The organism is bacterium, assembly GCA_040754625.1.
GTDB lineage: Bacteria > JACRDZ01 > JAQUKH01 > JAQUKH01 > JAQUKH01 > JAQUKH01.
In genome coordinates this window covers 1-57,671 of record JBFMCF010000096.1, presented here as the reverse complement: position 1 = coordinate 57,671, position 57,671 = coordinate 1, and the positions used below count along the sequence as shown (strand labels likewise).

Here is a 57,671-nt window from a genome sequence, read left to right as displayed (position 1 = left end):
GTTAACAGAAACCGGGATAAACACATTTCTCCCTGTTGTGGAGAAACTAAACAGATGGAAGGATAGAAAAAAACTGGTAAAGTTTCCGCTCTTCCCGGGATATCTTTTTGTTAATATGCTTAAAAATCCCCAAAATGTGTTAAATGTTTTGAAGACAACGGGTGTAGTGAAATTTCTTGGGATAAAACATGGTGAACCGGAGCCTGTACCGGAGGAACAAATTATTTTTCTAAGAAGAATTGTTGAAAGCCGGGAACCCCTCGATCCGTATCCTTATTTGAAAGAAGGACAGAGAGTGAGGATAAAAAAAGGCCCTCTTTCAGGAGTCGAAGGTGTTCTTTCAAAAAGGTCCGGACAGCATATACTAATAATTTCAGTGGACGTGCTTATGCATGGTGCGTCTTTAAAAATAGATGCATCAGATGTTGAAAAAATTTAAGAATTTAAATTGCCCATCGTTGGTTACTGTTTACAGAAATGTAACTGAGAGGGCGAAGCACTATAAAAAAACAAAAGCACCAGGGGATTTCGTAAGTATCAATAATAAAATAATATAACAATGCCGTCTCATTTATTATTACTATATGTATATTAGAAGCCGAAAAAAAACTACCACATGGAACCTTTTTATCCGATACGGATCGATTCTATTGGCAATTGTTTCGGGCGTTATCATGGTTCCTCTTTATCTCAAATTTATTCCAACTGATGTTTATGGAGCATGGCTTGCCAGCGGGAATGTTCTTATATGGTTTTCGTTTTTTGATCCTGGGCTGACTGTTGTATTACAGCAACGAATAGGTTCCGCTTATGGAAAACGGGATTATCAAACCATACGCGAACTTTTAGGAGGCGGGTTGTTTATTGCTGGCGTTATTTCGATTTCCATAATTGCTATTGGTTTTATCATTGCTCCCTATTTACCGTTGTTTCTTAGCCTGCCTCCCGGTATAGATAAATCGTTAATAGTACAGGCATTTTCTATCGCGGTGATTGGAACTTCTCTAACAGTTTTCTCTTTTTCAATTTCTGCCATTAACCAGGGTTTTCAAAGCAGTCTGGGATTTGGACTTACAAATTTTATTGTCACTGCACTTATGACTGTTCTGACTGCCGTTTTGCTTTATAAAGGTTTTGGCTTGCTTGCCATAGCTATTGCTTCGATCTTTGGTGGAGTATTCTATACATTGGGACAAGGCACATACCTTATTTGGAGATTGACGGATGAAAAAATAGGATTTAAATTTTCGTTTAATAACATTTCTGCTTTAACAAAACTTTTATCGTATACATTTCTGGGACGCGTATCTGGTATACTTGCTAATAACGTGGATTTGTTTGTTGTTTCCCGGTTTCTGGGTCCGGAGACGGTTACAATTTTATCCCTGACCCGTAAAGCTCCTGATTATAGCAAGGAATTTGTCAACCAGCCGAGTGTAGCTTTTATGCCTGCTATTTCTCACTTGACTGGTTCGGGTGAAATTGACAAAGCGCGAAAAGTCCTGATTCGTTTAATACACATGCTGCTTTGGATACTTTGTTTAACTGTTGGAGGCCTTATTGCCTTAAACGATGATTTTGTAAGGCTTTGGGTTGGCCCGTATCTGTTTGCCGGTAAAACCATCAATCTGATAATTTGTGTGTCACTTATTTTTACTTTTACTGCAAACTGTTTTGGGAACATTTGTATGGCTCTTGGCAATATTAAAGGAAACAGTTTAGCAGGTCTGGTGCAGTCACTGGTATTTATCCCTTTAGTGATTTTTGGAACTAAATATTTTGGTTTGCTTGGCACAGTACTTGCCCCATCAGTCGCAATACTTGCAGTTTCAGCTTGGTATTATTCCCGAACTTTTTCCAGGTTGCTTAAATTGTCTGTTCAAGATCGTAAGAATATCATGTATGAAGGTTTTTTGGCTTTGGCCGTTATGGTTTCTTTAACTTTGGGATTCTCATGGTGTTACCCGGAAAACTGGTTTCGATTTTTCGCTCTGGTGGCGGTATTTTGTTTTTTATATAGTTGTCTTATTTACTTGGTTTCAATGAATTTCAGGTGTGAAATTAAGGGAGTTATCCAGAAACTGCGTATACTGCCAACTTGACTTAAAAGCTAATCATTATTCAACGATAAAATATTCACAAGGTTCCTGATTTATTAAAAAAATTATATTATCCATTCTAATCATTATTTTAAAAATGAGGATACTTTCATTTAAAATTCCTGTTGACAAGGAATGAAAGAATTGTTATATTGCACTGGCTATAACGAATCAGTTGAAAGTTAATTATGAAGATGTATTATGGGAGGAGGGGAGAATATTAAAATATTTGCATAGTTGGTTATTGTAAAATAAATTTATAATTAATAAACTGAAAAGGAGATTTTTTAGATGGGCAAGACAGCGATAACTATTACTACTATAAATGTTCCAGAATTTATAAAAGGAATTTGTCAAAATTTAATAAATTATAATAGATTAGATGTCTCAATTCTTGTTATTGGCGATGTTAAAACACCAGCTGAAACTGAAGAATATTGCAAAAAAATAGCTGATAAATTCAAATTTGATATTGAATATTTAAGCATTGAAGGTCAGAAAAAAGCTTTATTCAAACATAAAGACCTGCTGGAACTTTTTCCATACAATACACCCGATCGAATTATGTTAGGCGGTATGCTTAGTTATATGAGAGGATGTGACAGGCTGATTGCAGTTGATGACGATAATTATACAACTGAACATGATTTCGTGGGATTTCATTCTGTGACCGGCACAGAAGCCAATCTGAAGTTGATTAAGAATAGTTCGGGATGGTTTAATGTCCATAGTGCGTTGGAAGAGGAACATAATATTCCTTTTTATCCTAGAGGTTTTCCATGGAAACAAAGAAATCCTGAGGCAAGTAAAAAAACATACAGTTCAAAAAAAGTCAAAGTGGTTGCAAATCAGGGATTAGTGCTCGAAGATCCCGATATAGATGCTATTTCACGATTATTTTGGCCTATACGTGCCACTGGTATGAAATCTGATTTTGATCAACAGTTTGGTCTTTACCCGGGAACATGGTCTCCGTTTAATTATCAAAACACATCCTTATGTCGTGAATTAATACCTTTATATTATAGGCCACTATCAACTTTGAGGAACGGAGATATATGGACAGCATATTTAATTAACAAACTTGCCGGACATTTTGGTCATGTTATAACTTTTGGCCAACCCTTAGTAAGGCAAATAAGAAATATGCATGATTTATGGGATGATTTGGACATAGAATTAATAAATAATCGTGCGGCTGATGACTTTGTTTTATTGCTTCGGAACGCTGAGTTGACAAAAAATACTTATTTTGAAGCACTTGGCGAATTAATTAAAAATTGCCAACAAGATTTGGGAAAAATGAAAATACGTGGTGCTGTTGAAAAAGAAATGATAAAGCAATTTTTTGTTGAATATCAAAAGTGGTATAAAATTGTTTCTAAAATTATTGATAAATAAGCTTTCTATCATTAGAATTGCTTAAAGGCCATGCTATGAACAATGAAATAGCTCTTGTGACAGGTGCGAGTAAAGGTATTGGTGCTGCGACTGCACAATTGTTAGGGGAAAAGGGATATTTTGTATGCGTGAACTATTTCAAAGATATAGAATTAGCCCAGAATGTTGTAGATGAAATTTTGAAAACTGGTGGCAGAGCAGTTCAAATACAAGCTGACATTAGGAAGGAAAAAGATATTCTTAATCTATTTAAGTATATAGATAGGAATTATGGGGTTGTTACAGCACTTGTAAATAATGCAGGAGATATCGGAGGTTTTTCAGTTTGTGAAGAAATAACCTTGGATACACTTACGTCAGTTTTTTCATTAAACGTATTTGGTGTTTTTATCTGTATTAGAGAGGCAGTAAAACGCATGAAAAAAATTGGCAGAGGCGGTATTGTAAATGTTTCTTCTGAAGCAGCTATATTCGGTGGAAACAAACTTACACATTACGCCGCTTCAAAGGCAGCGATAAATATTGTCACGAAAGGATTCGCGAAAGAATTAGCTCCTTTTAACATCAGAGTAAACGCTGTGAGCCCGGGTGTAATTGACACGGATGTACATAAAGGTATTGCTAAAGAAAGGCGAGAAATGCTAAAACATTCATTGCCGACGGGCCGTATGGGTAAGCCGGTAGAAGTTGCGAGGACAATAGCCTGGTTGTTATCCGATGAGGCTTCTTATGTATCAGGTTCGATTATTCCTGTATCTGGCGCGCGTTGAACACCAAAAATGTGGCCGTGAGTTATGAGGAAAGTTAGAAAATGGATTCGAAAATAAAATTGTTACGATACTATGATAGAGTTAAAGGTATTTTGGACGGAGAATTTTTGCCACCCATAATGGCGGATGTGGATCCTGTAAATGGTGCATGTAACTTGAATTGCGAATGGTGCGCTCAGCGAGCAAGCCAGGAAACGAAAGAATCAACATTTATGTCTATAGAAACTATAAAAAAAATGGGACCGTTCTGTAAAAAATGGGGCATAAAATCCTGGAGGATAGCAGGAGATAGCGAGCCAACGTTGAATCCGGACATACATTATCTTTTTCAGAGCGGATATGAAAACGGTATCCATATGGGATTGATTACTAATGGGGTTTTGCTTGATAAAGTTAAAAATCTGCATTTACTTAGCTGGTTGGGTATAAGTTTAGATGCAGCCACTGCAAGGACCTGGAGCCAATTGAAAGGATCTTCGGAGAAAAACTTCCATCGAATTATCAATAACGTCAAACGTATCCGTGATAGTGTTCCGGACCTGGAAATTTCCCTCAAATTCATCAGATGGTGTGAGGAAATTCATCTGGGGAGAAAAGAGCTTTCGCCAACTATGGGAATCAGAGACAAGAAAAAGACAACTCAATGCAGACAAAAAGATAATTACGCTGATGCCGAAATGCTTCCTCAATTGGCAAAGACATTGGGATGCAAATATATTTTGAAAGATGCCTTGCCTAAGAACTCTGCAATTCAATATGAATTTGAAGTGTGCCGGGGGACTCCACTTTATGCAACTTTCGGGGCGAATCACAAATTTTATTTATGTTGCGATGTAAGAACCGGCTATATTCTTACGGACGATTATACTAGAAACAATTGGCGGGAATTATATGATTTGTGGGGTTCTCAAAAACATAAAGATTTAGTAGCTTCCATAAATCCAAAAAAATGCAAATTTTGCTCTAAAGAATGGCTTAATACCATTATAGGAAATATCATTCTTGACGGCACACACAGTAAGAAATATCAAGTAAATTTCATATAAAAAAACCTGTTTTAGGCTATGTTGCCTGCTTAGAACAGAGAAAGCCAGGGGAAAACAATGGATAAATTGAAATTGCATTTGGGTTGTGGCAATGTTCGCATCGATGGTTTTATCAATATTGATTCAAATTATTTGCCCAATGTTGATGCTGTGGATAATGTCAGGCATTTAAGAAAATTTGAAGAAAACTCAGTTGATTTAATTTATGGCAGTAATGTGCTTGAACATTTGGGCAGGTGGGAATATATGCCGGCGTTGAAAAGATGGTATGATTTATTAAAAAAGGGCGGAATATTGAGGCTTAGTGTGCCTGATTTTGAGTCTCTATGTGAATACTATATGAAAACAAAGGATTTGGAAACAATGTACTGCGCATTATATGGAGGGCAGGATAATCCCGGTAATTATCATTATTGGTGCTGGGATTTTAAAACACTTAAGAAAGATTTATTGTCTGTTGGGTTTGTAAATGTGCGGCGGTATGACCGTAATAAGACAGAACACGCGCAAGTGCGTGACTGGAGTTTAAATTACATGCCCTACAGAGATAAAAAAAATAAAATTTTGCCTGACAGTGAATGGTTTAAAGGTAAATTTGTTGCCCTTAACGTTGAAGCGATAAAAGGATAAATGAGTTAATGGAAAGCATAAATACGAATCCAGGATTTACAAATTATCTGGTCTTGAATAATTTGATGAGGCAGGTAGCGCCGTACCTGACAATGTTAAAACTGTTTTGAAGGGGATTCGGCAAATTGTTAGAGCGTAAAAATTCTGCTGGCACTCGAGGGAGGGGCAGGAATGGCGATATAAAGGAGTATGTGTAATAGATATGAATGATGTTCACGAGTCTCCATATTTAAGCATTGTTACCAGCTCAAGAAATGATGATCACGGTGGCAATATGTTTAAACGGACACAGACAACACTTAGTTCCGTCATAGGCCAGCTTGAAAAATATAAACTTAAATCGGAAGTAATATTAACGGATTATAATCCTCCTTCTCATAAACCTCTTTTAAAAGATGTATTATGCTGGCCTGAAGAGACAAAATATTGCACAATCAGGTATTTGGTTGTTCCATCGTCAATTCACACACGCTTCAAGGATTCGGATAAAACACCTTACAATTTCAGTGTGGCACAAAACGCGGGACTTAAAAGGGCACGGGGAAAGTTTGTTCTGATGACATCCATTGATATTTTATTTTCCGATGAATTAATAGAGTTTGTTGCCAAAGAAATTCTTGAGGCTGATAAGATATACAGGACGGACAGGCAGGATGTAAACAGAAATATATTGGAAGTATCGTCGGCTGATTTATTGGAATTCTGCAGGAAAAATGTTATCTGGATTCACACTCGCAACATTAGCATTCCAGTAGTGAGGAAAAAAAAACAACACTTAAGAAGTAGGAATCTTGATATCAATGCCGGTAATCGGGATTTCCCCAATTTGCATCTTAATGGAGCAGATTTATTATTAATGTCGAGGGAATCATGGCATTCTTTGAGGGGTTTTCCTGAAAGGGATAATTTGGGTCTGGGGGTGGAAATTTTGCTTTGCAATATGGCTTATTTAAAGGGGATTAAAGAAGAAATGCTTCCTGATGAATGCTGTATTTATCATATTGACCACGATTCCCGGTGGAGAAGTACGATTCCCGGATTGTGCGATAAAATACTTTTCTATTGTTTTTCGGATAAGCTTGCCAGCTGTTTAATGTTTTTCATCGGGGCTTTAAAGCTTGGGGAGTTAAAGAGTAAGCTTACTCCAAAAACATTAAAAGAAAAGAATAAGGATAAAAAACCTGAAATCAGCTCAGGATGTTATAAAGAATATTGGGAAGCAATAGATGAAATGAAAGACGGGAAACGCCAGATAGTTTATAATGGCAATGATTGGGGGCTGGGGGCTGAAGAATTGGAACAATATGTGATACGGAGGGCAGAGTGGGATGCGTATGCGAAAGAAATACGTGATTGTTCGGATACTGCATGGCTTGATGTTTAAGATATCACGGCTATTTAATTTCTGTCTATAATCTTGAAAAATATTTTTTCTGAAATTAGCACATTAATTCTCTGTGGAGGCTTCGGTAAAAGGCTGCGGCCAATAGTATCTGACCGTCAAAAGGCTCTTGCCGATATCATGGGAAACCCGTTTATCACATTTATTCTGGATCAGATTTCAAATGCCGGCGGTGAAGATGTGATTTTATGTACGGGATTTATGAGTGGGCAAGTCAAAAACCTTTTAGGTGATAGATACAAGACACTTTACCTGCGTTATTCAGAAGAAAATGAGCCTTTAGGTACGGCAGGCGCAGTGAGAAACGCGGCGGGTATGGTAAAATCTGACGCTATTATGATTTTTAACGGGGATTCGTACTGCAACATTAATCCGCAAACTTTATTAGAATGGCATACTGCAATAAAAGCATCATGTACGCTTTTGTTAGTTCAGGTGCCGGATGTGAGCAGGTACGGCTGTGTTAATTTTGATTCAAGTTACATGATTACTTCATTTGATGAGAAAAAAGCAAATAAAGGAAGTGGGTGGATCAATAGCGGAATATATTGTATAAACCGTGAATTAATAGCATCAATGCAGGAAAAGAAAAATATTTCATTTGAAAAAGATTTCTTCCCAAAAATGATTGGTAACGGATTGTTTGCATTTCCGCAGGATGCAGAATTCATCGATATAGGCACACCGGATTCGTATAAGGAAGCAGAAAATTTTTTTAAAAAGGTAAAAAGGTTTACTAAGGCTGAAAAATTTGGGAGTAATGAACAATGAAAAAAGCGTTGATTACAGGTATTACCGGTATGGTTGGTTCCCATTTGGCGGATTTTTTACTTGAAAATACAGATTGGGATATTTATGGGATGTGCCGATGGCGCAGTTCTATGGATAATGTGGAACACCTTCTCAATAGAGCTAATAAAAAAGACCGTTTATGTTTTATGTATGGCGATTTATGTGATTATATATCACTGCAAAATGTTGTTGAAGAAAGCAGGCCGGATTTTGTTTTTCATTTAGCCGCCCAGAGTTACCCGAGTACAAGTTTTACATCTCCCATACAAACACTTGATACAAACATTCTAGGCGCTGAAAGATTGCTGGAAGCATTAAGAAAATGCAAAGGAATCGACCCCGTTATCCATGTATGCTCATCTTCTGAAGTTTTTGGACGCGTAAAAAAAGATAAATTGCCGATTAATGAAGAATGTTCATTTCATCCGGCATCTCCCTATGCGATATCCAAAACAGGAACTGATCTTATAGCCAGATTTCATGCAGAAGCTTATGGCCAGAGAATTGTTGTAACCAGGATGTTTACGCACACCGGGCCACGCAGAGGAGATATATTTGCCGAATCCACTTTTGCAAAACAAATTGCGATGATTGAGAAAGGGTTGATTGCACCCGTAGTAAAGACCGGTAATTTAGATTCTTTACGTACATGGTCGGATGTCAGAGATGCTGTTCGGGCATATTATATGCTGGTCACTGTTAATCCGTTACCCGGTGAGTACTATAATATTGGCGGGACTTTTTCATGTACAGTTGGAGAAATGCTTAAGTATTTAATTTCGATTTCGACTCATAAAAATATAATTAGAGTTGAGACTGAGGCTTCAAGGTTTCGTCCTTTAGATGCCGATCTTCAGGTGCCGGATACAAGCAAGTTTGAAAGGCACACAGGCTGGAAACCAAGAATACCTTTCGAAAAAACTATGCAGGATTTGCTTGATTATTGGAGGGAAAGGCTTAAATTAGGCAGAGTTTTTCTGACAAGATAGAAAAAGATGGACGGAAGAAAATATTTATTAAATGATCCAAGACTGGTGGAAGCTCAGTGTTTTTCACTGATACCGGTGGAAACAGTACATGAAAATCCATGGTTTGCGGTGCGCAATAGAAAAGGTTACTTTACTGTAGAATACAACATGCCGCAGGTACTTATTTTGCCAATCGTGGACAATAATTCGATAGTTATGGTGAGGGTTGACAGGCCTGTTGTTGCCGATAGAACTCTTGAGGTCCCTGCGGGAGGTTTGAAAGATAACGAATTGCCTGTTGAAACAGCGGGCAGAGAACTGGCTGAAGAAACTGGAATTCTTATCTCTGATCTTAATAGATTCCAGATGCTGCCCCCGCTTATACACATGTTGCGTAGTCCTGTTCTTCCATATATTTTCCAAATCCACCTTACACGGCAGGAGTTTGACTCAAGGGGAGTTCATGACAATGAAATTGTAAGCGTTGAATGCTTTACATTTAATGATATTCTTGAAAAGATTGCAGAAGGTGAAATTTATATCGGCTTTCAGATTGCGATTATTGCTAAATATCTGATAAACAGAAAAATCATAAAAATATAAGTTTTGTTGGTTCCATAATTCCAGTTGATCATGCAGAAAGTAAATGTTTTAATGGGAGATTTAAATGATAAGGGACAATATATTGAAAAGTTTTATAAGGAAAAGTGTTTTGATAACAGGGGGAACAGGCCTTATTGGAAGACAGGTTGTTAATCTTTTGTGCGATACTGGGGTGTACGTAAAGATAGTTTCCTTGGATAAGGTTAATGTAAATGATAAAGCAGAACATATTTTCGGAGACCTTACGAATTTTGAATTCTGCAAAGAAGTGACAAAAGATATGGATTTTGTTTTCCATATGGCTGGAATAAAAGGTTCTGTCGAAGTTACAAAATCAAAACCCGCAAGTTTTTTTGTTCCTCTTTTGATGTTTAATACTAATGTTTTGGAGGCAAGCAGAATCAATAAAGTTCAAAAGGTTGTTTATACAAGTTCTATAGGCGCTTACTCCAGCGCGGAAATATTTAAAGAAAACGAAAATCTTGAAGGCCCGCCGATGGATATGTTTCCAGGATGGGCGAAAAGAATGGCCGAACTTCAGGTCCAGGCTTATAAAATTCAATACGGCCTGGAAAATTTTGCCATTGTCAGGCCTTGTAACGTATACGGCCCGGGCGATAATTTTGATCCGGATAATGCAATGGTAATACCGAGTTTGATGTATAGAATTTATAATAAAGAAAATCCGGTAACAATTTGGGGTGATGGAACCGCGGTAAGAGATTTTGCGTATAGCAGAGATGTGGCTGAAGGTGTTATTCTCGCGCTCTATCACGGGACAAAATCCGGTTTTGTTAATTTAGGCAGTGGCAAAGGCGTTACTATTAAAGAACTGGTAGAAACATTAAATAGCTTTATTGACTTTAATTATAAGTTTGATACAACAAAATCTTCGGGATTCCCCAAACGGGTTATGGATATTTCTCTGGCAGCAGAGCTAATTGATTATAACCCAACAACCTCTTTACTGGATGGATTAAAAGAAACATGGAACTGGTTTTTAAAAAATCAGAATGAATATTTGAATAAAAAAAATTATTTTAAGGAGTAATTATGGAAGTCAGCAAAACAAAACTTGAAGGGGTTTTACTTATAAAGCCGCCTACTATTTTTGAAGATTTCAGGGGAAGTTATATAGAAATTTATAACGATGGTCTTTATCGGAAAGCAGGTATTAATGTCAATTTTATGCAAGATGATATTTCAGTATCCTCAAAACATGTTCTTAGAGGTATTCATGGAGATAATGATACATATAAATTAGTTTCTTGTCTATATGGAAAATTTTATCTTGTAGTTATTAATTGGGACAAGAGTTCTCCTCAGTTTGGTAAATGGGAATCTTTTGTTCTATCGGAAACTAACAGATTACAGGTTTTGGTCCCTCCGAAATTCGGGAATGGGCATCTTGTTTTAAGTGAACAGGCCATGTTTCATTATAAACAGTCTACAAATTACAACAGGGCGGGGCAGTTTACTATATTATGGAATGATCCAAAAATAAATATATGGTGGCCAGTAAAAAATCCTATGGTTTCAAGGCGAGATGAAGGGAGTGAAAATGTTTAGAAATGCTGAAGTACTGGTTGCAGGCGGAACTGGTTTTGTTGGTGCAAATTTAATTAATAGATTATTAACCTTAGGTGCTAATGTCAGGGCTACGTTGTACAGAAAAGATGCTGTTATTATTGATAAAAGAATTGAGTATGTTAAATGTAATTTACTGAATATGGATGATTGCAAAAAAGTTGTTGATGGTATGGATTATGTTTTTTTATGTGCGGCGAATACTTCCGGCGCAGCAGTAATAGCATCAACCCCGCTTGTGCATGTGACTCCGAATATAATAATGAATTCTCAAATGCTTGAGGCTGCGTATTTTGCGAAAGTAAAAAAGTTTATATGGCTGAGCAGCAATGCCGCTTATCCACCGTCTGATGATAGATATGTGAAAGAAGAAGAAATGTTTAACGGGGATCCGTATGATATCTATTTTGGTGTCGCGTGGATGAAAAGATATACTGAGATTTTATGCAGAATGTATTCAACAAAATTAAAAAATCCTATGCCGACGGTAGTGGTGCGGCCGTCAAACATTTATGGGCCGTATGATGATTTTGATTTTGCCACTTCCCATATGATGGCCGCGACAATAAGAAAAATTATTGAAAGACAGAATCCGATTAACGTATGGGGGAATGGTGATGATGTCAGGGATTTAATATATATTGATGATTTTATAGAGGCGCTTATTTTATCGGCAGAAAAGATTGAAACTTATGAGCCTGTAAATATCGCCTATGGAAAAGGCTACAGCGTAAAAGAGATTATCAATATGTGCCTTGAGGTCGAAGGGTTTAAAAATGCCGTTGTAACCTATGATTCCAGCAAACCGTCAATGATTCCAATACGTCTTATTAATGCAGAAAAAGCAGCGAAGCTGTTAGGTTTTAAAATAAAAACTGATGTTAAGACCGGAATTAAAAAGACTATGGAATGGTATAAGAAATATTATAAATAATAAATTAATATAAAAATATGGTAAATTTTGATTTTTTAAGAGAAAAGTCGGATTGGGTTTGGAAAGAAACTTTAAAGATTCACAAAATAGCGCCCGGAATTAGATTGGCGTCGGCCTTGTCTTGTGTGGAAATTCTTACAGTATTGTATTACGGAGAAATATTAGAATTTGATCCGAAAGACATTCACTCTGAAAACAGGGATAGATTTATTATCAGTAAAGCGCATGGGTCAGTTTCGTTTTATCCGATTCTTGCAGATCTCGGATATTTTGATTCAAAATATCTGAGAATGGTAGGTAAACCAGGATCAATTTTAGGGGATATTCCGGACTGTTCAATACCCGGTTATGAAACGGCTAATGGCAGTTTAGGATATGGTTTAGGGGTGGCATGCGGTATGTCTTTGGCGCTAAAAAAGAAAGGTAAGAAAGAAAAAGTTGTTGTTTTATCCGGAGATGGCGAATTATATGAAGGTTCTGTTTGGGAGGCCGTTATGTTTGCAGCCCATCATAATCTAGATAATCTGATATTAATTATTGATAACAACAAAATATGTATGCTTGATTATTGTGCGAAAATTTTGAATTTAGAACCATTGGACAAAAAATTCGAGATTTTTAATTGGAAAACAAAGATTGTGGACGGACATAATATTAAAGAATTATATGATAGTTTACTATCTTTTAAAAAAGATGAAATCAATAAACCTAAAGTGTTGATCGCAAATACAATAAAAGGCAAGAGTGTTCCGAGATTGGAAACAGATTCCTTATGCCATATAAAGGCGTTAAAAGCGGAGGAAATCGATAAATTGCTTCGGGAGAAATAATGAATAATAACCCAAAAACAATGCGTGATGCTTTGATAGAAAAAATATATGAAAGAATGTTCAACAATGATAAAATATTTTTTGTGTCGGCTGATTTTGGTTCTCCTGTTTTGGACAAATTAAGGAAAGATTTTAAAGAGAGATTCATTAATGTGGGAATCGCGGAACAAAATCTTATAAATGTTTCAACCGGTTTGGCATTAGAGGGTTATATAGTTTATGCCTATGCGATTGCGCCATTTTTGTCCATGAGATGTTATGAGCAAATAAGAATAAATTTATCCCTGATGTCTCAGATAAGAAATTTAAATGTAAATATGATTAGTGTCGGCGCCGGATTAAGTTATGATGTGACAGGCCCTACTCATCATTGTTTTGAAGATATACCGATAATCAGGGTTCTGCCTAATATTGTTGTGTTTTCACCGAGTGACCACATTATGGCGGAAAAATTTGTTGAATTTTCGCTTAATACCAATAAACCTAAATATATACGGCTGGACGGCAAGGCTCAACCTTCCATATATAATAATGAAAAAGAGATAGTTATAGAAAAAGGTTTTTACGAATTAAAGAATGGGAAAGATGTTTGTATTATATCAACAGGGTATATGACTCATAAAGCGCTCAAAGTTGTCAATATATTAAAGGAAAAAAATATTAATGCCGGCCATATTGATTTTTTTCTATTAAAGACATTTGATGAAAAGAGGCTTTCCGAAGTGATGAGTAAATATAAATATATTTTTACCATGGAAGAGGGATTTATTGATAAAGGCGGTTTAGATTCATTAATATCGAATATTTTGAGAAGAAATAAATTTTCATCTGAATTGAATGCGTTTGGTTTTGGAGATGGTTATGTGTTTGAAGTGGGTGACAGGGAATATCTGCATAAAATAAATAATCTTGACGAAGAAAGTATAATAGAAACAATTACAAAAATTATGGAATAATATTTGTTAAGGAGTTGACTTATTATGATAATAACAAGAACGCCGTTTCGAATATCTTTCTTCGGCGGCGGTACAGATTACCCTGTTTTTTTCAGAAAACATGGCGGTGTTGTTTTAAGTACAACCATCAATAAATATTGCTATATAACGTGCCGTTATTTACCCCCGTTTTTTGATCATAAGTTTCGTATAAGATATACGAATAAAGAAGAAACACAAACTATTGATGAAATTATTCATCCTTCTGTTCGGGAATGCCTGAAACATATGGGGATAGAACGAGGTGTTGAAATTGTGCACACCGGTGATATTCCCGCCATGTCCGGCATTGGGTCAAGTTCATCATTTACCGTAGGTTTGCTGAATGCATTATACGCATTGAAAGGAGAGGCAGTTACAAAAAGAAGGCTTGCTTTTGATGCTATCCATGTTGAACAAAATTTAATAGGCGAGCCGGTAGGGTCACAGGACCAGATTGCAGCTGCTTTTGGCGGCTTCAATCGAATTGAGTTCGGGTGCAAAAAAGATGACATTTTTGTCCAGACCATTCCCGTCAATGAAGAAAAACTGGAATATCTTCAACATTGTCTTTTATTTTATTTCACGGGGTATCCGAGATATTCAAGCGAGTTAGCTAAAGAGCAAATTGAAAAGACCCCCCAGAAGATTAATGAACTTAATTTGATGAAAGAAATGGTGGACGAGGCCATTAATATTCTTAGTGGGCCTGTTGAACGGTTCCACGAATTTGGAAAATTGCTCAACGAGTCATGGATGTTAAAAAGAAATCTCACGAAACTTATTTCTAATGGGAATATAAATGATATTTACACAACGGCAATTAATGCCGGGGCCATAGGTGGAAAATTATGCGGAGCCGGAGGCGGAGGTTTTATTCTTTTATTTGTTCCTCCTGAAAGGCAGGATAATGTTAAAGAAAAATTAAAAGACTTGCTTCTTGTCCCCATCCGGTTCGAAAATCTTGGATCTCATCTGGTGTTTTATTCTACATAGCTGATTTTTAAAATAATTATATCAGGAGGATATTAGCAAGAAAAATGGAACAGATACCAGTGAAATTGCCAAAGGAATACCAAATGCAGATGTTTCCTGAGAGTATCGAATTTGTTATTCCCGGTTTTGAAAGAAGTTGTGTCCCGGGCAGCAGTAAGACACTTGCGTTAAAAAAACGTGGCTGCGAAGAGTGGTATAATGAGTTTATAGATAAGTTGGTTAATGCGTGCGGCCGCCAATTCCTGCCCGTTTGCAGGATGAGTGATGGCGAGTTTCTTTTTTTACTGGGGGAACAACCTTTCGATATAAGATTGCCGTTTGTTCAAAAATTAAAACAGGAACTTAGCCGGTTTAAACACCGGATTCTTCTGAATGGCGGGCTTGGACCGTTTACTGAAGGACATTATCATTCGGGAGAATATTCTGCTGATGAGTGGCGCAAAGCACGTGTGGATTATCCTCAAATGATACGTAAAATAAGTGAAAACGGAATATTAGCACTTCATCTGAATTACACGAATGTTCCATTTCAAGAACGGTATTTCCCAGCGCTTGAACGGTGGCTAAAGGGGAAAAAAATAATCATAAATAATAATAACTATTACCCATTTTATTTTGTTTACGCTTTGCTCACTGGTCCACGGCGCGGTGAATTGTTAAAAAACCGCAGGGTTCTGGTTGTGAACGGACAAACAGGAGAAAAAAAGCAGAAAATAATAGAAGGTTTGAAGCGGGAAGGAGTGTTAGAAGTTCAGTGGTGTTCGATTTCTTTGAAAAGGTCATTATATGATTCCGTGGATATGGGCCCTTTCATTGGGAATGTAGATTTGGCATTGGTTGGCGCAGGGATTGGAAAGGCCAATATTATGGTACAAATGGAGCCGCTTAATGTGCCTTGTATTGATGCGGGATATGTCTTTGAGGTGTGGGCGGATCCAAAAAATAAGTGGGGAAGAGTTGTTTGTGCTCCAGATGATGATTGGGAGTTTATTAAATAAAGATAAGTAAATGAGCAGGCGGGGAGTTTTCCCGACTGTTCACCCTGAGCAAAGCGAAGGGGCTCTTGTATATTTTTAGATCCTTCGTCACTTCGTTCCTCAGGATGAGTGGTCGAAACACCCCGACCCCTCAAATAAATAAATGGATAAATAAGCATTGTGGATGGTTTTTATTTCTAAATGAGGAAAATAGAGGTTATAATGTGTGGAATCTTATTAACTTCCGATAATAAATACTCCAAGAAGGAGTTTTTATCTGCATTGGAACTGCTTCATCATCGCGGCCCTGATGCAATGGGTTATGTAAAAATTACGAATATTCAAATAGGCCATAAGAGGCTGAAGATTTTGGACATGGAAGATCGTAGTAATCAACCTTTTTATTCCCGTGATGAACGCCATGTTATAATTTTTAATGGTGAAATATATAATTACAGGGAGTTAGCCCGTGAGCATAATATAACTCCTTTGAAAACCACAAGCGACACGGAAGTTATTGTTGAATTATATGCTAAATATGGCCCAAAATTTTTGCAATGGCTTAATGGAATGTTTGCCTTTATAATTCTGGATACAATAACACAGGATATATTTGTGGCGCGGGATAGACTTGGTGTAAAGCCGCTTTATATATATCGAAGAAACGGGGAATTAGTATTGTCATCGGAGATAGCGCCCATATTAAAATTGACTGGTTGCAGTAAAGCCGATCCGATTGGACTGCGTCAATATCTGAAACTGCGAACGTTTTTTAATGGAAGGACCGCATATGAGGGAGTTGAGATGTTTCCTGCAGGGTGTTATATGCTATCAGGGCATATACACCGTTATTGGCAGTTTCCCGAAACTTATCAGGATCCGCCGACAGATGATGAACTAAGGCAGCTGATTATTGAGTCTGTTCAACAGAGACTTATTTCAGATGTGCCTGTTGGTTCTTATCTTAGCGGCGGTTTGGATAGCACTATTATAGCAGCATTGGCTCAAAAACCGCATACATGGACAGTTGGATTTACTGAAAATAATGAATTTAAATGGGCTCGGTTGGCTTCTAAACATATTAATAGTGAGCACCACGAGGTGTTAATTACATCCGAGGAATTTGTCACACTGGGACGCTGGATGATTAAAAAGCGGCGTGAACCATTGTCAGTGCCCAATGAAATTCTTCTATATAAAATGACCAGCGAAGTCAAAAAAGAAAATACTGTTATTCTAAGCGGAGAAGGTGCGGATGAACTTTTTTTCGGGTATGACAGGATTTTTCGGTGGGCGTCTGAAGCGAAGACATGGGATGTTGCGAAGTTTACCCAATTATACGCCTATGGTTCACATAATGATCTGGAGATTGTGGAAGATGCATTGTGTCCGTTTATGCATCGAAAGAATCCGCTGGATATTGTTGCACATTTTTTTCAAGTGGCGCATCTCCACGGTTTGCTGCGCCGGCTCGATAATTCGACAATGCTATGTTCAGTGGAGGCGCGTGTTCCTTTTGTGGATTGTCATCCGTTAATTGAACGTATGGCAGGTGTAGCGTTTAGTTATCGTATGAAGGACGGTGAGATTAAAAGCCCGTTAAAGCGCATCTTTCGGGATTTAATTCCAGAGCCGATTATTCGACGCAAAAAGGTTGGTTTCCCCGTTCCGCTAGACAATATTTCATTTGGTTTGCCGAAAGCCGCGACTCCAGTGGACCAATGGCTTGAATTTAATTTGTCGGAACTATTTGGTGCTGATATTAACTTTACCGAATTGAAAGGAGTAAATCTATGATTATTGGTTACACGACTGGTGTTTACGACCTGTTCCACATTGGGCATTTAAACCTGTTGCGAAACGCAAAATCCATGTGCGATAAACTTATTGTTGGAGTTACTACTGACGAGTTGGTATCCTACAAGGCCAAAAAGGCAGTTATCCCATTTACAGAGCGCATGGAGATTATACGCAGTATTCGATATGTAGATGCTGTAATTCCACAGGAGACAATGAATAAATTTGAGGCCTGGGAGAAACTGAAGTTTGACATAATGTTTGTAGGAGATGATTGGTACAAAGAAAATAAATGGGAAAAAATGGAGGCTGGGTTTAAAGATGTTGGAGTAAAGATCGTTTATTTCCCTTATACAAAAGGAACATCATCGACCTTAATAAATGAGGTTTTAATTAATTTGAGAAAAGGATGAATAATTTATTTAAAAAAATAATTAGAAAAATAGGCCGTGATATTATTACGGTTATTACAAAATGTAAGAAGAATAGAATTCTTTTTATGCAGGAATCATGGTCGGGTTCAAATAGTTATGCATTATGGAAATTAGCCGGTGAGGATACGAAAAAGAAGTATGAAATAATTCTATATCAGGATTCCGCTTTAGACGGGAAAGGTTTTACGCATTTTATTAAAAAGTATAGATTAATATCCTCTGCGCAATTGATAGTTACTACTCATGCCTCGTACAAGCCGAGCAAAAGACATATACATTTACAACTGTGGCACGGAGTATTTGTTAAAAAAAATGGAGTTATGCTGGATAATAAACCTGACAGCGTATTTAAAACTCAAAAAGACTGGCTTAAAGTTGATTATATAATGTCTTATTCAGAAACATGCAATACTTTTTTAAACGCATGTATGCCTACCAATTCAAACAAGTATATAATTACGGGGGCACCAAGGAACGACTTTCTTTTTGTTTCAGAAGGAATGTCCAATGTAAAGAAAATATTCGGTGAGAAAATAAAGGATGATAAACTTGTTTTTTTTCTGCCGACTTTTAGAGACTATTACGGTAAAAATCAGGGGAATAAAAACTATAATAATCCATTTGGTTTTGTAAAATTTTCCCCGGAGGGCTTTGATAAATTTTTAGAGGGAAACAAATGTAAAATAATTTTTAAACCGCACCCGCATGAAGAAGCTTTAATTATTAGTTATTTTCGTGATTATCCTTTAAAAAATATGCTTATACTTAAAGACTCGGATCTTGTTGCGAACAGCCTTGATTTATATGAGCTATTGAATGCGTCTGACATGTTAATAACAGATTATTCTTCTGTTTTTTATGACTATTTATTATTTGATAAACCAATAATATTCGCGCCTGTTGATGTTGATTCGTATAGTGCTGCAAGAGGATTTCTTATAGAATCGTTTGAAAATTGGGCTCCTGGGCCAAAGGTATTTAATCAAGATACACTGCAAAAGGAAATTTTATATTGTCTTTCTGAAAAAGATTACTATAGAGAGAAGCGCGCATGGATGAGAAACCTTCATCACCGTTATAAGGATGGAGAATCCTCAAAGCGGTTATGGGAATTTATTGAAAGGATTTTATGAAAATGTAGGTGATAGGAGGTAAATAAGAAGTGAGAAATGTTGACTATTATAGAAACTTGAAGGGTGAAATCTGGTTAAATATTGCATCATCAACCTATGTACTGGAGGAGTTTGTCAATCTTGATAACACTATATTTCTGTATTTATTAAAATATTTTAAGTTAATCAAGAGAATTGTGCCGCGAAAATATTCTGAGATTATCGAACAGTATTGTGAAGCAATGAAAAAGGTGTTGTTAATTAAGCATGATTGCAGAACTACTTTATTTTTTCCTGATAATTCTGTAGACCACATTCTATGTTCGCATTTTTTGGAGCATGTATTTCCTATTGAGATGGAGAGAATTATTAGAGATTTTTATCGCGTGATGAAGACAGGGGCTACGCTGCACGTCATCGTCCCAGATCTCAAAGAGCAGGCAGAGCGGTATCTACTTAAAAATAGGGATGCAGAATCTCGAGCCGCTGACGATTTTATTAGGGCAACTTTACTTAGCAATGAATCAAGAGGTTCTCTCAAGTATCGATTGCTAGAATTTTTCGGAGGTTTTGGGTTGCAACACCGCTTGATGTACGATTCATATTCGATGACAAAAAAGTTACGGGATGTTGGATTTAATATCCTTGATAAAAATGAAACACCGAGCAAATTGTATCGACTCAATGATAGCTCTGTTCACGTTGTTGCATGTAAACAGTGAATTCGCTCATATCTTTTTGTGTGGCAATAGGTTCGTTTAATATTATTTGAGGTGTATAATTGTGTGTGGAATTGCCGGTATATATGGAGTTTCAGATGAAGCAACAGTTGGAAGGATGATAAATGTCCAATCCCATCGCGGACCGGATGGAAGTGGAATATGGAACAATCAGGAGATTCCTGTTACACTTGGTCATTGCAGGCTCTCAATTATTGATTTATCACCCGAAGGCCATCAGCCTATGTCTTACGCTAACGGGCGATTATGGATTGCTTTTAACGGAGAGATATATAATTTCAAAGAATTAAGGTCTGAGTTGGAAGCCCTTGGGTGCCGGTTCTATTCCAACTCGGATACAGAGGTTATTCTTGCGGCATATTTAAAGTGGGGTAGGGATTCTTTTAAACGTCTGCGGGGCATGTTTGCTTTTGCATTGGTTGATAGATATCCTTCTCCAGGTTGTCCTGAGCTGATACTTGTCCGGGACAGATTGGGAATCAAACCGTTACTATATTATGAAAATGCTTCCCAACTTTTTTTTGCGTCTGAATTGCGCGGCCTTTTGGAAAATGGATGGATAAACCGGGAGATTGATCCGGATGCTTTGCTGGATTATTTAGCTGTGGGAGCGGTATTCCAGCCGAAGACAATAATTAAAGGAATTAAGGCAATTCCAGCCGGACATTGGATGGAGGTTTGTAAAAATAAGAAACGGTTTGTTAAATATTGGGACCTTCATGAAGAAACTGCTGAACTTAGAAAGGAACTACGTAATGTTTGTTTCCATGAAGCATCCGAGAGATTGAAGATATTTCTTCAGGATGCCGCTCGCTATAATTTAGTGTCAGATGTGCCGGTAGGAGCGTTTTTGAGCGGCGGAATCGATTCGACTGCAGTTGTTGGATTAATGAGTGCTGTAAGCGGGAGAAAAATAAAGACCTTTTCAGTAGGTTTTGAGAATACGCATAGTGCCATTGACGAACGGAAATATGCCCGTATAGCGGCTGATTATTTAAAAAGCGAACATGAGGAAATAGTAATAACTTCAAATGATGCATCGAAAATATTTGAGAAAATAGTAACAGCTATTGATCAGCCAAGTATCGACGGGACCAACACATGGATAATTTCTCATGCATCCCGGTATTATGTTAAAGTTTGCGTATCCGGCCTTGGAGGAGACGAGCTTTTTGCAGGGTATACACATTTTCGCTGGCTTGCAGAAGATAAAAAATTGATATCCAATCCTAATCCGATTATATATAATCTTCTGGAAAAAACACATAAACTGAGACCGAACTTTATTACATTGCGTTTGCTTTTCAAATTAGCAAGCTCAGTCGAACGTTTGACAATGCTGCGGCGCATTCTGGAGAATTTTGAGTTTGAAGATGCTGTACAACCTGAATGGTGCAAATCTTTTCGTAAACGTCTTGTAGAAGGTCAAGAGAAATTGTTAATGGCTGATGCGGATGAAGTTCAACAAACCAGTTATGCTGAGATGAAAGGTTATTTACTAAGCACTTTGCTTCGGGATGGGGATGTTATGAGTATGGCGCACGGTCTCGAGGTTCGACCAATGCTTCTGGATCATCCTCTGGTTGAATTTGCTTATGCGCTGCCTGCGGCACACAAGTTAAGTGATATAGAAACAAAAAAAATTTTTATTAATGCTGTAGCGGAATTTTTACCAGAAAAATTACGAGATCGTCCTAAGATGGGATTTGAATTACCTTTTATCAGCTGGATGAAAGGCGATTTGAAACCATGTTTTGAAGAACTTTTAAATAGCGAATCTGCAAAAAAAATATTTCGTCCGGTTTATCTTCGAAGCCTATACAGCATGCTTCGTAAAGACAGACCTCCAAGATCGCTTTGGGCATGGGGAATTTTGCTTTCATGGCTTGAGAAAAAACGGATAAAATTGAATTAAAATGAAAAGAAAGATTCTTTATATTCAACATGCGGGCGGCTTGGGCGGTTCGTGTATGAGTCTGCTCTATACATTACAGGGTCTCGACCTTTCGCGATTTGAGCCCGTCGTTGCTCTTATCCGTCCTTGTATGGAAGTAATTAATTTTTATGAAAAGGCAGGGTTTACAGTAGTAGTTGCTCCTGGAATTTATACTTTTGAGCATACCACTGCTTCTTGGGCCTGTTTGAGTTCTCCTTTAGGATGCCTTTCTTTGGTACAAAGTTTTATCCATTGGAAACAATCTATGCGTCTTACTTTGGATTTAGTTGCAAAAGTAAAACCTGATTTAGTTCATCTTAATTCTGTTGTTTTGGTTCCTTCAGCCATGGCTTTGGCAAAAGGTCGTATTCCTTTTGTTTGGCATGTCCGTGAAGCTTCGGTGAAAGGATATTTTGGCCTGAGAACAAATTTTATGAGGTTTTTGCTTAAAAAATACGGTAACGAGGTGATATTTATTTCTCACTATGATTGGGAAAACTGGATAGGCAAATCGCGGGGATGTGTTATAGCCAACTTTATTGATCTAAAAAAATTTAATCCGGATGTTTCTCCTAACGGCATAAAGATAAAAATGGGGATACCTGAAAATACTAAAATAATATTATTTTTGGGAGGGGTTTCAGAAATCAATGGGATACAGGTGCTTCTAAACGCGCTAAGTTTGGTTCGCGATTCAGTTCCGAATTTTGTCTGTATTTTGGCCGGTTCGAATCTTTTGTCGTCCGGGAGATTAGTTTCGTTGATGGTAAGAAAAATTTTATCGTTGTTTGGATCGGGTGTGTTAGCGCAGAAAGTGGAGAAACAAGTCCATGAGTTGGGCATACAATCCCACTTGAAATTTTTGCCCTTTCAGGAAGATATTACGCCTTTTATTGCCGCAAGCCATATAATCGTTTTCCCTGCTACTCAGCCTCATTTTGCCCGGCCAGTTATTGAGGCCGCAGCCATGGGGAAACCTTCTATCGGGTCGGATTTGGGTGGGATTAATGAGCTGATTGAACATGGGCGTACTGGTCTTTTAGTTAAACCCAATTCTCCGGATGCTTTAGCTGGGGCATTGGAGGAACTTTTATTAGATTCGGATAAAATGAGAGAACTGGGTGAAAATGCTTTTAATAAGGCGCGGATAGATTTTAATATTAAGCGGCAAATGGCCAAAATAACCGGAATTTATGATTCAATTCTTGGCTGAAAGGATTAACATTTTGTAATGAATTATTTAAAAACAAGTTTGTTTATTCCTATTACTGTTGTTTGTTTCTCTTGTTTTTTGTTGTCTTTTATTAGTGTTACACTGTCAACCTTTCTGGGCATTTGCCTATCTTTTTGGCTTATAATGCGTGGTAGGCCGGATGGTATTTTGGGGCTGTTTTTACTGTATTTAACGCGTTATTATTTTTATAATATCAATGATGGGTCAATACCTGATGAGTTTAGAGAATATGTTATTGTGGCAGGATTACCTATAAATGTCGAAACAGTGGCTTGTGGTTTTATTAGTTTACGGGTTTTTCTGGAGAAACTTGTTCGACCTAGAACCTTTAAATCACAATTTCCAAAAATTCTTTTATCACTTTGGTTAACAGCTTTTTTGCCTGTTTTGATCGGGTTTTATTTAGCCTACCAGACGAGAAATCCTAACTGGACGCGCGGCCTACGTTTTTTAATGATTACAGGAAGTTATTTCTATGGCTATATTCTGGCCAAACATTGGCCAAGGGAGAAAAATGACATTTTAATTCCCATTCTTCTGCCATTTGTTATTATTATGTTTTCATTGATGTGCTTGGGAGTTTATTGGTCACATCACGGTTTCCTTTTCATGGGTTTGAGCGGGGCTTTTTCGATCTATTTGATTTACAATCGGCCGCTTAAATATCGTCTGTTAGGGATATTGGTGTTTTTTTTATTAGTAGAATATGCGATAAAAGGTTCTATAACTACTATAGGAATTATTTCGCTATCTGTCCTTTTATCTTATTTAGGTGAAAAAAAACAGAAGCCGCTTATCAACACTTCTTATGGTTCTATAATAAAAAGACCAAACTCAATTTTTCGTAATCGTATTGCGAAATTTATTGGAGGTATAGCAATTTTAGGGATTCTGTTCTTTTCTGCTGGTATCAGTTTACTGGGATATCATCCTGACTATAAACCTTCACTTTCACATGGTTCTTATTATGGTACCTTTGCGGAAAGGTTTAAAGCCAAATTACTGTCTGACCGGTTACCTTTCTGGCATGCAGCATTAAAACAGATTATTTCAGGGCCTTATTTCGTTATTCCTTCCGGTAAGCCGTTGCTTTTGGAAACTCCTGGTCTTCCCGATGAGTGGGTAGTGGGCGCTCATAACACCGCTCTTGAAATTTTACGGCTTGATGGATTATTCGCTGGGACAATCATGCTTGTTATTTTATTCCTTGCTTTGAAGAATAATCTTTTGGTATTGACGAAATCTACCGATCCGGTTCTTAAGAGTTTGGCTGCGGGTATTTTGGGTGTTGGTATTGTAGGAATGACAACGGGTGATTTTCCGGCAGACCAAACTGTGGGATTTTGGATTTGGAGTTTGGCCGGGCTGTGTCATTGTTTGTTTCTGCAAGATAGCCCTTTATCTGAAAATAGGCAGTTGCGGCCTTTTCAACGAAGTCAATCTTTAGTACCTGGACTAAAACGATAAATGGAGGTCTAATTGGCAAAGTGGTTGTTATGGTTGGGTGGAATTTTTAGTGAAGATTCTTTAGTAAAACACCCTGCTACCAGTCCTGCCGCTAACCGCTGGCAGGCAGGATTGATCAAGGCTTTAAGTGAGCAGGGATTTTCCATTGTTCTGATATCGCATTTACCCGAACCCATATGGCCGAGAGGGAAATATAATCCAGGCAGTTTTGGTGACCTTGATCCGGGTTTTGATAGCCGCTTTGTTCATTATTGGAACATTCCATTATTGAGAGTTGCCAGTTTACGCCGGGTATATATTAAGGCTATTTGTGAAATCTGTGAGAAGCGAGGAAACCCTTTGGCAGTATTTTCCTATAACCCGAACCCTGAGAGTATAACTGCTGGACTTTATGCGCAGAAAAATTACCATGTTCCATGGATAGATATATGCGCTGATCAATATGATCCTGGTCCTAATTGGGCCCGGTATCCTTCTGGTGCTGATATGGCGAAAGGCCATGTATTTTTGTCCTATCACGCTTTTCAAAATTGTCCTTTTCCGAAAAAATTGCATTTAGATGGGGGAATCAGCCTCTTGCGATTTAACCCGGAAACACAGTCTAACAAGGGATCGGAGAATAAAAAAATTGTTCTATATACAGGGATGATGAGTGTTTGGGGAGGGGTCAGTTTTTTACTAAAGGCTTTTGAACAGATTCGCGATACTAACATTGAGCTCTGGATTTGTGGACATGGAAGCAGTTCAGATTTGAAGGCCGCTCTCAAGCAAGATTCCCGCATACGTTTTTTCGGCCTTGTTCCTGAGTCACAGCTTCAGAAAATGTGCAGGCAGGCATCTGTTCTGGTAAATCCGAGGCCTTCACGTGTTCCCGGCAATAATATGAATTTCCCTTCAAAGATTTTAGAATACTTGAGTTACGGGAAACCGGTTATTAGCACATGGACATCTGGACTTAGTCCTGAGTATCGTGATGTGCTTGAAGTATTGAAAGAAGAAACCGAAGATTGTTTAGCAAAAACGATTGAAAATGTGTTGCATTGGCCTGATAATAGAATAGGCCAAAATTCTATGAAGATAAAGGACTTTTTGTTGAAAAAAAAGACTTGGAGTTACCAGGCTGATAGATTAATTAATTGGCTGCAGGATGACATATTGTGAATGTTGTAAAAACTTCTGGAACTAAAATTAATATTGCTATTTCATGGTCGGGTATTCCTGCTTATGGTGCCCGTCTTATCCGGGAAGGTATTAAGAGATTGGGGCATCCTGTAATAGTTATCGGAACAATGCCGCAAATGTCTACCAAGGATTCGGAGGAACTTCTCGGCCAAAAAATTTACTGGATAGATAAATCAAATGTGAACTCATGGCATGACATTGATTTATCTATTCCGGATATTTTTTTTCAAGCAGGCTGGTTTATTCCTTCATTTAATAAGTTAGGGAGAGAAGTCAGAGATAATGGTGGAAAAGTTATATGTCTTATAGATAATTGCTGGAAAAACAACATACGGCAATGGATGGGAGCAGTTAAATTTCGTTTTTTTTATAAAAAATGGTTTTCAGCAGTTTGGGTGCCCGGCGAATCAGCGGTTCACCTTATGCGTTTTTTTGGCATGCCTTCTTCACAGATATATACGGGCCTTTATGGGTCAGATTCTAATTGCTTTACTCCTGGGCCTATTCTAACTCAGAGGCCTAAGCAGTTTATTTTTATCGGGCAGTTTATTGCCCGAAAAGGGGTTTCTACCCTGGCAAAAGCATTCAAGATATTCCATCAGGATTTTCCTGATTGGAAAATCCTCGTGTATGGTGCTGGTGAATATAAAAACCTTCTGGAAAGTTGTCCGGGTGTAATAGTTCATCCATTTATGCAGTCTCTTCAAATAGCCGATGCTTTAAAGCGGTCGAGATTTTTAGTGCTGCCCAGTATAGAAGATCACTGGCCATTGGTTGTCTCGGAGGCTGCTCTGACAGGATGTGGTTTGATTCTTAGCGATCGGGTAGGAAACCGCTATGAATTTTTAAATAAAAAGAACGGATTTATTTTTAAAGCAAAATCGGTTAACGAGTTATCAGAAAAACTAAAAGAAGCTGCTTCCTTACCTGGTTGGAAATTAAATGAGGTTTATAACGAGAGCAAACGGTTAAGTTCATTTTACGTGCATACCCATTGGGCTGAAAAATTTCATCAAATTATATCGGAAATTAGAAGCAGTTAAACTAAATTATGTAAATAATGAAAATAAAAATATTTATTGCCAGGATGTTAACTATCTCCCTGATAGGAAAAATTTTGTCTTATTTCTATAATGATAAAATTCCTTTCAGGGGTATGGTATTTAATACTTCAATTCCTGAGATTTCTCCAGCAACTAAGGCTGAACTTTTTTGGAAAATATATGAAAGTGCAGAGATTCGTTTTATTCAAAAGTATTTGCCTGAGTCGTTCGATGTTATTGAGTTAGGCAGTTCTATTGGAGTTGTTTCTTCACTCATCAGAAAACGTCTCTATAAAAATGCCTGTTTAATTTGTGTGGAAGCGCACCCTGCATTGAGTAGGCATATACCTGTAAACTTAAATCTTAACCGTCTATATCATAATGTAGAATGCCTCAATATGGCCATTAATTATAATAAAAAAAGTAATAATAATGTCTTTTTTACACCAGGCCATTTATCAACGACAGGAAGATTAACTTGTGGAAATCCGCAACATAATTCTATTATGGTTAAAGCGGTTACTTTATTTGAATTGAAATCCGCTTATCATATTAATGATTTTGTGCTCATAGCGGATATAGAAGGTGAAGAAGTCTATATTATTCGTCAAGACAGAGAAGCGTTGCGTGACTGCCAGCATATTTTTTTTGAATTACATAATACAACGTATGCCGGAGTTCCGGTATCTGTGGATGATATGTTAAAAGAGTTAATTGATATTCACGGTTTCTATTTACAGGACAGGCATGATAATGTGGTTTATTTAAACAGGAATACAGGAACAATTGCGAAATAGAGAAAATATTTTCTGTTCTCAAAACTATATTAATTGATTGTAAATTTAAGGAATTATCAATGAAAATTGCGTTTATTTATTCGTTAGAGGATGCTCAATCAATCTCAAGGCCTTTGCAGTCCTGGTCAGACATATCGTTTGGAATTTCTTACATTTCTTCTGTATTAAAAATTAATGGTTACGAAACTCAACTTGTAGTATTAGGAAGCAGTAATCCATGGGAAAAGAACATAAAGCTGTTAAACAAGTTTGTAGAGAAGTTTTTTCCTCATGTTATTTGTTTTACTGCCGTAACGAGTCAGTATCCTTTCATTGAAAAAATAGCAAGTTTTATAAAAAGTCAATGGCCTGATAAATATCTTATTATCGGTGGAGTACATGCTACTTTGAATCCTTCCGAGGTAATAAACGGCCATTTTGACGCTGTTTGCATAGGGGAAGGAGAATATTCAATGTTAGAATTATGCCGCCAGATAGAAGCGGGTACTGTCCCCCACGGGATTCAAAATCTATGGATAAAATCTTCGGACGGAAATATTGAAAGGAATTCTACCCGTCCTTTTTTTCAAGATATTGATAGTTTGCCATTTCCGGATAGGGCAATATGGATACCATGGATGAAAGAACAGTCGGGGGCTGAATTAGCTGTATTGCTGGGGCGGGGCTGTCCCCACGGTTGTACATATTGTTGCAACCACGCTCTTAAAAAAGTTGCTGCTGGAAAATATGTGAGATTTCGTTCTCCTGAAAATATTATCAAAGAAATTGCTTTTCTTCATACAACATATCCGACACAATCAAGAATATATTTCGAGGTAGAATCTATAGCTTTGAATAAAGCTTGGCTTTTTGAATTTTGTAAACAGCTTGAAAGGTTTAACGCAACAATTGATAATTTTATTTCGTATGGCTGTAATTTCCGAATTTCCCCGCAATCAAAAGATGAAGACATATTATTTGCGCTCAAAAAAGCGCATTTTTATAAAATTAATATTGGTCTTGAGTCAGGAAGTGAACGGGTTCGCAAGGAAATACTCAAGCGGGACTATTCAAACAAGGATTTTTTGGATGTTACTGCTATGGCGCGTAAAGCTGGGCTTAAAATCTTTGTGTTTAATATAATAGGCCTTCCCGGCGAGGCTTACAATGATTATATGGAAACAGTTTTAGTAAATCGTCAATGCCAGCCGGATTTTCATTATTCGGGGATTTTTTTCCCATATCCGGGCACAGAATTATATAACATGTGTATTCGGGAAGGTTATCTAAAACCACCTATTGATTATCGGCTGGAACGGAGACAGCCTGTGATTGATTTCCCTCATTTTTCTAAACGTCAAATTCAAAAAGCATATACATGGTTTAATTATCAGGTTTATAAAGGTTATAAACCGCTTTGGTGGATTTTGATGCAAACTTTTATGGTCAAAGTTCGGTCCGGCATAACTCTTAATTTTTTATTCTTAAGGGTTACACATTGGTCGGGATTTAACTATCTGCGGGAAAAGCTGGCAAGAATTTGAAGAACAGTATTGATAGTTTTGCTCATTGAAATAAGATGAGTGTTTTGGAATAATGAAAAATAATGAAGAGTTTTAATGATAAACCAATTATTCTTACTTTTATTGGCAATTATCTTCCCGGCTATAAAGCAGGAGGTATCTTGCGCACAATCGCCAACACTGTTGATTATTTATGTGATGATTTCGACTTTCGTATAGTTACGCGAGACAGGGATTTGGGGGAAGATATTCCTTACGCCTGCATAAAGCCTAATCAATGGAATAAGGTTGGCAATGCAGTGGTTTTTTATTTGCAACCGCAGACGAGCACTGTAAAAGATATATTGAATTTGCTGAAAAATACCCCACATGATGTAGTTTACCTAAATAGCTTTTTTGATCCTCTTACCGTAAAGGTGTTATTAATCCGCAAGTTTGGTTTTGCAAAATTTAAACATATAATTGTTGCACCGCGTGGAGAGTTTGCCTGGGGGTCATTAGGTTTGAAATATCCAAAAAAGTTCATTTATATTCAGATGGCCAGGTTGTTCGGATTTTATAATAAGGTTATATGGCAGGCATCTAGTGAATTTGAAGTAAAGGATATCATTAAGATTATGAAGGTGAAACCTGATACAATCCGCATAGCGCGTGATTTGCCAAACAAAGTTATTTCTGATAAATATCCTGAAGTAACTTTGCAACCATCATCTGATTTTGAAAATTTAAAAGTTGTATTTTTATCCCGAATTGCGCGGGAAAAGAGATTAGATTATGCTTTAAATGTTTTAAGTAAAGTTAAAACAAAGGTGATTTTTGATATCTATGGGCCTGCAGAAGATACGGTTTATTGGAAAGAATGCCAGGAATTAATGAATAGGATGCCCGATAACGTGAAGGTAAATTATTTCGGAAGTGTAAACCCCGGTGAAGTTGGACATGTTTTTAGCCAGTACGATCTTTTTTTACTTCCGACAGCCGGAGAGAATTACGGACATGTCATTATTGAATCTTTAACAGCAGGGACACCGGTACTGATTAGTAACAAAACTTCCTGGCGTAATTTACAGGCCGATGGATTAGGCTGGGATATAGATTTAACTCAGATGGATTCTTTTGTAAAAACAATTGAGAATTTTGCCTTATTGAGCTATAATGAACGTTTAAAGAAACGGGCTGTTGTTAAGGCTAAAATTATTGAGCGCTTATTAGATCCTACTATATTGGAGGGGAATCGCCAGCTTTTTAAGGGGAAATAGTTGCGTTGAAAATATTTTTGAATAACCATTTTTCTGGCCAGGTTTTTTTAATATGAGGAGCTGTGAATATGAGTAAAACAAAGTATCAAATATGCTCAAACTGCATAATGGACACTACCGACCCCAATATTACTTTTGATGAGCGGGGCTGGTGCGACTATTGCCGTAATTACCATAAAAATATTTTGCCGAATTGGCACCCAAATGAGAATGGTGAAAAGATGCTTGCTCCTCTCGTTGAGAGGATCAAGAAGGATGGAAAAGGGCGCGGCCACGATTGTCTTATCGGCATAAGCGGCGGTGTTGACAGTTCATATTGTGCATATCTTGCAAAAAAAAGATTTGGCTTAAGACCGTTGTTGTTTCATGTCGACGCCGGCTGGAACTCGCAGGAAAGCGTAAATAATATTGAAAGGTTGATCGACGGACTCAATCTTGACTTACATACGGAGGTTGTTGATTGGCTTGAGATGAAGGATTTGCAGTTAGCTTTTTTTAAAGCGCAGGTTCCTCATATTGACACGCCGCAGGATCATGCATTTTTTGCCGCGCTTTATAATTTTGCGGCAAAGAACGGTTTCAGATACGTATTAACAGGCGCGAACTATTCTACTGAATGTGTTCGCGAACCGCTTGAATGGCATTACCATGCTTCCGATTTACGTCAGATAAGAGATATTCACCGCCGTTTTGGTCACCGCCCTTTAAAAACATTTCCATTAGCTGATATTTTTAAATATAAGTTATACTACCGGTATATTAAAGGTGTCAGGGTAGTAAAACTGCTAAATTATGTTTCTTATATTAAAGAAGAGGCCATGCAAGAGTTGATGGACAAATTTGGCTGGCAAAAATACGCTCATAAGCATTACGAATCGCGTTTTACAAGATTTTATGAAGGATATTGGCTTCCAACAAAGTTTGGATATGATAAGCGCCGAGCGCATTTTTCCAGTTTAATTTTAACCAAACAAATGACACGCGAAGCAGCGCTTGAACGTATTGCACAAAAAGCATATGATGAGCAGACAATGATCCAGGACTTCGAGTATGTAGCTACAAAGCTGGGTCTGACTGTGCCTGAACTGCGGGAGATAATGAACGGTAAGAATAAGACTTACCGGGATTACAAATCCAGCATGCCTTTAATCAGTTTTGCAACAAATATTTTGCGAATGTTTAGGATACAAAAGGTAATAATCCGATGATATCAATAATTGATTACGGATTGGGAAATGTGAGAGCGTTTGCTAATGTCTATAAAAAATTAAATATACCGGCTAAAATTGTTAAGCAACCCGAAGATTTAGAAAATGCCAGTAAGGTGATATTACCGGGCGTTGGCTCTTTTGATTATGCGATGCAGATGCTTCAAAAATCAGGTATGCGGCAGTTCCTTGATGAGATTGTGCTTAGTCGTCATATACCAGTTTTGGGTATATGTGTTGGGATGCAGATACTTGCACGTTCCAGCGAGGAGGGAAACCTGCCTGGTCTTGGGTGGATAGATGGGGAGATAAAAAGGTTCAATCCTTCTTCTTCAGGATATTCAATGTGTGTGCCTCACATGGGCTGGAACAATATCAAACCATTAAAAATGAATGGTTTGCTGCAGGGTCTTGATATTAACGCGCGCTTTTATTTTTTACATTCATATTATTTTCAAAGCCGTGAAAGCGGGAATGTTATTGCTGTAACTGATTATGGCGGAGAATTTGCCTGTGCAGTGAATTCCGGAAATGTTTTTGGTGTTCAATTTCATCCGGAAAAAAGTCATCAATGGGGTATTAGGCTCCTTGAAAATTTTGGAAAGCTGTAAAGATGTTATATCCACGGATTATTCCATGCTTATTGGTTAAAGACAAAGGCCTTGTTAAGACTGTCAATTTTAAAAGTCCGAAGTATGTAGGAGACCCTATAAATGCTGTAAAGATTTTCAACGAGAAGGAAGTGGACGAACTTATAGTATTAGATATTAGTGCGACTCTTGAAAAAAGAGAACCCGATTATAATATGATTGAACATTTAGCGGCGGAATGTCGAATGCCTCTTTGCTATGGAGGCGGTGTAAAGACTATTGGGCAGATACAAAGAATTATTCAATCAGGTGTAGAAAAAGTAGCAATAAGTTCTGCCGCAATAGAAAACCCTGGTCTTGTAACTGAGGCGGCTGAATGTGTTGGTAATCAGAGCGTGGTGGTTGTATTAGATGTAAAAAAACATTTTGCAGATGGTAAGTATGAGATTTGGACACACAATGGGCATAAGGCTACCGGAAAATGCCCGTCAGAATTGGCACTGCAAATGGAAAGGCTTGGAGCAGGCGAGATAGTGATAAATTCTATAGATAATGACGGCCTTATGAAAGGCTATGATCTTGATTTAGTTGAGAAAGTCCGGGAGGCGGTTAATATACCGTTAACAGTTCTTGGGGGCGCAAGATCGCTTAATGATATAGGCAAGCTAATTAATAAACACAGGATCATAGGTGCGGCTGCCGGTAGTTTATTTGTATTCAAAGGTGTATACAAAGCAGTTCTTATTAATTATCCTAACAGGGCAGAAAAAGATAATCTTATACGTGCCAATTATAACTCTGATAATACACATATTTTGTAAGAGCTGGAGATGATAGAAATGTTAATGAAAGTGGATTATACCGCAGAGGAGTAAAAAGAATACAAAAATGGTTAATGAAAAATCAACTGTTTTAATTACTGGGGCAAAGGGTTTTATTGGAAAGAATCTGGTGTCTTTTTTGCTTCAGAGATTACAATATAATGTTATTCAGTTCGACATAGGGAATAATTATTCTGAACTTGAAGCTTGTTTGAAAGATGCGGATATAGTAGTTCATTTAGCCGGTATAAACCGGCCTAAGGAAGAAGGCGAGTTTCAAACCGGTAATGTGGATTTTACCAGAAAGCTGTGTGAATTACTCTATAAAAATAAACGGAAAATACCTGTTATTTTCTCTTCTTCAATACAAGCGAATTTAACAAATCCTTATGGACAAAGTAAAAAAGATGCAGAAACATTATTAAAGGAGTATTCTGAAAAAACAAATGCAAAAGTGACTGTTTACCGGCTAAAAAATGTTTTTGGTAAATGGTGTAAACCAAATTATAATTCTGTTGTGGCAACTTTCTGTTATAATATTGCTCATAATCTGCCATTGTCGATCTCCGATATGGATGCTAAGTTAACATTGGTTTATATTGATGATGTAGTAAAAGATTTTACAAACGAAATCGAGTCATTCCATACAAGTGGGTTTTTTTATAAAGAAGTTTTCCCTGATTATACGATAACTCTTGGAAAATTAGCTCAAACGCTGATGGATTTTAAAAGTTTCCGTTCAAATCTTTTATCTCCTGATTTTGCCGATGAGTTTATAAGAAAACTTTATGCTACATATCTTTCATATCTTGATTCGGGCAACTTATCATATACGTTGGAGAAAAAATCAGATAACCGGGGATATTTAGGCGAGTTTTTAAAGGCCGGCGGGTTTGGCCAAATTTTTGTTTCAAATACTTTGCCCGGAGTCATTCGTGGAAACCACTATCATAATACTAAAACAGAAAAGTTTTTTGTGGTTGAGGGAGAGGCAGTGATCGCCTTCCGCAATATATTTTGTTCTGATATAATTGAATATAAAGTTAGTGGTTCTGACCTGCGGGTTATTGATATTCCGCCCGGATACGCCCATTCGATAAAAAATACCGGCTCAGGAAATTTAGTTACATTGTTTTGGTCCAACCAGATTCTCGACCCCGGTAATACGGATACATATCCAATGAATGTAATTTTGGACAAAATGGAAAAGAAAGGATATTAATGAAAATAGCTACAATTATCGGTACAAGACCCGAAATTATCAGGTTGTCCAGAGTTATGGCTGTGTTGGATAAATTCACTCAGCACATAATTATTCACACGGGACAGAATTATGATTATGAACTCAATCAAATTTTCTTTAAAGAATTAAACATACGTAAGCCTGATTTTTTTCTCGAGGCTGCGGGTAAAACTGCTGCTGAAACTATCAGCTTAGTTATTTCCGGTTCGGATGAAGTATTGAGAAAAACCAATCCCGATGCCTTGCTGGTTTTGGGCGATACTAATAGTTGTCTATCTGCCATTGCGGCAAAAAAGCAAAAAATACCTATCTTCCACATGGAAGCGGGAAACCGTTGTTTTGACCAGCGCGTACCGGAAGAGATTAACCGAAAGATAATTGACCATATTAGTGACATTAATCTTCCCTATTCCTCGATTTCCAGAGAAAACTTGCTTAGGGAAGGATTGCCTGCAGATAGAATTATTAAAACCGGAAGCCCGATGTTTGAGGTGCTGAATTATTATCTTCCTCAAATTGAGTCATCCGATGTTTTAAAAAGGATGAAATTAACCCGTTTAGATTATTTTGTTTTTAGTTCTCATAGGGAAGAGAATATTGATTGTCCGGAACAATTTAGTAAATTAGTTATTTTGCTTAATAATTTGGCCAAAAAGTATGGCAAAAGGATTATTTTTTCTACTCATCCAAGAACTAAAATGAGGATGGAAGGGGATAAGGTTGATTTAAATCCGTTGGTAGAGATAATGAAGCCTTTTGGTTTTCTTGATTATGTAAAATTGCAAATAAATGCCAAAGCCGTCTTTTCTGATAGCGGGACTATTACCGAGGAATCATCAATTCTTAATTTTCCGGCTTTAAACTTAAGGCAGTCCCATGAACGTCCTGAAGGTATGGAGGAAGCCTCGGTAATGATGGTCGGGTATAATTGGGAACGAATAATTGAAGCGTTAACTGTTTTGAATGACCAGAAGAGAGGAGAAGAAAGATCGTTAAAACTAGTTAACGATTACACCGTGGATAATGTATCTGAGAAAGTCATGAGAATTATTTTAAGTTATACCGATTTTGTCCGTCGGGTTGTTTGGCAGGAAAAATGAGCCGCATTCTTTTGCATTCCTTAGTTTTTTTTCCTGATAGAGTTTCGACTGCTTATATAGTGACTGACCTTGCGCTTGAACTCAAACGTTTTGGGCATAACGTCACTATCCTAACCACGACACCTCACTACAATATTGATAAGAAAACACTAAAGTCTTACACGCTTAAAAAAAAATGGCTGGGATTTTTATATTACGGCCAGTGTGACGGAATTCCTGTTTGGCATATAAAGATTCCTATAAAAGGCAATAGATTGTGGCTGAGGGCGGTGGATTACGTAAAGTTTCATTTTTTTTCATTGCTCGTGAATTTATTTTTATTAGAGAAGCAGGATATAGTTATTTCAAACTCTCCGCCTTTAACCATTGGTATTATCGGGTATTTTCTTGCATTACGATGGAAAGCGGCGTCAGTATATGTAGTACAAGAATTATATCCGGATATTGTAATCAGCCGGGGTTTAATCAAATGGAAAGTCCTTATTAATTTGATGAAATATTTAGAAAAGCTGGTGTATCGCTGGAACACGCACATTGTGACTATTACTGAACAATTTAAGAAAATTATATCCACTCGCGGAATATTTCCTGAAAAAATATCATTTATCCCCAATGGGGTTGACTGTGAATTCTATCGTCCCCTTCAGAAAAACAATACGTTTCTCGAAGCAAATGGTTTAGTGGGATATTTTATTGTTTTATATGCCGGCAATATTGGACTTATGCAGGATTGGGAATCTGTTGTTTTTGCAGCGGAGCATTTGTCTGATTATCCGATAAAATTCGTTATTGTTGGAGATGGAATCTGTCGTAACTGGCTGGGAGATAGAATTAAAGAATTAAATCTTGGCAATATTGTTTTAATTCCATATCAATCCAATCATATAATGCCTTTGATTAACGCCAGTGTCGACATAATCATGATCCCAATGACTCAGGTAGGAATAAGAGACGGGTTCCCATCAAAAATATATACAAGCTTTGCCAGCGCAAAGACTGTTATTATTTCTGCTTATAAAGATTCTGAAATGGAGCAATTAATAAAAACTTCAGGCTGTGGCAGGATGGTTCTTCCTGAAAACCATGAGGCTTTTTGTGATGCGGTGTTAAAAGCTTTCAATGAAAAATATTTACTTGAAGATGAAGGGATAAAGGGCAGGTTATTTGTTCTTGAGCATTATTCAAAACAAGCCAGTGCAGAAAAATATAATTCGGTTATTTCTAAACTGATTAAAAATGCATCTAAATAGCTATATGTTTAGTCAAGATATATGGAGATAAATAAAAAAAGAAAAATACTTGTTACAGGTGCGAATGGATTTATCGGCTGCAGTCTATGCACTTTTTTAAAAGAAAAGGGCTGTTTTGTTAGAGGTGCTGTACGTAATAATGCGCATAATGTTTCTGAGGCTGATGAATATATTCAAGTCGGGGACATAAGCGAGTTAACTGATTGGAGTAATGCCCTTTGTGATGTTGATTTTGTTGTCCATTTGGCTGGACGGGCTCATGTAATGCGTGAACAAGAAAGTGACCCTGATTATGTATATCATCGAATTAATGCTATGGGTACCAAACGATTGGCAGAGCAGGCGGTAAAAAGCGGGATAAAACGGTTCATTTTTATCAGCTCAATTAAAGCAAATGGGAAAGATCCTTATGGTGCCAGTAAGCAGGAAGCCGAAAATTCATTAGTTTGCATAGCTGCTGAGACTGGGCTTCAAGTGGTAATTTTACGGCTACCTTTGGTTTATGGTCCGGGAGTAAAGGCTAATTTTAGAAATTTGATTAAACTTGTCAACTCAGGTGTGCCTTTACCATTTAAGAATGTTACTAACCGGCGCAGTTTAATTTATCTTGGCAATTTACTTGATGCAATTATTACTTGTGTTAATCATCCTTTAGCGGCAGGAGAAATTTTTATGTTAAGTGATGGACAGGATATTTCCACTCCAGATTTAATAAAGATGATCGCTTTTGCCTTGGGTAAGAGGCCTCTTTTGTTTCCTTTATCCACGGGTATCTTGATGACGCTGTGTAAAATTGCAGGAAAGGGTGAAGAAGTGGGAAAATTGGTGGGATCTCTTACTGTAGACAGCAGTAAAATCAGGAATTTACTTAGTTGGAAACCGCCGTTTACACTTGAAGAAGGTATAAAAGAAACCATCGACCATTATATACATTATGAAACGCATTTTTGATATTTTTTTTGCCTGTTTGTTTTTAATAATATTTTTTGTTCCAATGTTATTTATCAGTATAATAATAAAACTTACTTCTATTGGCCCGGTTTTATATTGGTCCGACAGAATTGGAGTTAACAATAATATTTTTAAAATGGCTAAATTCCGGACGATGAAAATAAATACGCCTCCGGTAGCGACGCATCTTTTGAAAGATCCAGATATTTATTTAACTTCAGTCGGAAAATTTTTGAGAAAAACAAGCCTTGATGAATTACCGCAGTTATTGAATGTGATAAGAGGGGATATGAGCTTTGTTGGCCCGCGCCCGGCGTTATTTAATCAATATGACCTCATTGGATTAAGAACAGAAAAAAATATCCATAAACTTAAACCGGGTATTACAGGCTGGGCGCAGATAAATGGAAGAGATGAATTACCGATACCGGTAAAAGTGGAATTTGATGAGTTTTATCTTAAAAACAATTCCTTTATTTTTGATCTGAAAATATTATTCATGACTGTTATAAAGGTTGTTAATAAAGAAGGTATTAAACACTGATAAAATATAATTCGATTTAAACAATTGCCTATTTTAAATTAATATTATATAATAATTTATTATTCAGGAATATTAATATTATGATAACAAAATATAAAGAATTTATTTTGAAATATCGCAGGTTATTTATAATAATTACCCACCTGATTTTAATAACATGGGCTTATTATTTTTCTTTTTACACACGTTTCGATTTTAGCCTGTCCGAACCATACTTAAGTGTTTTTTGGGAAACTCTTCCGCTATTGATTATAATTAAATTTTTTATTTTCTATTATTTTGGAGTATTTGAAGGCCTCTGGCGGTATGTCAGTATGAGTGATTTGGCGCAGATACTTAAAGCAAACGCTTTAGCGGTTGTTGTTTTTATTTTAGGCGAAGTTTTTATTTATGGTCTGAAAGATTTTCCCCGGTCTGTTTTTATTATTGATTTTGCCATTTGTACTGGTATGGTCGCGGGGATACGTTTTTTTGTCCGTTTGTTCAGGGAAAGGTACCGGGCAGATAACTCAAAAAAACAAAAAAAAATCCTTATCGTAGGAGCGGGAGAAGCGGGAATTTTAGCGTTAAAAGAATATCGCAATAATCCGGGCAGCGGAGAAATTATTGGTTTCGTTGATGATGATAAAGTAAAACATCACGGGACTATTTATGGCAAAAAAATTTTAGGAGGGAAAGAGCATATTTCTAAAGTGGCAGAAGATTATGATATTGATGAGATAATTTTGGCAATTCCTTCAGCAAGAGGTGAAGTGATTAGGGAAATAATTTCTCATTGCCCTGTATCAAAAGTGAAAATTAAAATTATCCCTAAATTCCAAAAATTTTTAAGCGGGGAATTAGAAATAAAACCGAGAGAAGTAAGGCCGGAAGATCTTCTAGGAAGAGATACGTTTAAAATAGATGAAACAGAAATAGGCAATTATATTTTTGATAAGAAAATTCTTGTTACCGGGGCCGGCGGGTCGATAGGATCTGAACTCTGCAGGCAGATAGTAAATTTTTCGCCAAAAAAGATTATACTTTTTGACCATAATGAAAATGATGTTTATTTTTTATTGGTGGAATTTAAAACAAAATATCCTCATATAAAAATAAAAACGGTTATAGGAGATATCAGTGATATCGGTTTATTAAAACAAACTTTTTCCCGCTATTCTCCCCAGATTGTTTTTCACGCCGCCGCTCATAAACATGTGCCGTTAATGGAAGAAAATCCAACAGCCGCGGTTAAAAATAATATAATCGGAAGCCGCAATCTTATCTATGCGGCTAGTCACTATAAAGTTGAAAGATTTGTTGCTATTTCAACGGACAAGGCGGTAAATCCCATTAATGTCATGGGAATGAGCAAGCGGATAGCGGAAATGATTTTACAGTCGAAGGCTAGAAACAGTAAGACAAAATTTATGGCGGTACGTTTTGGAAATGTAATCGGTTCGAACGGGAGCGTGGTTCCTTTATTTAAAAAACAGATAGAATCAGGCGGGCCGATAACTATAACTCATAAAGACACTGAAAGATATTTCATGAGTGTAAAAGAGGCGGCTCTTCTTGTGTTACAGGCCGGGGCGATAGGCAAGGGCGGGGAACTTTTTATCCTGGATATGGGTGAACAGATAAAGCTAGTGGATATAGCAAAGAATCTGGTTGCATTATCAGGTTTAGTTCTTGATAAAGATATTTCTTTTAAATTCATCGGGTTAAGGCCCGGTGAGAAGCTTTCTGAAGAGCTTCTTTTAGATAAAGAAAAAGATAGAGTTACAAAACATAACAAAATTTATATCAGTCAATCTGAGTTGTTTGATACTATAAAATTGCGCACTCAGGTTAAAAATCTGCAAAAACTTGCGAATATAATGGATGAAAACAGTATTATTCAAAGTATGCAAAATATAATTTCATCGAATGGTGACTAATAAATCCGCTTAGTCATAAATAGTAAAATAATGATATCTCCAATTGCTTTTAAAACCTTTCTTGATGTTCTAATTTTAAGTTTAATTCCATTACTCGTTAGTATAATGGGCGGTGTTGGATTTGACTTCGCTGTTGGTAATAGAATGGTAAGCCTGCACAGCTTAAAAAATGTTTTAATAGCAACAATTTTATTTTGGATTATTAAAAAAATCATTTATAAGGAAAGCAGCTTTATTAAAACCAGCTTGAATTTGCCTGTTTTAATTTATTTAATAACATTTTTAATTGCTGTGGTTTTTTCTTCACAGCCAAAAGTCAGTTTTTTATATTTTCGGGATTTTATTCTTTATACAAGTATGGTTTTTTTATTAATAAATAATATTGATAATAAAAATAAACTGGAAGCAATATTGTTTATTTTTTTAATTTCTGTTATTTATACATCAGCCAGAGGGACTATTCAACATGTAAATTCAAGACTTGGCTATGATGATGGAAATTATTATAGCTTTGGTGGCCGTGCTGAATTTGGAGCTGCTGCTGTGCTTACTATACCGGTTTTAGCTGGATTTCTTCTTAATTATAGGAAGAATTTGACATTTTCAATCTTTTTTGTGTCAGGATTAATTATTTTAATTACAGGGATGGTAGTTAGTTATTCACGCGGGAGCTGGATAGGATTTATCGCTGTTATTTTATTTTTTATTTTGATGTATGTGCATATATTAAAAAATTGGAGATTTTTTGTTTTAACTTTTCTAACACTTGTTTTTTTATTTTTAATCATACCCTCCAGTTTAAAGCAGAGAATGATTTCCATAGCTGATTTTAAAAATACTACAGGAGATAGAATTTCTGCATGGAAAAGTTCTTTAGCTATGATTAAAGATTTTCCTTTTTTGGGAATAGGCCCGGGGACATATGATGTTATTGCCCAGCAGTATAAAGGGAATGATGCTAAAGAAGATTGGACGCGTGGCTGGCACGCGCATAATATCTTTTTGCATGTTACTTCAGAGAATGGGTTAATTGGATTATTCAGTTTTTTGTTGATTATTTTTATTTCCTTCAAAAAGTATTTTGAATTACAAGAAAAAATTAATGATATTCATCTTAAAAATCTGTTAAATGGAACCATGGCAAGTTTAGGGGGCTATCTGGTTTGCTCTCAAACAACAGTATTTTTCGCTAATCATAACAAAAATGAAAAGATATCCATGTTTTTATGGTTTGACATAGCTTTAATATTTATTATTGAAAATATTGCCAAAAAGCAAGATGAAAAAGGAAGGGCGGTGTGAAAACATTTATTTTGGCGGGCGGCTCAGGGACGCGGTTATGGCCGATGAGCAGGCGCAATTACCCGAAACAGTTTTTAAAAATAAACAATGGTAAATCTTTTTTGCAGCAGACCATAGCAAGGCTTTCAGGTTTGGTATCATTAAAAGATATTATTTTTATAACTAACGATAAATATCAATTCCATGTGAAATCCGATATTTCTGAGATCCTTCGTTGTACTCAGGATGAGCAGGCGAATACGCCTGCTCATATAATTCTTGAGCCTATGAGTAAAAATACCGCTCCTGCAATAGCATTAGGTGTGAAATACTGTATTGAAAAACTTGGCTGCGGGCTGGATGAGTTAATTTATGTTTTGCCATCAGACCAGATGATAAAAAATGAAGATGAAGATATGTTTAAAAAATATATGAAATATGCGGAAGAGGTTGCTAAAGATAACTATATGGCAACTTTTGGTATAAAACCTTTGAAACCTGAAACGGGGTATGGATATATTAAAGTCAGAAGACTGAAGGAAGAAGGCAGAAGGAAGAAAGCAGAAGAAATTAATTATTTAAAGGTGGAAAAGTTTGTTGAGAAGCCGGATAGAGAGACCGCGCAGAAATATGTTGATTCCGGGGATTATTACTGGAACTCGGGAATGTTTGCCTTTACCATTGGGACAGCTATTAAAGAATTAAATAAACATGCCCCTCAAATTGGTGAATTTCTCGATAAAAATTTTGATGATATGCTGAAAGAATTTGGTAGAATGCCTTCTCTTTCAATTGATTACGCCGTGATGGAAAAATCGGACAAAGTCGCGGTCATTCCAATGGATTTATATTGGAACGATATCGGGTCATGGGATTCTTTTTTTGAAATACTCGAAAAAGATGAATCGGGTAACGCGAAGATAGGTGATATTTTAACTACAGACACAAAAAATTGTCTTATTATTGGTGACAAAAGATTAATAGCCACGGTAGGTTTGGAAGATTGTCTTGTGGTTGATACTGCTGATGCCACGCTTATAGCAAAAAAGGGATGTTCCCAGAAAGTCAGGGATGTTATTGGAAAATTAGAAAAAGATAACCGCAAAGAAGCGGTAGAACATACTTGTACTTACAGGCCCTGGGGAAGTTATACTGTGCTTGAGGAAGGTGGCCGGTATAAAATTAAGAGAATAATCGTAAATAAAAATGCTAAATTAAGCCTCCAGAGGCATAAACATCGTTCAGAACACTGGGTGGTTATAAAAGGAATTGCAAAAGTTACGATTGGAGAAAAAGAATTGATTGTCCGTGAAAACGAATCCGCCTATATTCCAAAAACTGCCGTTCACCGGCTGGAAAACCAAGGGGAAACATCTTTAGAAATAATAGAGGTCCAGAACGGTGAATATTTAGGGGAAGATGATATCGAGAGAATTGATGATATATATGGAAGGTAGCATAAAATATTTTGTATAAAATAATAATAATGTTATAATAAATAATTTAAAAATAGAAAAGGAGATTTCAATAAATGCCGCGTAAAAATGCGAAAAAAGCGTTAATTACGGGAATAACCGGCCAGGATGGTTCTTATCTTGCCGAATTTCTCTTGTCCAGGGGATATGAAGTACACGGTATTATACGCCGAGCCAGTACCTTTAATACAGGCAGGATTGATCATATTTATGTCGATATTCATTCCCCCGGTGCAAAGCTTTTTCTGCATTACGGGGATTTATCAGATGCCGAGCAGATAAACAGTTTAATTTATAGTATTAAACCTCAGGAAATATACCATCTGGGTGCTCAAAGCCATGTACGTGTCAGTTTTGATATTCCGGAATATACCAGTAATGTTACTGCTCTGGGGACGGTAAGATTGCTGGAAGCGGTAAGAAGAAGCGGCGTCCAAACAAAATTCTATCAAGCCTCGTCATCGGAGATATTTGGTTCTGCAAAACCGCCCCAGTCTGAAAATACCCCTTTTGAACCAAGAAGTCCTTACGCCTGCGCAAAATTGTATTCTTACTGGATGGCTAAAAATTACCGTGACGGATATAATATGTTTGCCTGCAACGGTATTCTTTTTAATCACGAAAGCCCGCGGCGCGGAGAAACTTTTGTAACAAGAAAAATCACAAGAGCTTTAGCAAATATATTGGCAGGAAAGCAGGATAAGCTTTATCTGGGAAATCTCGATGCCAAACGTGACTGGGGATTTGCCCCTGAATATGTAGAAATGATGTGGCTTATGCTTCAGCAGTCTGAACCGGATGATTATGTCGTTGGTACGGGGGAAAGTTATAAAGTCCGTGAATTTGTTGAGACTGCTTTTAAATACGCCGGTATTGAAATCGCATGGGAAGGAAAAGGTGTAAACGAAAAAGGTATCATTCATTCCTTAACCTCCAGCCTCCAGCCTCCAACCTCCAGCATTAAAAAGGGAGACGTTTTAATTGAAATAGACCCGCGTTATTTCAGGCCTACAGAAGTGGATTATCTCAAAGCAGATGTGACAAAGGCAAAAAAGAAATTAAAATGGCAGGCGAGGGTAAATTTTCAAGAACTGATAAAAATAATGGTTGATTATGATTTAAGATTAATCGGGCTGGATGCGCCGGGTGAAGGGATAGAAATTTCAAAGAAAAAAGGGTTTGAATATACAAATCATGATTTTGCCTTTTATGAAAAAATTTATTGCGCAGCGGTAAAAGGCCATTAATATTTGGAGGTTTAAATGGATATAGTTGCGTTTGAAAAAATTGAAAGCAAAATACTTGAATTGAGAAACCAAAAAGTTATTCTTGATACTGATATAGCAGAACTTTATAGAGTTGAAACAAGGGATATAAACAAAGCAGTCAAAAATAATCCCGGCAAATTTCCTGATGGTTATATTCTTGAGCTTAATAGAACGGAGTTTGAAGGTTTGCGGTGGAAATTTTCCACCGCAAAATTTTCAAAGATAAGAGTTTTGCCCAAAGCTTTTTCTGAAAAAGGCTTGTATATGCTGGCAACGATATTAAAGAGTCAGCAAGCTGCCCAAACGACAATAGCCATTATTGAGACATTCGCGAAAATTAGAAACCTTACACGAAATATTAAAGCGATATCAAACGTACATGACGAGAGCCAAAAACAGAACTTGCTTCAAAAAAGCGGCGGGATTATTGCCGAAATTCTGGATGATAGTTTGGTGTCTAACGAGAATGAGACAACTATCGAATTGAATTTTGCTGTGTTGAAATTTAAGCACACTGTAAGAAAACGGCAAAAAAATGGGAAAAAGTAAACAGATGGACAAAAGTTCAAAAATTTATATCGCAGGACATAAAGGATTAGTAGGGTCTGCTTTACTAAGAAAAGTTCAAGCCTCAGGATATACAAATGTAGTTGTCAAAACAAGCAAAGAACTTGATTTGAGAAAGCAGGCTGAAGTTGAAGATTTTTTTGAAAAAGAAAAACCCGAGTATGTGTTCCTGGCAGCAGCAAAAGTCGGCGGAATTCTTGCAAACAGCACATATAAAGCGGAGTTTATATATGATAATATTATAATAGGTGCCAATGTTATAAATTCCGCTTATAAATACGGTGTGGGAAAACTTCTTAATCTTGGTTCATCTTGTATTTATCCAAGAAACGCGCCTCAACCGATGAAAGAAGAGCATCTCCTTATAGGGATTTTGGAACCGACTAATGAACCGTATGCGATAGCAAAAATAGCCGCGATAAAATTATGCCAATATTACAATGAGCAATATGGGACAAATTTTATTTCCGGTATGCCTACAAATCTTTATGGCCGGGGAGATAATTATAATTTAGAAACAGCTCATCTCCCGGCGGCTTTGATAAGAAAGTTTCATCTCGCAAAACTTTTGAGCCAAAAAAAGTATAACGAGGTAAAAAAAGACATAGAAACTTATCCTATAGGGTTTAACTTCAGGCTGAATTCAGATGCCGTTGATGATTTAAGCCTGGAAAAACTGGGTATAACTCCGGAATATGTTACTCTTTGGGGCAGCGGTGAACCTTATAGGGAATTTTTATATGTGGATGATATGGCTGATGCATGTTTATTTTTGATGGAAAATTATGAATATAAAAATATAGGTGAATTTATTAACACCGGGAGCGGTGAGGAAATAAAAATAAAAGATATAGCAAAGTTGATAAAAGATATAGTGGGTTTTGTCGGAGAAATAAAATTTGATTTTTCAAAACCTGACGGTATTCCAAGAAAACTTCTTGATAGTTCAAAAATTAAATCTTTAGGGTGGAAACCGGAAATTAGCTTGTCGGATGGAATCAAAAAGACTTACGAATATTATATAAGTAAATAAAAAACAAAAATTGGTTATTATAAGTATAAATCTAAAACTTGCAAGATGTGACTTTTGAAAAAGGAGGTAATTAATAAATGTTAAATCCAAAATATAATGAAGAAATCGGCCTTATAGATTTTATTCAGATTATTAATAAACGAAAAACTTTTATTTTAAGTACAGCTCTTGTTGCAATGGTTTTAGCGAGTATTATAATATTTATTATTCCCAAAACTTATGAGGTAAAAGCAACTATACAAAATGGTTATATAAATGTGCCGATTATAACTTATCCGGAAGCGTCAACACTAATAAGGTCGGGACTTTTTTTAAATCCGATTTTTGAAAAAATAGGCTTAAGAATTCCACAAGAACATGAAATAAAAAAAATGATTTTATTAGAAAATATTAAAGAAAGTAATTTATTTATGTTAAAGGTCAGGTTAAAAGATAATGATATTGCATATTCTTTATGCAAGGAAATAGTCAGTGTTTATATTGAATATGGGAATTCAAATTATAATAGACAAACTGATTTAATAAGAAATCAGATTTATCAAGTTGAAAACCTGATTGAAAAAACCAAACTTAGCGCGGATAAAAACGCGTTAGCTAAAAGGGAAAATGTATCGCCCCTGGCTTATCCCGATGATAAGGTGCAGATTAGAGACTTGTTATTTCAAAAATTTCAATTGGAAACACAATTAGTTGTTAATAAAGAGTTTAAATTAATTGACGGCCCTGTTAAATCAAAATATCCGGTTTCTCCAAAAAAAGTACCAATAATTGTATTTTCGTGTTTTGTGGCATTAATGGCCGGCATATCTTATGCTCTTTTGGCTGAAAATTGGGAAAAGACAAAACCGGGTAGATAGAATTTGTTGGGTATTTTAATGATGATGCCTTCAATTAATTTTAAAACATTTCTTGATATTTTGGTTTTAAGTTTAATCATATTGCTTATAAGTGTAATGGGCGGGATTGGCTTTGATTTTGCTGTCGGCAGTAAAATGATAAGCCTTCATAGTTTGAAAAATATTTTAGTTGCCGCAATATTATTCTGGTTTATTAGAAAAGCTATTGATAAAGAAATTAAATTTCAAAAGACCGATTTAGATTTTCCTGTCTTAATTTATTTAATAACATTTATATCCGCCTCAATTTTTTCTTCCCAGCCAAAGGTCAGTTTTTTATATTTTCGGGATTTTCTTCTTCACATAGGCATGGCTTATTTATTAATAAATAATATTGATAATAAAAACAAACTGGAGGCAATACTGTTTATTTTAATAATAGCTGTTCTTTATTCAGTCAGCCGTGGTATTTATCACCATATAAAAATGCAATTAAGTTACTGGAATCGTAATTATTATAGTTTTGGCGGCCGTGCTGAATTTGGGGCCGTGACAGTGCTCCTGATACCTATTTTAATCAGTTTTCTTATGAATTACCGTAAAAAAACAGCCGCCTCGATTTTTTTTATACTGGGATTAATTATTTTAATTATGGGTTTAATAATTAGTTATTCCCGCGGCAGCTGGATAGGTTTTACGGGCGTTTTTTTATTTTTAATTATTCTTAACAACAGGGTGTTAAAAAATTGGAAATTTTTCCTTTTAATTTTATTGACTGTCGTATTATTATATTTAATATTACCCGCGAGTATTAAAACGAGAATTATATCTATTGCAAATTTTAAACAAGACAGTATTGGAGACAGGCTCCCTACATGGGGAAGCTCTTTAAAAATGATTAAAGATTTTCCATTTTTTGGAACAGGACCGGGCACATATGATGTTGTTGTTCAGAAGTATAAAGGAGTTGAGGTGAAAGAAGAATGGCCGCGCGGCTGGCACGCGCATAATATATTTTTGCATATCGCTCCGGAAAACGGAATAATTGGCCTGGTTAGTTTTTTGATAATTATTGTTATTTCTTTTAGAAAGTGTTTTGAGTTGAGGAATAAAATAGAAGATATTAAACTAAAGAATTTACTTGATGGCATAATGCTGAGTTTGGTTGGATACTTTTTTTGTTCACAGACTACAATATTTTTTGCTAACCATAATAAAAACGAAAAAATTTCAATGTTTTTATGGTTTAATATCGCTTTAATATTTATTATTGAAAATATTGTTAAAAAACAAGAGGAATTAAATGAGGGGTCGGTGTGTTTCGACCACTCACCCTGAGGAGCAAAGCGACGAAGGGTCTAAAACAAATGTGAGCCTTCGGGAAATAAAAAAAATCCCCGATGGCTCAGTTAATTATGTTTTTTTTATGAAGAATCTTCAATTTTTAAATAGACATAAATAGCCTTTTTATGTTAACATCTCCGCGTTATTAAGGTAAATCATTATCACACTTTTGAGAGCATTTAAATGTCATTGAAACGTAATACGCTGTGGAATATATCAGGGGCTGGTATTCCATTCCTGCTGGGTGTTGTCACTATCCCGTATTTGTTAAATAAAATTGGAGTAGAGGCATTCGGCATTCTTACGCTTGTATGGACTTTAATTGGATATTTTAGCCTCTTTGATTTCGGGCTTGGCCGCGCGCTTACTCAACAAGTCGCGGCTAATCGCGCGTTAGAACAAATTGAGAAATTATCTGGTTTAGTTAAGACAGGGATGCTGTTTACGTTAGTTACTGGGGCTTTTGGGGGTGTTTTATTAGCAGTTGCGGCAAATCCGCTTGGTTTTAAGTGGCTGAATGTCAGCGCGGCGCTGCAGCAAAACACAGTTGACTCCCTGTTGATCGTGGCATTTGGTATCCCGATGGTTACTCTCACAACAGGGCTAAAAGGCGTATTGGAAGCATTCGAAGACTTTAAAACAGTTAATCTGCTGCGGTTGTTATTCGGGCTTGCTAATTTCGGGTTACCTGTCTTAAGCGTTATGGCTTTTGGACCATCGCTTAATATGATAGTGTTCAGTTTAATCGCAGCCAGGTTTATGATATTAGGCGCGCATATATGTTTAGTGCATAAAAAGTTGCCTATAAACTGGATTAAGGTAAAGTGCAGTGAGAAAGAGATATCCAACCTGCTTTCATTTGGTGCCTGGATGACTTTGTCTAATATTGTAAGCCCTTTAATGGTGGTGGCAGACAGGTTTATTATTTCATCCGTGATAGGTGCCGGTTTAATCGCGTATTACACTGTGCCTTCTGATTTTTTAATTCGTATTCTGATTATTCCCGGTGCGTTGGCAGCGGCTTTGTTTCCAAGGCTTTCTTCTATGATGAGCGCGGATCAAAGGGGAGCTGAGAACGTATATAAAAAGAGCCTGAAAATAACATCTCTTACTATGTTTGCGATATGCCTGAGTATTGCTGTCGGGTCATATTGGGGTTTAACACTTTGGTTAGGAAGGGATTTTTCTCAACACTCCTGGAAAATTGCCTCTATTCTGTCGGTTGGATTATTTTTTAATGGCATAGCTCAAATCCCCTATGCCGCGGTTCAAGCGGCAGGAAATGCCAAGATGACCACAATTTTACATTTAGGAGAATTTGTATTTTATTTTCCCCTTTTATTTATGTTTTTAAAGTATTTTGGATTGCCGGGAGCCGCGGTCATCTGGGTTATAAGGGCCGGTGCCGATTTGATGATTTTACTTATGTACGCGAAAAAATATACGTCACTGTAATTTAAAGGGAATAAGAGTGAATAGAAAAATTGCGATAGGAATGGTTACTTACAAACCAAATATAGACCTGACGCTCAGATTACAAAGCGCGATAACATCAGGGTTTTCAATATATATTTTTGATAACAGCCCGGAAGATGAATTGATAAGGCAATTTTGCCGGAAATTCAATGCGAATACTCCCAAATATATTACTTGTGGGAAAAACGCGGGTTTAGGTTTTGGAATTTCATCTGTTTGCGCCCAGGCGTATTATGATTCATATCCTGCTTTAATATTTTTTGATCAGGACACGGTATTTGATTGTAATACTTTGGATTTTGTTGAAGATTTTTATATTAACAACACCAATTTAATATCCGGTTACAGCGCGATTGTGTTTGGTACACAAAAAAATGGGGATTTAGTTACCGGGAACAGATTTATGTTTAAAGATGTTTTGCTGGCAAGAAGCAGCGGGAGTTTATTTTTTCTCGAAAACCTAAAAAGAATAAACTGGCATAATGAAAAATATTTTGTTGATTGCGTGGATTATGAATTTTGCCTTCGATCAAATAATAATAATTTAAGGATCGGCGAGTGTTCAAAAACTCCGGGTTTTGACCATGAGTCGGAACAGCCTGATGCTAAGTATGTCATCTTTGGAAAGGAAAGGCTGTTACGCGAGTATTCTTTTAACCGGATTTTTGATACCACGTTTGCAAGCATAAGATTGCTGTTTGCCTCAATTAAAAGCGGGAACATCTTATTCTCTTACGCGGTTATTCGTTCATTCGCGGGGTATATTTACTGGCAAATTTTGGTCAGGGTAATTAATGTTTTTGGGCCCAAAAAAAGGATATTAAAGTGATTCCGGATAAAAAACAGGAATATGCGATTTTTACAGTTTGTAATTTAGCTTATATGCCTAAAGCGCTTGTGCTTGCTGAATCGGTATTAAAATTTAATAATATAAAGTTAATAATATATCTTATTGATAAGAAGGCAACTATTGATCTTTCTGCTGTTGAAGCCAATATAGTCTGGATTGAAGATGTCGGCATTCCGGACTTTTATGAGCTGGCGTTTAAATATGATATCATAGAATTGAGTACCAGCCTTAAGCCGTATCTTACCTTAAAATTATTTGAAAGATTTAAAAAGGTAATATTTTTAGATGCTGATACATGTTTATATGATTCAGTTGAACCTGTTTTATGTGATTTAGACGGTCATTCAGTAGTCTTAACCCCTCACTATACAACACCTCAATCCGACAATTTTTCAGAAAGCGATATGGCTATGATGAGATTTGGTTCGTTTAACCTGGGTTTTTACGCGGTAAAAAATTCCCTGGAAGGAGTATCTTTTTTAAAGTGGTGGTCTAACAGGTGCCTGCAGTTCAGTTTTATGGAGTCCCAATTCGGGTTGTCCACGGACCAGAAGTGGGTTACTATCGCGCCTTGTTTATTCAAGGATATATATATTTCATTTAATTTAGGTTATAATACTGCCGCGTGGAATTCATATGAGAGGTTTATAACAAAGGATAGTGAAGGCCGTTATCTTGTAAATAAAATTTATCCTCTCATTTTTTTTCACTTCAGTAATTTTGACGGCGCGGATCCGGAATATTTGAATAAAAGGTCCTTATACGAAAAAAATGTAAAACGGCCGGACCTTTTAGAATTGGGCACTGCCTACGGGGAAAAGCTTTCCGCGAAAAAAACAGGAGCGGAATCGATAAAATACGGGTTTGATTATATGTCCGGCGGGGAATATATATCCCCGACGCTTCGCCGCGCTTACGCGTGTATTTTAAAAGAACTGCCTCCCGGCCACGATCCGTTCGACTCAAACGGCGTTGTCGGCAGCTTCGCGAGGAAGAATTTCCTGTTTGAAAAGAAAGGCCATTCATCTGCGTATAAACCAAGCGGCTATTCCAAGATATCAGAAAATAAATTTAAATTTAAAATTATATACTCGGTAATGCGGACAATTTTGCGTTTGATCGGCCCCAACAGGTTCTATGATTTTTCGAGGCTTCTGGTTTATTTATCCAGTTACAGGCAGAATCGGGATTTGTGGAAATACTAAATATTTTGCATGTGTTTTAAAATAAGAGTTGCAAATATATCCAAATGGGTATAATATATAGAAAAAATAGAAGATATGAAAATAAAATTTTTCTTAAGTGCAAATGGGAAATCTCCTGTTTTAGAATTTATTAATAGTTTAGAAAAAACTGATCAGGCAAAAATATTAGGGTGTTTGGAAAATATACAGGAATTGGGACTTGAATCTCCGAGAGTTCAATTCCGACAAATAGATGGTAAACTTTGGGAAATAAAAATAAGAAGTATTGGCGGAGGATATAGAATATTTTATGTAACAATTAAAAAGAATATAATGGTTTTGCTGCATTCTTACAAAAAACAATCGCAAAAGGCGCCGGATAAAGAAATAAAAGTAGCGGCAAAACGCTTAATGGAGGTATTAAAAAATGAAAACGCTTTTATTGGATGACGTAATTAAAGAAAAAATAAAAGATGAAGAATTCAGAATTTATTACGAAGACGAATTGATAAAAAATAGAATCGCAAAAGCTGTTATGAAAATCAGGCAGAAAGAGGGTATAACCCAAAAAGAACTTGCCCAAAAAGCCAGGACCAGCCAGCCGGTAATTGCCAGATTAGAAAAAGGCACGGATACAAGGGTGCCTTCGTTGAAATTATTGCATAAAATCGCGCATGCTTTAGGGAAAGAAGTGGTTATTAGTTTTAAGGCGGCGTAAATTAAGTATAAGGATTGTAAATTTGGGGGATAACAACCAGCTTGCGAAACGGGAGAAAATAAATTTAAAATTATATACTCGGTAATGCGGGTCGTTTTGCGTTTGATTGGCCCAAACAGGTTCTATAATTTTTCAAGGCTCCTGGTTTATTTGTCCAGTTACAGGCAAAATCGGGATTTGTGGAAATATAACAATCGCGGTTAGTGATAGGTAAATCAACATGTATGGATTTGAGTATAAACTGTTGGCTATAGTATTCAGCGTAATGATGCTTGTGCAGGCATTTGTTATAAGGCTTGCTGTTGGTACGTACATTATCCCTGCCGCTATATTTTCACTTGCATGGTTCGTATATACATTTTTCCCATTAGTTATATTATTTAATGTACCTATTAATCCATTTTCTATTTTATATATATTTCTCTGCACGTTGGCATTTTCGCTGAGCGCATTACCATTCAATTGGTCGAACGCATTCAAGGCGAATGAAACTAAAAAATCTGTATGTGAACCTCAACTGGACAGTAAATTTATTCGCTGCTGTTTATATATTTCTATTGTGTTATCGATTGTGTTTTCAACTTACAGTATGGTTCTGAACGGGTATGACCTTAAATCAATATTTTTTGATCCCATCGCTACGAGTGGTCGCTTCGCTGCGATGCGTGGAACTAAGGGTTTAGAGTATGGAATCATAGGTACTTTAAGTGTGTTTTTTACCTATATAGCACCAGTCCTTGGTGGTTTTGTTTCTTATTCTCAAAAAACACGCTCATGGAAAATGGTTTTTCTTGCTCTTTCATTGACTCCGGCTTTGTACATCATGGTTACACAATCATCAAAACTTGTTTTGTTTGTTGCCAGCTCATTATATTTGGCATCAATTCTTTTAATGAAAATATATGCTGGCAAGACTAATTTGTTTAAAATTTCCTATATGCCGAAAAGTATCGGTATTATATTTTTATTACTCCCGCTTGTATTGATATCATTTATTTCTCGAGAGGGGTATTTTGATTCCGGTAATTTGAGTAGAACCATTGGTCTGTTAAGATTTGCGATAACTTCATACACGCTCGGGGAAATATATGCTTTTTCAGATTTCTTTTCGTTTTATGTTGGGATGGAATCGGTTTCTACTTTTTTGGACGATTTCAACTCGTTTGGATATTACACATTTGCGTCTATCTTTAACACGTTTGGAATTACCAGGGTCTTCTCGCCCGGAATATATATGGAAACGGGCCACTTTGATAATGTATTTGAAACGAATATTTTTACAATTTTTCGCGGCTTAATATATGATTTCGGAGGGCTTGGGTCTTTTATATTTATCTTTTGTTTTGGACTGGTAGTGCATGCATTTTTCTATAGACTTCTTTCACGACAAAACTCACGGCTTGCGTCTGTTGTATTCATTACATCAATAGTTTTTATAGTAACGTCATATCTCTTTAGCGTATTTTTGGCGAGATACATGTTTCTAAATGGACTTGGATTATACATTATACTTCTTGTAAATAGTAAGCTTACCAAAAACTCAGAAACTTATAATTAGCCATTCCAATTGACGGTTAAATTACTGACGAGTCAGGGCCCCCCCAAAAAAAATGGATACAACTAAGAGTTTGGCAAAGTCTAAAATTTTTCTGTAATACCAATATGATAATGTCCTAATAAGAAGGTGCTAAAATGCCTCCAGGAAGGAGGACATTGATGGCAGGAAAGGACAATATCATAATGAGCCAAAAAGAGTTAAAACGGGTCAAGATAATACATGAGGTAATGAAAAAACATCTAACCCAAAAAGAAGCGGCAGGAAAGATAGAAATAAGCGATCGTCAGATAAGAAGATTAGTGCAAAGGGTAAAAGAAGAAGGGGAAAAAGGTTTAATACATAAATCACGGGGCAGAGAGTCAAACAGGGAATTTTCGAGGGAATGGAGAGGAAAGATACTTGATAAATGCAGAGAAAAATATGTTGGTTTTGGGCCGACGTTATGCATGGAAAAACTAAGTGAAAGAGATGAAATAAAAATAAGCGATGAAACCCTTAGAAAATGGTTTGTAAAAGAAGGTATAGAATACAAAGGGCGTCGAAAAGGCAGGAAACACAGGCAATGGAGGGAACGGAAAGAATATTTTGGGGAGATGATACAGATGGATGGATCTCATCATGATTGGCTTGAAGGCAGAGGGCCAAAGATGGTATTGATGGCCTTTATAGACGACGCAAAGGGAGAAATATTTTGCAGATTTTATGAATACGAAGGAACGATACCAGCGATGGACTTAATGAAAAGATATATAAAGCGGTACGGGATTCCCCGCAGCGTTTATTTAGACAGGCATTCAACGTATAAATCGACCGGGAAATTAAGCATAGAAGATGAATTGGCGGGTAAACAGGCGCTGTTAAGCCAGTATGAACGGGCATTGAAGGGACTCGAGATAAAAGTGATACACGCAAACAGCCCGCAGGCAAAAGGAAGAGTGGAAAGGTTATTTAATACCCTGCAGGATCGGTTGATAAAAGAAATGCGACTGGAAAATATAAGTTCAATGGAAGAAGCGAACGAATTCTTAAGAAAATATATGCCTAAATTCAACAAAAAATTCTCGGTAGAAGCTGAAAAAGAGACAGATTTACATCGTAATATACCCAAAGGTTTCAATTTAGACGATATTCTTTGCGTAAAAACAGAAAGAGCAGTCAGGAATGACTTCACAGTAAATCACGACAAAAAATTCTATCAGATACTGGATTGTATCCCTGCCAGAAAAGTCACGGTAAATGAGCGCGTGGACGGTTCAGTTTCGATAACAAGTAAAGGGAAAAGACTGAGATACAAAGAGATTTTTCCTGTAAAAAAAGAAGCGGTAAAAGTCAAACAACGGGTAAAGCCTGAAAAGAAAATTGTCCAGCAGCTTAAAATGCCGGTTGATTATTCATGGCGGCGAACAATAAATGCGATGTTTGAGAAAGAAAAGAAAGCCGCTTGATATTTGTGGATAGTGCCGTTCTGGGGATAACGAAAAGATGTTATCCCCATCACTTGGATAACCGCTCCGCAGTTACCCACACTCTCCACAAATATGATTATCTATCTAAAATTTGAAAAGAAAAGAGAAAAACAAAAAACAGTAAAAACCGGACATTTCTAAATTGGGTTGACAAGTCTAAAATTTTTCTTGACAAATTGCTTGGGGGGAGGTATGATACAAAAATATATTTTGGATTTGGTTCAAAAGGTCAATAGTAAAAGAGGTGATTGAGCGGCTCTGGCGGACGGTTAAATACGAAAATGTGTATCTGCGGGACTATCGGACGATCCCGGAAGCCAGACTTGGATTAACGGAATATTTCGAGTTTTACAACAAGGAAAGGTTTCATCAGTCTCTTGATAACAGGACACCTTGGCAGGTTTATTCCCAGGGCAACATTGAAGGCCAAAAAGGCCGGCCTTTAATGACAAACGTTTTCCATCTTAACTGTGGCAGAGAATTGGTCTTGACAAACCCGACCACTTAATTGTTCAAAATAGAAAGGAGAATCTGACATCGATGACAGGAATCGGAGACATATCGGCAACGATTCTTTTGAATACCATTGGTAATGTGAATGATTTCAAGGACGACAAAAAACTGGCTTCTTATCTGATAGCGATAAAATACAATCCATATTTGAGGAAATTTTACTTTAAGATAAAAGCAAGAAAAGGCAGTGGCAAAGCGATCATCGCTGCGGCGAGAAAATTTCTCACAATAATTTACCGCACCCTGAAAAACGATTGGGTGTTTGAGGATTTTAATAAATTCAAATTAGCTGGAGCCGTATAAACAGGGCTTCAGAACAGGTTAAATTAACTTTTAACATAGGAGATGTAATTATGAAAATCAGATCAATGGTATTTGCAGCCGTCTTCTTTATGTTTTTTGTTACATTTATTAAGGTATCAGAGGCTGAATCACTAAAAATAAGTTCCTTTACATCCCTTAATGATGCTATTACAACAATAGGCGCGGCAAATAAAACGTTAATTATTGATTCCGCAACGATTATGACATCTGAAGCTACAATTCCTACAAATATTTCCATCATTATGGAATGTCCCGGATCCATTAATAATTCTTACTCTCTCTCTATCAACGGCCCCTTCTCGGGCGGGCTTTATCAGGCATTTACAGGAGATGGTCCCGTGGTCTTCGGAAATGGCAGTGTAAAAGAAATTTATCCTGAGTGGTGGGGGGCTAAGGGAGATGGCTCTGAAAGCTACAGCTCTATACAAAAAGCCATTACGGCAGCCTTAGCTGGAGTTCAAGCAGTCAGGTTTTCATCCGGAATCTATCATATTGGTTCGACTATTAATATTGATCGTCCAGTGGACACGACGCATGAAACATTAAAGCTTATCGGGAACGGGGCGAGCGTTCTCTATCTGACCAGCCCAATTAACATGTTTTCAAGCACTTTGGATGACTCTTCCACCAGACCCCTAAGCGAAAACATAGAATTTCAAAATTTAACTTTTCGAGTTGATGACTCTTCAAGAAATGCATATGTTTTGCACGGTGAAAAATTTTTACGAATAAAGTTTATTAGTTGTTTTTTCGACAAAATCAAATGTCTAGTATCTAACATTTATTTGCAAAGTTTTATATTCAGCAATTGCTATATTAAGTACTGGTCAGGATACTTTATCCGAGTTAATGCAGAAAGTTATGACATCGCGTTCATTGGTAATTGGGTTGAAGCGGGAGGGGCTTTCTTTAGAACAGTTTCGGCCGCTCATCATCCTGTAAATGGAGTACGATATTTAGGTAACCTGATTGAGGGTCTGTCTGGAACTGTAATAGAAGGAGGTAACTTTAGGGGACTGTCAATTGTTGGTAATTACTTTGAAGAAAATGCAAGAGATGGAGTTTTACCTGCCATTGAACTCAATGCCGATGGCTATAATTACGGCGTACAGATAACAGGAAATTTTTTTAGTGTTAGTTCACAGAATTTAACAAATCCTGACTATTGGGAAGTTGATCTTGGTGCAACAGTTGGAATGAAAAGTGGAGGTAATTACAGTACTGGACAATTGTACAACAACACAAGCGCGATAGATTTTTATACAAATGATGACTATTCAACAGTCGTGTTAGCAAGAAAATTATCGACTTCAACATTTACGGCGACCCTTATAGGGTGTACTTCGTCTATTACAGGAGTAGTAAAATATGATAGGCATGGTAAATCGGTTACGCTTTATCTTCCGACAATTCTTGGAACCAGCAATAGTACCGCAGCTTTATTGGCCGGCTTACCAACTCATTTATATCCGGTCACACAGCAAATTGTTCCAGTAAGAATTACTAATAACGGAAGGTTCTGTTGAAATCCTTTAATATATAGCCCGAAGAAGACGAAAAGCTCCTCCAGAGAGAAATCTTTGGAAAAAGGAGGAGCTTTCGTGAAACAACTTACAAGCTATGAACAGTTTATCCTGGTA

Annotated in this window: 53 protein-coding genes and 2 pseudogenes (1 of these 55 running past the window's edge); all 55 read left to right on the top strand. The window is 36.7% G+C overall.

The window, feature by feature from the left end:
* Window positions 1–439 carry the 3' portion of a UpxY family transcription antiterminator gene (locus tag AB1498_08955; protein ID MEW6088417.1) on the top strand. 248 nt of this gene lie to the left of the window's left edge, so the window shows 439 of its 687 coding nt (coding positions 249–687); its start codon lies off the left edge, out of view; the stop codon is at window positions 437–439.
* Between the two features lie 211 nt (window positions 440–650).
* Window positions 651–2,102 carry an oligosaccharide flippase family protein gene (locus tag AB1498_08950; GenBank protein MEW6088416.1) on the top strand — a complete coding sequence of 484 codons (1,452 nt, stop codon included), beginning with the start codon at window positions 651–653 and terminating at the stop codon, window positions 2,100–2,102.
* 288 nt (window positions 2,103–2,390) lie between these two features.
* A complete protein-coding gene (locus AB1498_08945) occupies window positions 2,391–3,500 on the top strand; it encodes a hypothetical protein (GenBank protein MEW6088415.1) in 1,110 nt (369 codons plus the stop codon).
* 35 nt (window positions 3,501–3,535) lie between these two features.
* Window positions 3,536–4,270, top strand: a complete 735-nt coding sequence (locus AB1498_08940; protein ID MEW6088414.1) for an SDR family oxidoreductase — start codon at window positions 3,536–3,538, stop codon at window positions 4,268–4,270.
* Window positions 4,271–4,311: 41 nt separating this feature from the next.
* Window positions 4,312–5,316, top strand: coding sequence for a radical SAM protein (locus tag AB1498_08935; GenBank protein MEW6088413.1), 1,005 nt, complete (start codon window positions 4,312–4,314; stop codon window positions 5,314–5,316).
* A gap of 57 nt (window positions 5,317–5,373) precedes the next feature.
* Window positions 5,374–5,946 carry a methyltransferase domain-containing protein gene (locus AB1498_08930; protein MEW6088412.1) on the top strand — a complete coding sequence of 191 codons (573 nt, stop codon included), beginning with the start codon at window positions 5,374–5,376 and terminating at the stop codon, window positions 5,944–5,946.
* Window positions 5,947–6,148: 202 nt separating this feature from the next.
* Window positions 6,149–7,330: a hypothetical protein gene (locus AB1498_08925; GenBank protein MEW6088411.1), complete on the top strand. Its 1,182-nt coding sequence runs from the start codon at window positions 6,149–6,151 to the stop codon at window positions 7,328–7,330.
* A gap of 33 nt (window positions 7,331–7,363) precedes the next feature.
* Window positions 7,364–8,119: a nucleotidyltransferase family protein gene (locus tag AB1498_08920; protein MEW6088410.1), complete on the top strand. Its 756-nt coding sequence runs from the start codon at window positions 7,364–7,366 to the stop codon at window positions 8,117–8,119.
* Window positions 8,116–9,129 (top strand): GDP-mannose 4,6-dehydratase, encoded by a 1,014-nt coding sequence (locus AB1498_08915; GenBank protein MEW6088409.1) that lies wholly within the window; start codon window positions 8,116–8,118, stop codon window positions 9,127–9,129. Before AB1498_08920 ends, AB1498_08915 begins: the two co-directional genes overlap by 4 nt.
* Window positions 9,130–9,135: 6 nt before the next feature.
* Window positions 9,136–9,711, top strand: a complete 576-nt coding sequence (locus AB1498_08910; GenBank protein MEW6088408.1) for an NUDIX hydrolase — start codon at window positions 9,136–9,138, stop codon at window positions 9,709–9,711.
* 64 nt (window positions 9,712–9,775) lie between these two features.
* Window positions 9,776–10,762: an NAD-dependent epimerase/dehydratase family protein gene (locus AB1498_08905; protein ID MEW6088407.1), complete on the top strand. Its 987-nt coding sequence runs from the start codon at window positions 9,776–9,778 to the stop codon at window positions 10,760–10,762.
* A gap of 2 nt (window positions 10,763–10,764) precedes the next feature.
* Window positions 10,765–11,280 (top strand): dTDP-4-dehydrorhamnose 3,5-epimerase family protein, encoded by a 516-nt coding sequence (locus tag AB1498_08900; protein MEW6088406.1) that lies wholly within the window; start codon window positions 10,765–10,767, stop codon window positions 11,278–11,280.
* Complete coding sequence (locus tag AB1498_08895; protein ID MEW6088405.1) at window positions 11,273–12,232, top strand: NAD(P)-dependent oxidoreductase; 960 nt, start codon at window positions 11,273–11,275, stop codon at window positions 12,230–12,232. Before AB1498_08900 ends, AB1498_08895 begins: the two co-directional genes overlap by 8 nt.
* 17 nt (window positions 12,233–12,249) lie before the next feature.
* On the top strand, window positions 12,250–13,062 hold the full coding sequence (locus tag AB1498_08890; protein MEW6088404.1) for a thiamine pyrophosphate-dependent enzyme: 813 nt from the start codon (window positions 12,250–12,252) through the stop codon (window positions 13,060–13,062).
* Entirely contained in the window at window positions 13,062–14,018 is a 957-nt protein-coding gene (locus tag AB1498_08885; GenBank protein ID MEW6088403.1) for a transketolase C-terminal domain-containing protein, read from the top strand. Before AB1498_08890 ends, AB1498_08885 begins: the two co-directional genes overlap by 1 nt.
* A gap of 24 nt (window positions 14,019–14,042) precedes the next feature.
* On the top strand, window positions 14,043–15,032 hold the full coding sequence (locus AB1498_08880) for a kinase (GenBank protein ID MEW6088402.1): 990 nt from the start codon (window positions 14,043–14,045) through the stop codon (window positions 15,030–15,032).
* Between the two features lie 44 nt (window positions 15,033–15,076).
* The gene (locus AB1498_08875) at window positions 15,077–16,030 is read left to right on the top strand and encodes a hypothetical protein (protein ID MEW6088401.1); all 954 of its coding nucleotides are present in this window, start codon (window positions 15,077–15,079) and stop codon (window positions 16,028–16,030) included.
* Between the two features lie 201 nt (window positions 16,031–16,231).
* A complete protein-coding gene (gene asnB / locus AB1498_08870; protein ID MEW6088400.1) occupies window positions 16,232–17,806 on the top strand; it encodes an asparagine synthase (glutamine-hydrolyzing) in 1,575 nt (524 codons plus the stop codon).
* Entirely contained in the window at window positions 17,803–18,219 is a 417-nt protein-coding gene (locus tag AB1498_08865; GenBank protein ID MEW6088399.1) for an adenylyltransferase/cytidyltransferase family protein, read from the top strand. The genes asnB (AB1498_08870) and AB1498_08865 overlap by 4 nt, the downstream gene beginning before the upstream one ends.
* Window positions 18,216–19,373 carry a CDP-glycerol glycerophosphotransferase family protein gene (locus AB1498_08860; protein ID MEW6088398.1) on the top strand — a complete coding sequence of 386 codons (1,158 nt, stop codon included), beginning with the start codon at window positions 18,216–18,218 and terminating at the stop codon, window positions 19,371–19,373. The genes AB1498_08865 and AB1498_08860 overlap by 4 nt, the downstream gene beginning before the upstream one ends.
* Before the next feature lie 29 nt (window positions 19,374–19,402).
* Window positions 19,403–20,074 (top strand): methyltransferase domain-containing protein, encoded by a 672-nt coding sequence (locus tag AB1498_08855; protein ID MEW6088397.1) that lies wholly within the window; start codon window positions 19,403–19,405, stop codon window positions 20,072–20,074.
* Window positions 20,075–20,135: 61 nt separating this feature from the next.
* Complete coding sequence (gene asnB / locus AB1498_08850; GenBank protein MEW6088396.1) at window positions 20,136–22,007, top strand: asparagine synthase (glutamine-hydrolyzing); 1,872 nt, start codon at window positions 20,136–20,138, stop codon at window positions 22,005–22,007.
* A gap of 1 nt (window position 22,008) precedes the next feature.
* Complete coding sequence (locus tag AB1498_08845; protein MEW6088395.1) at window positions 22,009–23,241, top strand: glycosyltransferase family 4 protein; 1,233 nt, start codon at window positions 22,009–22,011, stop codon at window positions 23,239–23,241.
* 18 nt (window positions 23,242–23,259) lie between these two features.
* The gene (locus AB1498_08840; GenBank protein MEW6088394.1) at window positions 23,260–24,729 is read left to right on the top strand and encodes a hypothetical protein; all 1,470 of its coding nucleotides are present in this window, start codon (window positions 23,260–23,262) and stop codon (window positions 24,727–24,729) included.
* Between the two features lie 12 nt (window positions 24,730–24,741).
* Window positions 24,742–25,890, top strand: coding sequence for a glycosyltransferase family 4 protein (locus AB1498_08835; GenBank protein MEW6088393.1), 1,149 nt, complete (start codon window positions 24,742–24,744; stop codon window positions 25,888–25,890).
* A complete protein-coding gene (locus AB1498_08830) occupies window positions 25,887–26,954 on the top strand; it encodes a glycosyltransferase family 4 protein (protein ID MEW6088392.1) in 1,068 nt (355 codons plus the stop codon). The genes AB1498_08835 and AB1498_08830 overlap by 4 nt, the downstream gene beginning before the upstream one ends.
* Window positions 26,955–26,971: 17 nt before the next feature.
* Window positions 26,972–27,751 carry an FkbM family methyltransferase gene (locus tag AB1498_08825; GenBank protein ID MEW6088391.1) on the top strand — a complete coding sequence of 260 codons (780 nt, stop codon included), beginning with the start codon at window positions 26,972–26,974 and terminating at the stop codon, window positions 27,749–27,751.
* 59 nt (window positions 27,752–27,810) lie between these two features.
* Complete coding sequence (locus AB1498_08820; GenBank protein ID MEW6088390.1) at window positions 27,811–29,274, top strand: radical SAM protein; 1,464 nt, start codon at window positions 27,811–27,813, stop codon at window positions 29,272–29,274.
* A 62-nt stretch (window positions 29,275–29,336) separates the two neighbouring features.
* Entirely contained in the window at window positions 29,337–30,512 is a 1,176-nt protein-coding gene (locus AB1498_08815; GenBank protein ID MEW6088389.1) for a glycosyltransferase family 4 protein, read from the top strand.
* A gap of 68 nt (window positions 30,513–30,580) precedes the next feature.
* Window positions 30,581–31,720: an N-acetyl sugar amidotransferase gene (locus tag AB1498_08810; protein ID MEW6088388.1), complete on the top strand. Its 1,140-nt coding sequence runs from the start codon at window positions 30,581–30,583 to the stop codon at window positions 31,718–31,720.
* A complete protein-coding gene (hisH, locus tag AB1498_08805; GenBank protein MEW6088387.1) occupies window positions 31,717–32,331 on the top strand; it encodes an imidazole glycerol phosphate synthase subunit HisH in 615 nt (204 codons plus the stop codon). The genes AB1498_08810 and hisH overlap by 4 nt, the downstream gene beginning before the upstream one ends.
* Window positions 32,332–32,333: 2 nt before the next feature.
* Window positions 32,334–33,131 carry an AglZ/HisF2 family acetamidino modification protein gene (locus AB1498_08800; GenBank protein ID MEW6088386.1) on the top strand — a complete coding sequence of 266 codons (798 nt, stop codon included), beginning with the start codon at window positions 32,334–32,336 and terminating at the stop codon, window positions 33,129–33,131.
* Window positions 33,132–33,198: 67 nt separating this feature from the next.
* Entirely contained in the window at window positions 33,199–34,353 is a 1,155-nt protein-coding gene (locus AB1498_08795) for an NAD-dependent epimerase/dehydratase family protein (protein ID MEW6088385.1), read from the top strand.
* Entirely contained in the window at window positions 34,353–35,474 is a 1,122-nt protein-coding gene (wecB, locus tag AB1498_08790; GenBank protein MEW6088384.1) for a UDP-N-acetylglucosamine 2-epimerase (non-hydrolyzing), read from the top strand. Before AB1498_08795 ends, wecB begins: the two co-directional genes overlap by 1 nt.
* The gene (locus tag AB1498_08785; GenBank protein ID MEW6088383.1) at window positions 35,471–36,724 is read left to right on the top strand and encodes a glycosyltransferase family 4 protein; all 1,254 of its coding nucleotides are present in this window, start codon (window positions 35,471–35,473) and stop codon (window positions 36,722–36,724) included. Before wecB ends, AB1498_08785 begins: the two co-directional genes overlap by 4 nt.
* 21 nt (window positions 36,725–36,745) lie before the next feature.
* The gene (locus AB1498_08780) at window positions 36,746–37,675 is read left to right on the top strand and encodes an NAD-dependent epimerase/dehydratase family protein (GenBank protein MEW6088382.1); all 930 of its coding nucleotides are present in this window, start codon (window positions 36,746–36,748) and stop codon (window positions 37,673–37,675) included.
* On the top strand, window positions 37,659–38,219 hold the full coding sequence (locus AB1498_08775; GenBank protein MEW6088381.1) for a sugar transferase: 561 nt from the start codon (window positions 37,659–37,661) through the stop codon (window positions 38,217–38,219). Before AB1498_08780 ends, AB1498_08775 begins: the two co-directional genes overlap by 17 nt.
* Window positions 38,220–38,299: 80 nt before the next feature.
* Entirely contained in the window at window positions 38,300–40,138 is a 1,839-nt protein-coding gene (locus AB1498_08770; GenBank protein ID MEW6088380.1) for a nucleoside-diphosphate sugar epimerase/dehydratase, read from the top strand.
* Window positions 40,139–40,168: 30 nt separating this feature from the next.
* On the top strand, window positions 40,169–41,440 hold the full coding sequence (locus tag AB1498_08765) for an O-antigen ligase family protein (GenBank protein ID MEW6088379.1): 1,272 nt from the start codon (window positions 40,169–40,171) through the stop codon (window positions 41,438–41,440).
* Entirely contained in the window at window positions 41,437–42,876 is a 1,440-nt protein-coding gene (locus AB1498_08760) for a mannose-1-phosphate guanylyltransferase/mannose-6-phosphate isomerase (GenBank protein MEW6088378.1), read from the top strand. The genes AB1498_08765 and AB1498_08760 overlap by 4 nt, the downstream gene beginning before the upstream one ends.
* A gap of 74 nt (window positions 42,877–42,950) precedes the next feature.
* On the top strand, window positions 42,951–44,141 hold the full coding sequence (gene gmd, locus AB1498_08755; protein MEW6088377.1) for a GDP-mannose 4,6-dehydratase: 1,191 nt from the start codon (window positions 42,951–42,953) through the stop codon (window positions 44,139–44,141).
* Window positions 44,142–44,156: 15 nt separating this feature from the next.
* Entirely contained in the window at window positions 44,157–44,711 is a 555-nt protein-coding gene (locus AB1498_08750; protein ID MEW6088376.1) for an ORF6N domain-containing protein, read from the top strand.
* 4 nt (window positions 44,712–44,715) lie between these two features.
* On the top strand, window positions 44,716–45,762 hold the full coding sequence (locus AB1498_08745) for a GDP-L-fucose synthase (protein ID MEW6088375.1): 1,047 nt from the start codon (window positions 44,716–44,718) through the stop codon (window positions 45,760–45,762).
* Between the two features lie 77 nt (window positions 45,763–45,839).
* Window positions 45,840–46,619: a Wzz/FepE/Etk N-terminal domain-containing protein gene (locus tag AB1498_08740; GenBank protein ID MEW6088374.1), complete on the top strand. Its 780-nt coding sequence runs from the start codon at window positions 45,840–45,842 to the stop codon at window positions 46,617–46,619.
* A gap of 18 nt (window positions 46,620–46,637) precedes the next feature.
* A complete protein-coding gene (locus tag AB1498_08735; GenBank protein MEW6088373.1) occupies window positions 46,638–47,936 on the top strand; it encodes an O-antigen ligase family protein in 1,299 nt (432 codons plus the stop codon).
* Between the two features lie 189 nt (window positions 47,937–48,125).
* Window positions 48,126–49,397, top strand: a complete 1,272-nt coding sequence (locus AB1498_08730) for a flippase (GenBank protein MEW6088372.1) — start codon at window positions 48,126–48,128, stop codon at window positions 49,395–49,397.
* A 16-nt stretch (window positions 49,398–49,413) separates the two neighbouring features.
* Window positions 49,414–50,247, top strand: coding sequence for a hypothetical protein (locus tag AB1498_08725; protein ID MEW6088371.1), 834 nt, complete (start codon window positions 49,414–49,416; stop codon window positions 50,245–50,247).
* Window positions 50,244–51,473: a putative nucleotide-diphospho-sugar transferase gene (locus AB1498_08720; protein ID MEW6088370.1), complete on the top strand. Its 1,230-nt coding sequence runs from the start codon at window positions 50,244–50,246 to the stop codon at window positions 51,471–51,473. The genes AB1498_08725 and AB1498_08720 overlap by 4 nt, the downstream gene beginning before the upstream one ends.
* A 75-nt stretch (window positions 51,474–51,548) precedes the next feature.
* Window positions 51,549–51,902, top strand: coding sequence for a type II toxin-antitoxin system RelE/ParE family toxin (locus AB1498_08715; GenBank protein MEW6088369.1), 354 nt, complete (start codon window positions 51,549–51,551; stop codon window positions 51,900–51,902).
* The gene (locus tag AB1498_08710) at window positions 51,880–52,170 is read left to right on the top strand and encodes a helix-turn-helix transcriptional regulator (GenBank protein MEW6088368.1); all 291 of its coding nucleotides are present in this window, start codon (window positions 51,880–51,882) and stop codon (window positions 52,168–52,170) included. The genes AB1498_08715 and AB1498_08710 overlap by 23 nt, the downstream gene beginning before the upstream one ends.
* Window positions 52,171–52,390: 220 nt before the next feature.
* On the top strand, window positions 52,391–53,728 hold the full coding sequence (locus AB1498_08705) for an O-antigen polymerase (GenBank protein MEW6088367.1): 1,338 nt from the start codon (window positions 52,391–52,393) through the stop codon (window positions 53,726–53,728).
* A 158-nt stretch (window positions 53,729–53,886) separates the two neighbouring features.
* On the top strand, window positions 53,887–55,173 hold the full coding sequence (locus AB1498_08700) for an ISNCY family transposase (GenBank protein MEW6088366.1): 1,287 nt from the start codon (window positions 53,887–53,889) through the stop codon (window positions 55,171–55,173).
* 268 nt (window positions 55,174–55,441) lie between these two features.
* Window positions 55,442–55,702 (top strand): annotated as a pseudogene (locus tag AB1498_08695) (integrase core domain-containing protein).
* A gap of 14 nt (window positions 55,703–55,716) precedes the next feature.
* Window positions 55,717–56,010, top strand: a pseudogene (locus AB1498_08690) (transposase).
* A 50-nt stretch (window positions 56,011–56,060) separates the two neighbouring features.
* Window positions 56,061–57,557: a hypothetical protein gene (locus tag AB1498_08685; GenBank protein MEW6088365.1), complete on the top strand. Its 1,497-nt coding sequence runs from the start codon at window positions 56,061–56,063 to the stop codon at window positions 57,555–57,557.
* Window positions 57,558–57,671 lie beyond the last annotated feature (114 nt).

What these genes read in the sequence shown, in the direction of transcription:
- AB1498_08945 (MEW6088415.1), top strand. Translation starts at nt 2,391, where the DNA reads ATGGGCAAGACAGCGATAACTATTACTACTATAAATGTTCCAGAATTT.
- AB1498_08940 (MEW6088414.1), top strand. Translation starts at nt 3,536, where the DNA reads ATGAACAATGAAATAGCTCTTGTGACAGGTGCGAGTAAAGGTATTGGT.
- AB1498_08935 (MEW6088413.1), top strand. Translation starts at nt 4,312, where the DNA reads ATGGATTCGAAAATAAAATTGTTACGATACTATGATAGAGTTAAAGGT.
- AB1498_08930 (MEW6088412.1), top strand. Translation starts at nt 5,374, where the DNA reads ATGGATAAATTGAAATTGCATTTGGGTTGTGGCAATGTTCGCATCGAT.
- AB1498_08925 (MEW6088411.1), top strand. Translation starts at nt 6,149, where the DNA reads ATGAATGATGTTCACGAGTCTCCATATTTAAGCATTGTTACCAGCTCA.
- AB1498_08915 (MEW6088409.1), top strand. Translation starts at nt 8,116, where the DNA reads ATGAAAAAAGCGTTGATTACAGGTATTACCGGTATGGTTGGTTCCCAT.
- AB1498_08910 (MEW6088408.1), top strand. Translation starts at nt 9,136, where the DNA reads ATGGACGGAAGAAAATATTTATTAAATGATCCAAGACTGGTGGAAGCT.
- AB1498_08905 (MEW6088407.1), top strand. Translation starts at nt 9,776, where the DNA reads ATGATAAGGGACAATATATTGAAAAGTTTTATAAGGAAAAGTGTTTTG.
- AB1498_08900 (MEW6088406.1), top strand. Translation starts at nt 10,765, where the DNA reads ATGGAAGTCAGCAAAACAAAACTTGAAGGGGTTTTACTTATAAAGCCG.
- AB1498_08895 (MEW6088405.1), top strand. Translation starts at nt 11,273, where the DNA reads ATGTTTAGAAATGCTGAAGTACTGGTTGCAGGCGGAACTGGTTTTGTT.
- AB1498_08890 (MEW6088404.1), top strand. Translation starts at nt 12,250, where the DNA reads ATGGTAAATTTTGATTTTTTAAGAGAAAAGTCGGATTGGGTTTGGAAA.
- AB1498_08885 (MEW6088403.1), top strand. Translation starts at nt 13,062, where the DNA reads ATGAATAATAACCCAAAAACAATGCGTGATGCTTTGATAGAAAAAATA.
- AB1498_08880 (MEW6088402.1), top strand. Translation starts at nt 14,043, where the DNA reads ATGATAATAACAAGAACGCCGTTTCGAATATCTTTCTTCGGCGGCGGT.
- AB1498_08875 (MEW6088401.1), top strand. Translation starts at nt 15,077, where the DNA reads ATGGAACAGATACCAGTGAAATTGCCAAAGGAATACCAAATGCAGATG.
- asnB (MEW6088400.1), top strand. Translation starts at nt 16,232, where the DNA reads ATGTGTGGAATCTTATTAACTTCCGATAATAAATACTCCAAGAAGGAG.
- AB1498_08865 (MEW6088399.1), top strand. Translation starts at nt 17,803, where the DNA reads ATGATTATTGGTTACACGACTGGTGTTTACGACCTGTTCCACATTGGG.
- AB1498_08860 (MEW6088398.1), top strand. Translation starts at nt 18,216, where the DNA reads ATGAATAATTTATTTAAAAAAATAATTAGAAAAATAGGCCGTGATATT.
- AB1498_08845 (MEW6088395.1), top strand. Translation starts at nt 22,009, where the DNA reads ATGAAAAGAAAGATTCTTTATATTCAACATGCGGGCGGCTTGGGCGGT.
- AB1498_08840 (MEW6088394.1), top strand. Translation starts at nt 23,260, where the DNA reads ATGAATTATTTAAAAACAAGTTTGTTTATTCCTATTACTGTTGTTTGT.
- AB1498_08825 (MEW6088391.1), top strand. Translation starts at nt 26,972, where the DNA reads ATGAAAATAAAAATATTTATTGCCAGGATGTTAACTATCTCCCTGATA.
- AB1498_08820 (MEW6088390.1), top strand. Translation starts at nt 27,811, where the DNA reads ATGAAAATTGCGTTTATTTATTCGTTAGAGGATGCTCAATCAATCTCA.
- AB1498_08815 (MEW6088389.1), top strand. Translation starts at nt 29,337, where the DNA reads ATGAAGAGTTTTAATGATAAACCAATTATTCTTACTTTTATTGGCAAT.
- AB1498_08810 (MEW6088388.1), top strand. Translation starts at nt 30,581, where the DNA reads ATGAGTAAAACAAAGTATCAAATATGCTCAAACTGCATAATGGACACT.
- hisH (MEW6088387.1), top strand. Translation starts at nt 31,717, where the DNA reads ATGATATCAATAATTGATTACGGATTGGGAAATGTGAGAGCGTTTGCT.
- AB1498_08800 (MEW6088386.1), top strand. Translation starts at nt 32,334, where the DNA reads ATGTTATATCCACGGATTATTCCATGCTTATTGGTTAAAGACAAAGGC.
- AB1498_08795 (MEW6088385.1), top strand. Translation starts at nt 33,199, where the DNA reads ATGGTTAATGAAAAATCAACTGTTTTAATTACTGGGGCAAAGGGTTTT.
- wecB (MEW6088384.1), top strand. Translation starts at nt 34,353, where the DNA reads ATGAAAATAGCTACAATTATCGGTACAAGACCCGAAATTATCAGGTTG.
- AB1498_08785 (MEW6088383.1), top strand. Translation starts at nt 35,471, where the DNA reads ATGAGCCGCATTCTTTTGCATTCCTTAGTTTTTTTTCCTGATAGAGTT.
- AB1498_08780 (MEW6088382.1), top strand. Translation starts at nt 36,746, where the DNA reads ATGGAGATAAATAAAAAAAGAAAAATACTTGTTACAGGTGCGAATGGA.
- AB1498_08775 (MEW6088381.1), top strand. Translation starts at nt 37,659, where the DNA reads ATGAAACGCATTTTTGATATTTTTTTTGCCTGTTTGTTTTTAATAATA.
- AB1498_08770 (MEW6088380.1), top strand. Translation starts at nt 38,300, where the DNA reads ATGATAACAAAATATAAAGAATTTATTTTGAAATATCGCAGGTTATTT.
- AB1498_08765 (MEW6088379.1), top strand. Translation starts at nt 40,169, where the DNA reads ATGATATCTCCAATTGCTTTTAAAACCTTTCTTGATGTTCTAATTTTA.
- gmd (MEW6088377.1), top strand. Translation starts at nt 42,951, where the DNA reads ATGCCGCGTAAAAATGCGAAAAAAGCGTTAATTACGGGAATAACCGGC.
- AB1498_08750 (MEW6088376.1), top strand. Translation starts at nt 44,157, where the DNA reads ATGGATATAGTTGCGTTTGAAAAAATTGAAAGCAAAATACTTGAATTG.
- AB1498_08745 (MEW6088375.1), top strand. Translation starts at nt 44,716, where the DNA reads ATGGACAAAAGTTCAAAAATTTATATCGCAGGACATAAAGGATTAGTA.
- AB1498_08740 (MEW6088374.1), top strand. Translation starts at nt 45,840, where the DNA reads ATGTTAAATCCAAAATATAATGAAGAAATCGGCCTTATAGATTTTATT.
- AB1498_08735 (MEW6088373.1), top strand. Translation starts at nt 46,638, where the DNA reads ATGATGATGCCTTCAATTAATTTTAAAACATTTCTTGATATTTTGGTT.
- AB1498_08730 (MEW6088372.1), top strand. Translation starts at nt 48,126, where the DNA reads ATGTCATTGAAACGTAATACGCTGTGGAATATATCAGGGGCTGGTATT.
- AB1498_08715 (MEW6088369.1), top strand. Translation starts at nt 51,549, where the DNA reads ATGAAAATAAAATTTTTCTTAAGTGCAAATGGGAAATCTCCTGTTTTA.
- AB1498_08710 (MEW6088368.1), top strand. Translation starts at nt 51,880, where the DNA reads ATGAAAACGCTTTTATTGGATGACGTAATTAAAGAAAAAATAAAAGAT.
- AB1498_08705 (MEW6088367.1), top strand. Translation starts at nt 52,391, where the DNA reads ATGTATGGATTTGAGTATAAACTGTTGGCTATAGTATTCAGCGTAATG.
- AB1498_08700 (MEW6088366.1), top strand. Translation starts at nt 53,887, where the DNA reads ATGGCAGGAAAGGACAATATCATAATGAGCCAAAAAGAGTTAAAACGG.
- AB1498_08685 (MEW6088365.1), top strand. Translation starts at nt 56,061, where the DNA reads ATGAAAATCAGATCAATGGTATTTGCAGCCGTCTTCTTTATGTTTTTT.